The organism is Streptomyces sp. NPDC101225 (assembly GCF_044767585.1).
In the GTDB taxonomy this organism is placed as follows: Bacteria; Actinomycetota; Actinomycetes; order Streptomycetales; family Streptomycetaceae; genus Streptomyces.
The window spans coordinates 1-54615 of record NZ_JBIWOE010000045.1 but is presented as its reverse complement, the minus strand read 5'-3'; the positions used below and the strand labels follow the sequence as shown (position 1 = coordinate 54615).

Sequence of the window (54615 nt, the reverse complement as noted above, 5' to 3'; positions counted from 1 at the left end):
TAAAGCAGCTCCGGGCAGAAAAAGGCCCGGTTGCTGGCGACGGGGGATGCACCAGCAACCGGGCTACTCGAACGGTAACAAGAGATCGGCAGTTCGCAAATTCGATCCCGCCTTTCCGGTCACGTATGTGCCGGAACCGAGCGGCACCTGCGAACGGAGCAGGCAATTCCGGATGATCGGGTTCAGTTGACCGGCCGGTCAGCCGGACCCGAGCGTGCCGGATCGGTCAACTGAGCGTGACCTGCCGGTTGGTGAGGCCGCCACGGGCCCGGCGCTCCTCGGCGGTCAGCGGCGCGTCCGTGGCGAGGGCCGCCGCGAGACGCTCGGCGAACTCGGCCGCCGGCTTCTCGACATCCTCCGCGCCGACCCCGCTCGGCAGGTCCCAGACCGGCACGGTGAGCCCGTGAGCGCGGAAGGAACCCACGAGACGGGTGCCTTCACCGAGGCTCGAGCGGCCCGCCGCGTGCAGCCGCGCGAGGGCGTCCAGAAGCTGCTCCTCCGGGTACGGCATGACCCAGCGCAGGTGGTTCTTCTCCGGGGTCTCGCACCAGTAGGCGGCGTCCACGCCGGTGAGCCGGGCGGTCGGGATGGCCGCGGCGTTGGCCCGCTCCAGCGAGGCGGCCACCTCCGGCGTGGCGTTCTCCGCGTCCGGGACCCAGAACTCGAAGCCGCTGTGCACAACTGGCTCGAAGGCGCCTTCGGGGTCGAGCAGATCCTGCAGCCGCGGTCCGTCGGCCGGCGCGCGGCGGCCCTCGACCGGCGTGCCCGGCTCGGCGGCCAGCGCGCGCCGGAGGTTGTCGGCGAGATCACGGCTGACGTCGCCGGACGCCGTGTCGTTCTGCAGGCCCAGCAGGACCGAGCCGTCGTCGCGGCGCAGCGCCGGCCACGCCATCGGCAGCACGGTCGCGAGCGTCACGGACGGGACGCCCTCGGGCAGGCCGCCCTTCAGGGTCAGTTCGACGGTGGCCGCGGGCACCAGCTCGCGCAGCGCCACCCAGTCGCACTCACCGGTGACGCCCTCGAAGGGACGGTGCACCAGCTCGGTCGCGGCGTGTGCGGCGGCCCGTCCGTGACAGGCCTTGTAGCGTCGGCCGCTGCCGCAGGGGCAGGGCTCGCGCGCGCCGACAACCGGGACCTCTCCGTCCGTGATCTGCGGCTTGGCCTTCGTCTGAGGTCGCTTCTTGGCCATCGTGGGTGTCTCCCGGTTACGGCTCGTCTGGTACGGCGGGAGCCTAGCCGTTCACACCGTGACCCACGGAAAACCGCGCCCCGTCGACGGCGGATCCTGCGGACCTGCCCGGTCGGGGCCGTCCCGCGCCGGACCGTCTCAGTCGAGGTCGTCGAAGGCGTCCGCGAAGCCCCGGGACGGCATCTGCGGAATCCTCGGCGCCGAGCGGGAGGTGACGCGCGTAGGGAAAGGCTCGCGCACCGGCCCCGCCTCCCGATCCGGACGGCCTTCGTGCACCACGACCCACACCGTGACCTCGCCGCGGGCGTCGTCCCGGACACCCCAGTCGTCGGCCAGCGCGGTGATGATGTTCAGGCCGCGGCCGCCGTGCGCCGTGATCGACGGGGTGGCCGGAGCCGGTCGGGTGGGTCCGCCACCGTCCGTGACCTCCACCGTGAGCCGGCCGCCGCGGTCCACCCGCCAGGCCGCCCGCACGTCGCCGTCACCGGAGAGGGCGTCGCCCAGCGGCCGGCCGTGCTTGCACGCGTTGCTCAAGAGCTCGGACAGAATCAGCACGGCATCGTCGATGACCGTGTCCGGCACACCGCCGGTGCGCAGGTGCTCGCGCATCCGGTGTCTCGCCTGCCCCACGCCCGCAGGACCATGGGGTACGGCCATGCTCGACGACGTGGGCACCTCCTGCGCCACCACCAACGCCACCCCCGAGACCTCCTTTGCCCCACGCCACGGTGTGGATGCCCCAATGGCCTGTACCGGAAACCGGCCATTCCACGTTCAGTGACGCACTCGCAACGATCGAACACGGAGCGAACGCGCCGGAGCACTCCCTGTAGCCGCATGGCTGGATTTCGACTGTGGCCAAGTCTGGAGAATGGTGCCGAAGGGGTGCATGGGTCAAGGGTTCTTCACAGGTCTTTACCACTGAATCGGGTTCGGACAGTGACGAAGGCCGCTCAGCGGTCGAGCCGGTGCAGAACGGCGCGTGGCCGGTTGGTGATGATGGCGTCGACGCCCAGGTCGGCGCAGAGGTCCACGTCCTCGGGCTCGTTCACGGTCCATACGTGCACCTGGTGCCCGGCCCGCTTCAGGCGCTCGATGTAGGCGGGGTGGTTGCGCACGATCCGGATCGAGGGGCCCGCGATCCGGACACCCGCCGGCAGCCGTCCGTCGCGCAGCCGGGGCGAGACGAACTGCAGCAGGTAGACCGTCGGCAGCGACGGCGAGGCGGCCTGGACGCGGTGCAGCGAGCGCGCCGAGAAGCTCATGACGCGCACGGGGGACTCCTCGGGAAACGCCGGGGCGTCCAGGCCGAAACGCTTCAGCTGCACCAGCAGCCGCTCCTCCACCTGACCGGCCCAACGCGTCGGGTGTTTCGTCTCGATCGCCAGCTCCACCCGCCGGCCCGCGTCCGCGACCAGCTCCAGCAGCCGCTCCAGCGTCAGTACGGAGGTGTCCTGGCGGTCCTCCGGCAGGAACTCCCAGTCGGGCTCCTCGTCGCGGTTGCGCCAGAACTCCCTGGTCCTGCGCGAGCCGAAGTCCAGGGCGGCGAGGTCGGCCAGCTCCAGCGCGGACACCGCGCCCCGCCCGTTGGACGTACGGTTGACGCGACGGTCGTGGACGCAGACGAGATGGCCGTCCGCCGTCAGGCGCACATCGCACTCGAGGGCGTCGGCACCGTCCTCGATCGCCTTCTTGTACGCGGCCAGGGTGTGCTCGGGGGCCTCTTCGGAGGCTCCGCGGTGGGCGACGACTTGGATCCGGTGCTGCCGTGCGTGGGTCACCGCGTCATGGTGCCACCGCTGCTGGGTAGTCGTGCGATCGGAGGAGCATGGATTGCGCCCCTTTTGCCGTTCATGGCCCTATATAAAGAATGGCCCCGGACCCACAGGCACCGCTTATGGTGCCCTGACGGCTCATGGGAAAGGCTGACGGCATACAAAAGAACATGCACAGCTGCATCGCGCCGGACCGTCGACCAACGTGAACGAGCGTGACCGAGTGCGACCGAGAAGACCAGCCGTGGACCGAGGAGACAAGCTGTGAGCACCGAGAACGAGGGCACCGCGGTACCCCCGGCCCCGTCCGCACCCCCCGTGCCGGTGGACGCTCCCACTCCCTCGGCACCCGACGCCCCCGGGGGCAGCGCCCCGACGGCACCGCTTCCGCCGGTGCCCGCGAGCGCCCCCGGCGCCCCGGAGCAGGAGCTGGTGCACGCGGGCCACACCCCCGCCCACGCGGCCGCGGGTGTGCAGGACCCGCAGGGGCAGGGCGCCCCGCCGGGCCATGGGCCCGGACAGTCCCAGGGCTCGGCCCCGGACGCCTCCTGGCCGCCCCCGCCGCCCACCACCCCGTCCTACGCCGACCCGGGCTCCGGCGGCGGTGCGCACTCCGGCGGCCCGGGCGGCGGATGGGGCACCACCTATCAGCAGCCCGCGCCGAAGTCGGGCCGCGGCGGCCTCGTCGCCGCGATCCTGGTGGCCGCGCTCGTCGCCGGCGGCCTGGGCGGCGGCCTCGGTTACACGCTGGCCAAGAACAACGACTCCTCCGGGTCCACGACGGTCTCCGCCTCCGACAGCGGCGGCTCCGTCAAGCGCGACCCCGGCACGGTGGCGAACGTGGCCGCCAAGTCCCTGCCCAGCACGGTGACCATCCAGGCCGAGTCCACCAGCGGCGAGGGCGGCACCGGCACCGGCTTCGTCTTCGACACCCAGGGCCACATCGTCACCAACAACCACGTCGTCGCGGACGCGGTCGACGGCGGCAAGCTCACGGCCACCTTCCCGAACGGCAAGAAGTACGACGCCGAGGTCGTCGGCCACGCACAGGGCTACGACGTGGCGGTCATCAAGCTCAAGAACGCCCCGTCCGACCTCAAGCCGCTGCCCCTGGGCAACTCCGACAAGGTGGCCGTGGGCGACTCCACGATCGCCATCGGCGCCCCCTTCGGCCTGTCCAACACGGTGACGACGGGCATCATCAGCGCCAAGGACCGCCCGGTCGCCTCCAGCGACGGCACCGGCAGCAACGCGTCGTACATGAGCGCCCTGCAGACGGACGCCTCGATAAATCCCGGCAACTCCGGCGGCCCGCTCCTGGACGCGGCGGGCAACGTGATCGGCATCAACTCCGCGATCCAGTCCACCAGCAGCGGCGGGCTCGGCGGCGGCGGCAGCCAGTCCGGCTCGATCGGCCTGGGCTTCGCCATCCCGATCAACCAGGCCAAGTACGTCGCCCAGCAGCTGATCAAGACCGGCAAGCCGGTCTACGCGAAGATCGGCGCGTCCGTCTCCCTGCAGGACTCCAGCAACGGCGCGAAGATCACCGAGCAGGGCGCCAGCGGCTCCGACGCCGTCGAGGCGGGCGGCCCCGCCGCCAAGGCCGGCCTCAAGCCCGGCGACGTGATCACCAAGCTCGACGACCACGTGATCGACTCCGGGCCCACCCTGATCGGCGAGATCTGGACCCACAAGCCCGGCGACCGGGTCACGATCACCTACGAACGGGACGGCAAGACCCACACGGTCCAGCTCACCCTCGGCTCCCGCACCGGCGACAGCTGACCCACCGACCCACGCGCGCGTGCCTCCCCGGGTTCGCGACATCTGGCCCACGCGCGCGCGTGCCCACCCGTTACTCTTGTCCCCGCGCTGCTCGTGATCGGCGGCGCGGGGAGGCGTGCCCGAGCGGCCGAAGGGAACGGTCTTGAAAACCGTCGTGGCAGCGATGTCACCGTGGGTTCAAATCCCACCGCCTCCGCGGCGGGCGTAGGCCCGGCGGATCATCAGGGGCGCCTCTCGCGAGGGGCGCCCCTGACCGCGTTCCCGGTGTTCGTGGTCAGGTCAGGCCGCCGTGGTCGCAGACCAGGCGGGCGACCTCGCGGAGTTTGATGTTGTTCTCCTGCGAGTAGCGGCGCAGCACGTCGAAGGCCTGGTCCTCGGAGAGGCGGTGGCTGCCCATGATGATGCCCATCGCCTCGCCGATGGTGTGGCGGGTGGCGAGGCCCGCTTCCAGCTGGGCGTGCGTGCGCGCGCTGGAGAAGGAGACCGCGGCGTGGGAGGCCAGTAGCCAGCCCGCCAGTTCACTGGCCTCGGTGAAGGCGCCGGGCCTGCGGGAGTAGATGTTCAGCGCGCCGAGCTCTTCGTCCTCGGTGTAGAGCAGGAAGCCCATCATGCTGCCGATGCCGAGCTTGTGGGCCTGGGGGCCGAACGCCGGCCAGCGCGGCTGGTCCCGGGTGAAGTCCGGGATCCGGTACACCCGCTCGCCGTCCTTGGTACGGGCGGCGTCGAAGCACGGCCCCTCGCTCAACCGCTCCTGGAGCCGGTCGCTGTCGGTGACCAGCCGCTCGGTGGGCGCCAGCGTCCGCACCTGACCGCCGTGCAGGACGAGGATGCCGGCGGCGTCGCAGCCCTCCACCAGCTCCACGGCCGAGGCGGTGACCCGTTCCAGCGTGGCGTCGACCGACGTCTGCGCCAGCAGGTCCCGGGCCATCGACGCCATGTGCTGTGCGAAGTCGGCCCAGTTCATCGCGGCTCACCTTCCTGCTGGTTTCGGCTTCCTGCTGGTTTCGGCTTCTTGGCGGTGTGGACTTCGTGCCGGTCCCGACGCAGCCGTACGTCCACCATGGCACGCGAGCCCCACGGAGCGCGGTGGCCGCTGTGCGCGGAGGCGGGTGACGTGGCAGACGGCTGTTCCGGCGCGGCGCCGGGCCTCCCGGACCCGCCGGTCGGTGTCGTGGGCCCGCTCCCGCGCGGCACGCGCCTCACGGGCGGCGGTGATGGCCTCCGGCCGCGGCCGTACAGCTCGTCGGCCACTGAGTCCAGGTCCACCGTGTCCCTCCACGATCGGCGCCACTGTGCCGTGTCCCTCCGCGCTCGGCGTCACCGTGCCGGGTCCCTTCGCGATCGGCTTCGCCGGGTCGACGTCACTGAGGCGAGTTCCGCGGTTCTCGTTCTCTATGCTGCGACGGTCCTGGTCCTGGTCCCGGTCCCGACGTACACCACGGTCGGGCGCCGCACCGCGCCCGCGACGGGCCCGGCTCGGCGTACGACGGCCCCTTCACTGCACCTCCTGGTCCCGGGCCAGTCCCTCCCAGTCCACCCCCCGCAGCGCCGCGTCCGCGTCGCAGGCGAACGGGATCCGGGTCGTGCGCTGGAACCAGACGACCGTGAGGGTCGAGTAGGCGAGGGCCGGGTCCAGCGTGGGGGCGAGCGGGGTGGAGCGGAAGGAGCCGACGCAGGCGACGGGGGGCAGGATCTCGACCGGACCGTAGGCGCCGGGAAAGTGGTGGGGATACTCGCGCGGGGGTGGCACGAGGTGGACCGGAGCGGTGGGGAAGGACCGTTCCGTCGCGCTGAGGAGCCCCCGGATCACCAGGTCGTTGAACGGCTTGCAGGGGTAACCGTCCAGCCCGCCGTACGTCGAGGCGAACCGCACCTCGGCGAGGTCGACGGAGCGGCCGGTGGCGAGGACCACGCGCGTCAGCGACATGGTCCGCACCCCAGAGCGGTCGTGCATGGAGCTCCTCATGGTTCTTGCGCCGCCACGGCGAACCCGTGGTCCTCACGGCCGGTGCCCCGTCATCCGGGCCGCCGAAGCGATCGTCGCCCGCGCCTCACGTTCGGTGAGGCCGGCGTTCAGGGCCGCCTCGACCAGTGGATCGACGAGCGCGGGCCCGATGCCGTCCTCGTAGGCACGGCAGGCCGCCCAGAACAGGCGGGTGTTGCGCTGCCCCTCGTGCGCGGCGAGGACGAACTGGACCAGCCCCTGTCCGTGGTCGCCCGCCGCGGCCGGCGTGGGGCGGTGCGCGTGCGGCGGTGGCAGCAGCAGCCGTAGCAGGGCGGGCGGGCACGCCGCGGGCGCGAGGTGGGCGGTGCCGGGTGCCGTGCCGTAGACGCCGTGCTCGGTGCGGGAGCCGGGGCCGACGAGGTAGCCGCCGGCGCCCCGGATGTCGATGCCCGGCGCGAGCCGGCCGGCGGAGTTGGGGACGACGACGTCCGGCGGCCCGCTCAGCCACAGGTGGCGGCCGCCGCTGGGGGTGATGACGACCACCGTCTCGGGGATCGTGAACAGGTGGCGCAGCGCCAGCTCGCGCAGGGCGGCGGAGGAGTCCGTGCCCGCCTTCGTGTCGAGGTCGATGCCGATCAGATGGTGCGGCGGGAGGCCGCACGCGATGCCGTAGCCGCTCGCCCGGGGGGCCGCGGCGAACAGCTCGCGGATGCGGGCCGGGTCGGTCGAGGCGTCGTACACCCCGTGCCCGGGGCGGCCGCACTCGCCGTGGCAGGGCTGGGGGTCGGGGTCGTCGTGGTGGGGGGAGCGCAGGGCCGGGAGCTTCGTCCGGGACAGGGGCAGGACGGCCAGACCGCGCTCGGCGGCTGACAGGGCGTGTGCGAGGGCCAGCGTCGTGGCCTGCCGGTCGGTGGTGGCCATACCTCTATGTTCGTACGTACGTTCGAAAAAGGGAAGCCGGAATCGGGTGCGACGCGCCCGGGGCGGGGAGGTTGGCCGGAAAAGTGCCGGAGCGGTTCTTCTCGTGCGGCGCTTGGGGCCGGACCGTCCGGACTGTCCCGACCTGGGCGCTGGAAGTCGCGTTAGGGGTTTATCGACTTGTCGTAGCACTTGAGGGCGAATCGCGCCTTCCGGGGTGGTTCGCCGGGGATTCGGTGGGCAACTCTGATCTTGCGACGTCGTGCACAGCACCGAGGCGGTAGGCCAACTGCCCTGGTAACAGCCGTACTTCACGTACTGCACGTACTGCACGTACTCACGTACGTCACGTACGTCAGGTACTCACGTTGGTGTTCTGGAGGAACAACATGGCAAGCATCCGTACTGCCCGCGTCATCGCCGCCGTCTCCGCCCTTCCGCTGGCAGCCGTTCTGTTCACCGGCGTCGCGGCGGCGGACAACGGCGCCATCGCGGACAACGGATCGAACGCGGGTGTGGCGAGCGTCATCGGCAGCGGTGTCGGCCACGACAACAACGGCAACTCGTCCACCACGCAGCAGAACGCGGTCGGCAACGGCGCCTCGAACCAGAGCAACACCGCCCAGGTCAAGGGTTCCGCGTTCACGGCCATCAACCAGGGGAACAGGAACGTCGCCATCAACTTCAGCGAACTGTGGTGAGCCGGCGCCCCTGACGCAGGGGACGCGGGGTGCGCACGTTGGGGTGCAGGGGGTCTGCGCGGCGGTGCTTCGGCGCCGCCGCGCAGGCGTTTTCCCGTGTGCCGCCGTGACCTTGACAGTGCATCGGATCTGACGGACAGTCAGAAACCCGACGGTCGGAGGTGCGGTGTCGTGGACGACGAGCTGGGCGCACGGCTGAAATCCTACGAGGGACGGGCCGCCACCCTCACCGGAAGAGGCCGCGACCCCGTCAACCTGCCGATGATCCGGCACTGGTGCGAGGCCATGGGCGACACCAGCCCCGCCTACACCGGCCCCGGCGCCGTCGCCCCGCCCACCATGCTGCAGGCCTGGACCATGGGCGGCCTCGCCGGCCACGCGGGGCGCGCGGCGGCCCACGACGAGATGTTCGCCCTGCTCGACGAGGCCGGCTGCACCTCGATCGTGGCGACCGACTGCGAGCAGGAGTATCTGCGCCCGCTGCGCCCCGGCGACGAGGTCACCTTCGACACCGTGATCGAGTCGGTGTCGCCGCGCAAGACGACCAAGCTCGGCACCGGGTACTTCATCACGACCCGCACCGACGTCCGGGTCGGCCCGGACGTCGTGGGCACGCACCGCTTCCGCGTCCTCAAGTACGCCCCGGCCGGGACCGGCCCGAAGCGTCCGCCCCGTCCCCGCCCCGTCGTCAACCGCGACAACGCCGGCTTCTGGGAAGGCGTCGGCCGGCGCCGTCTGCTCATCCAGCGCTGCACCTCCTGCGCGTCCCTGCGCTTCCCCTGGCTGCCGGGCTGCGCCGGCTGCGGCGGCCCCGACTGGGACACCGTCGAGGCGAGCGGCGAGGGGACGGTGTACTCGTACGTCGTCATGCACCACCCGCCCTTCCCCGCCTTCGACCCGCCCTACGCGGTCGGCCTGATCGAGCTCGCCGAGGGAGTGCGCATGATCAGCGACGTGGTGGGCGTGCCGTACGACAAGGTGCGCATCGGCATGCCGGTGCGGCTCGAGTTCCGCTCGTACGACGAGGAGCTGGTGCTGCCCGTGTTCCGTGCCCGGGAGGAGGCCGCCGGATGAGAGCCGGTGACACGCTGCCCCCGCTGGAGATCCCGGTCACCCGCACCCTGATCGTGGCCGGGGCCATCGCCTCCCGCGACTACCAGGACGTGCACCACGACGCCGAGCTGGCCCGGCAGAAGGGCTCCCCGGACATCTTCATGAACATCCTGACGACGAACGGCCTGGTCGGCCGCTACATCACCGACCACTTCGGCCCGGCGGCGGTCCTGCGCAAGGTGGTCATCCGGCTCGGGGCGCCCAACCATCCCGGTGACACCCTGGTGCTGACCGGCACCGTCGAGGAGGTCGACGGCGACACCGCGACGGTCCGCGTGGTCGGGGCGAACGGCCTCGGCAGCCATGTCACCGGCACGGTCACCGTCACCGTCCCGTCGGGGGGTGCCGGATGAGCGTCCGTCGGAAGGACGGCCTCGGCGGGCGCGCCGCGATCGCTGGCATCGGGGCCACGGAGTTCTCCAAGGACTCGGGGCGCAGCGAGCTGCGGCTGGCCGTGGAGGCGGTGCGCGCGGCGCTCGACGACGCGGGGCTGACACCGGGCGACGTGGACGGGATGGTCACCTTCACCATGGACACCAGCCCGGAGATCACCGTGGCCCAGGCCTGCGGGATGGGCGAGCTGTCCTTCTTCTCCCGGATCCACTACGGCGGCGGCGCGGCCTGCGCGACCGTCCAGCAGGCGGCGCTGGCCGTCGCCACCGGAGTGGCCGAGGTGGTCGTCTGCTACCGCGCCTTCAACGAGCGCTCCGGCCGCCGCTTCGGCTCCGGCGTGCGCCACCGCGAGCCCTCGGCGGAGGGCGCCACACTCGGCTGGGCCCTGCCGTTCGGGCTGCTCACCCCGGCCTCGTGGGTGGCGATGGCCGCCCAGCGGTACCTGCACACCTACGGCCTGACCCCGGAGGTGTTCGGGCACGTGGCCGTGGTCGACCGCCGGTACGCGGCGACCAACCCGGCGGCGTACTTCCACGGCCGCCCCATCACCCTCGCCGACCACGCGGCCTCGCGCTGGATCGTCGAGCCGCTGCGGCTGCTGGACTGCTGCCAGGAGACGGACGGCGGCCAGGCGGTTGTCGTCACCACGCCGGAGCGGGCCCGCGACCTGCGCCGTCCGCCAGCCGTGATCGCCGCGGCCGCCCAGGGTGCGGGCCGCGGCCAGGAGCAGATGACGAGCTTCTACCGCGACGACCTCACCGGCCTGCCCGAGATGGACGTGGTGGCCCGCCAGCTCCGGCGCACCAGCGGGCTCACCCCGGCCGGCGTGGACGTGGCGATCCTCTACGACCACTTCACGCCGTTCGTGCTGATGCAGCTGGAGGAGTTCGGGTTCTGCGGGAAGGGGGAGGCGGCGGACTTCGTCGCCGGGCGGTCGTTGCCGATCAACACGCACGGAGGCCAGCTGGGAGAGGCGTACCTCCATGGGATGAACGGGATCGCGGAGGGCGTGCGCCAGCTGCGCGGGACGGCCGTCAACCAGGTTCCCGGGGCGCAGCAGGTGCTGGTGACGGCCGGGACGGGGGTGCCCACGTCCGGCCTGGTCCTGGCCGCGGACCGCTGAGCGCCGACACGGCCCCCAGGGGTCATCCCGCAGTATCCCGGGCCCGCTCGTCCACCTTCAGGAGGTGCAGCCACCTCCACCCCTACAACCTGAGGCGGATTCGGCTTCGGGACCTGCGGCCGATCCGCCGGAGGTACCTCCGCTCCTAGCGTGGAGCCATGACCACACCCGTCTGCACCCGCGCTTCGAACGCCGCCGCACCGGCGACGCAGACCCCCGCCTACCCGTCGTTCGCGTCGTACGTGAAGGCACGGCAGCCGGTGCTGCTGCGGACCGCCCGGTCCCTCACCGCGAACCCGAGCGACGCGGAGGACCTGCTGCAGACCGCGCTCGCCAAGACGTACGTCGCCTGGGAGCGCATCGAGGACCACCGCGCGCTCGACGGCTATGTGCGCCGGGCGCTGCTGAACACCCGCACCTCGCAGTGGCGCAAGCGCAGGGTCGACGAGTTCGTGTGCGAGGAGCTGCCCGAGCCGGAGCCCGTGCGCGGCGGGGACGACCCGGCCGAGCAGCAGGCGCTGCACGACGCGATGTGGCGGGCGATCATGAAGCTGCCCGCACGGCAGCGGGCGATGGTCGTTCTCAGGTACTACGAGGACCTGAGCGAGGTCCAGACGGCCGAGGTGCTCGACGTGTCCGTGGGCACGGTGAAGTCGGCGGTCTCCCGTGCGCTCGGCAAGCTGCGCGAGGACCCTGAGCTGGGGCTTGTTCGGTAATGCGCCTGTTTGGTGGGCCGTGAGGGGCCCGCCTGGGGGCCACGCGGACCCGACATCTTGTGATCGATCACCCGGACCCTAGTGACATACCACGCGGTATGTGCGCAGAATCAGCGCAACCCTTACCGCCGCGTAGGCAATGTCGCCCCGGGAGGACACCGTGCTGAGCACGATGCAGGACGTACCGCTGCTGATTTCGAGGATCCTGACCCACGGGTCGACGGTCCACGGGACATCGCAGGTGACCACCTGGACCGGCGAGGGCGAGCCGCACCGCCGCTCCTACGCCGAGATCGGGGCCAGGGCGGCCCAGCTCGCGCACGCCCTGCGTGAGGACCTCCAGGTCCAGGACTCCGACCGGGTGGCCACGCTCGCCTGGAACAACGCCGAGCACGTCGAGGCGTACTTCGCGATCCCCTGCATGGGCGCGGTGCTGCACACGCTGAACCTGCGGCTGCCCGCCGAGCAGCTGGCGTTCATCGTCAACCACGCGGCCGACAAGGTCGTCATCGTCAACGGCTCGCTGCTGCCGCTGCTCGCCCCGCTGCTGCCGAGGCTGCCCTCGGTCGAGCACATCGTGGTCACCGGCCCCGGCGACCGCTCCGTCCTCGAAGGCGCCCGCGCCCGGGTCCACGAGTACGAGGACCTGATCGCCGCGAAGCCGACCAGCTACGACTGGCCGGAGCTGGACGAACGCCAGGCCGCCGCCATGTGCTACACCTCGGGCACCACCGGTGACCCCAAGGGTGTGGTCTACAGCCACCGTTCGATCTATCTCCACTCCATGCAGGTGAACATGGCCCAGTCGATGGGCCTGACCGACCAGGACACCTCCCTGGTCGTGGTCCCGCAGTTCCACGTCAACGCCTGGGGCCTGCCGCACGCCACGTTCATGACCGGCGTCAACCTGCTCATGCCGGACCGCTTCCTGCAGCCCGCCCCGCTCGCCGAGATGATCGAGAGCGAGAAGCCCACCCACGCGGCCGCCGTCCCGACCATCTGGCAGGGACTGCTCGCCGAGCTGACCGCCAAGCCGCGCGACGTCTCCTCCCTCACCCAGGTCACCATCGGCGGTTCGGCCTGCCCGCCCTCCCTGATGGAGGCGTTCGACAGCCTGGGCATGCGGGTCTGCCACGCCTGGGGCATGACGGAGACCTCACCGCTCGGCACGGTCGCCCGCCCGCCGGCCCACGCGGTCGGCACCGACGAGGAGTTCGCCTACCGCCTGACCCAGGGGCGCTTCCCGGCCGGCGTCGAGGCCCGCCTCACCGGCCCCGGCGGCGAGCGCCTGCCCTGGGACGGCGAGTCCGCGGGCGAGCTGGAGGTGCGCGGCAACTGGATCGCGGGCGCCTACTACAACGGCCCCGACGCCGAACCCCTGCGCCCCGCCGACAAGTTCAGCGAGGACGGCTGGCTGAAGACGGGCGACGTCGGGACGATCAGCTCCGAGGGATTCCTCACCCTCACCGACCGTGCCAAGGACGTCATCAAGTCCGGCGGCGAGTGGATCTCGTCGGTGGACCTGGAGAACGCGCTGATGTCCCACCCGGACGTCGCCGAGGCCGCCGTCGTCGCCGTGCCGGACGAGAAGTGGGGCGAACGCCCGCTGGCCACGGTCGTGTTGAAGGAGGGGTCCACCGCCGACTTCGCGTCCCTGCGCGCCTTCCTCGCGAGCGACGTCTGCAAGATCGCCAAGTGGCAGCTCCCGGAGCGCTGGACGATCATCGAGGCCGTACCGAAGACCAGCGTGGGCAAGTTCGACAAGAAGGTCCTGCGCCGCCGCTACGCCGACGGCGACCTGGACATCACCAGGATCTGAGACGGCGACCTGGACGTCACCAGGATCTGGGACGGCGACCTGGACGTCACCAGGATCTGGGACCGCGGTCGACGGCACCGACCGGCGCGCACTCCGCGTCAGTTGGTGCCGATCCGCGAGAGCAGGTCGACGATCCGGTCCTGCACCTCGGGGCTCGTGGAGCGTTCCGCGAGGAAGAGCACCGTCTCGCCGGAGGCCAGCCGCGGCAGGTCGGCCTGGTCGACGGCAGCGGTGTAGACGACGAGCGGTGTGCGGTTGAGCCGGTTGTTCGCCCGCAGCCAGTCGACGATCCCGGCCTGGCGCCGGTGCACCTGCATCAGGTCCATCACGACCAGGTTGGGGCGCAACTGCCCCGCCAGCGCCACCGCGTCCGCGTCGCTCGCGGCCCGCGCCACCTGCATCCCGCGCCGCTCCAGCGTCGCGGTCAGCGCCAGCGCGATCTCCGCGTGCTCCTCGATCAGCAGCACACGCGGCGGATGCTGCTCGCTGTCCCGCGGCGCGAGCGCCTTCAGCAGGACGGCCGGGTCGGCGCCGTACGCCGCCTCGCGCGTCGCCTGCCCGAGTCCCGCGGTCACCAGGACCGGCACCTCGGCGGCGACCGCCGCCTGGCGCAGCGACTGGAGCGCGGTCCGGGTGATCGGACCGGTCAGCGGGTCCACGAACAGCGCGGCGGGGAAGGCCGCGATCTGCGCGTCGACCTCCTCGCGCGAGTGCACGATCACGGGCCGGTAGCCGCGGTCGCTCAGCGCCTGCTGCGTCGTCACGTCCGGCGCGGGCCACACCAGCAGTCGGCGCGGGTTGTCCAGCGGCTCCGGCGGCAGTTCGTCGTCCATCGGCTGCGGCCGCGGCGGGTCAGCGATCTCGACGGCCCCGCCGGGCCCGTCCAGCGGCTCGGGCCCCTCGGCGGCGTTCTCGTCCGGAGCCCCTATGGCGTACGACCGTCCGGCGGCCTCCGTCGCCTGCGCGAGCCGCGGCTGGCCGGCGAGCGACGGCTGCGCCTGGCGCTGCTGCCCCGTCGCGGAAGCCTGCTCGGCCGGCGGGTGCGGACGGGCCGCCTGCTCCGGGGCGGCCGCCGCTGCGCCGGGTTCGGCCCGGGTGCCCAGCTTGCGGCGCCGGCCGCCACCGGCCGGGGTGTGCGGCGCGGGCGACGGGGACGCCCCCGCGTGCGTCTGTTCGGGTGTGGGGGAGGCCGGCTGCTGGACCTGCTCGGCCTGCCGGGTGAAGGGCACGCCCTGTCCCAGCGTCCGGACGCTGATCGCCCGTCCCTGCGTGGAGTTGGGGTCGACGGGCGCGCCGGGGGCAGCCGGTGCCGCGGCCGCGGCGGCCGCCTCGGCGGGCAGCGGCTGGGCGGGGCGCGCCGGAGCCTGCGCCTGCGCCGCGGGAGCCTGCGGCGGCAGCGGGGTGGCCGGAGCCTGCGCGGGCCGGCCGGGGGCGGCCTCGACGGGGAGCGGCCCGGCGGCGTTCTCCCGGACGGGAGCGCCCGGCGCGGCCGGCGGCGGGGCGGCGGGCTGCGGCTGGGCGGCGGGCTGCGCCGCGTTCGCGGCCGGGGCCGCGGCCGGTGCGGCCTGCGCGGGGACCGGCTGGGCGGCGGCCTGCGCCGGTGCGGGCACGCCCTCCTGCGCCGCCGCGGGCTGCGCCACCGCACGCCGACGGCGCCCCGTCGGCGCGCTCGTCGGATGCGGCTGGGGCGGTGTGTGGTCGCCGGACTGGTCGTGCGGCACGGCGTCGTGCCGGCCGTCCTCGGCCCGGGCGCCGGCGGAGGCGGCGGAGCCGTGGCCGGCCGTGCCGGGCACCTGCGCCGCGACGGGGGCCGCCTGGACCGGAATCTGCGGCTGGGCCTGCGCGGGCCCGGGCGCCTGTCCCCGCGCCGGAACCTGCGCCTCCATGGCCTCGGCCGGGCGGTCCGCCTCCGCCGGAGGCAGGGCGAACACCGAACGGGGAGCCGCCTCCTGCGCCGCGGCGCGGTCCTGCGCGGCGGCCAGGGCACGGCGCCTGCGCCCGGTCGGCTCGGCCTTCTCGGCGAGCGCGGTCGGGTCGCCGGACGCGGTCGGGTCGCCGGACGCGGCGAGCGCGGGCAGCGCCGCGGGCAGGGCGTTCTGCTCACCGCCGCCGTGCCGGGCACGCCGGCCGCCCGGCGCGGGCACGCCCTGCGGAGGCACCGTCCCGCCCAGGCCCGTACCGGCGGCAGCCGTTCCCGCGGAATTCTCGCCCGCCATCACCACGGCGCCCTCGGCCGGCCGGCCGCGCCGCCGCCCGGTGCCACCGGCCACCTCCAGCGCGCCTGTGGTCGAGGCCGCGGCGGCCTCCGACTCCTCGACGGCACGCCTGCGCCGCCGGCCGGTGGGGGCGGCGGCCTCCGTGTCCTCGCGCTCGGCGGGGCCACCGGACCCGCCGGAGCCGTCGCCGTCCAGGAACGCGTCGACGGAGGAGCGCCGTGCGCGCCGCCGTCCGCCGGAGGTCTGGTCGGACACGCCGTCGTCGGCACCCGCGGCCTGCGCCGGGATCCCGGCCGTCACGGCCCCGGCACCGCCGCCGATGGGCACCTCGAGGACGTACGCGTTGCCGCTCATGCCCGGCACCTCGTGGGTCTGCAGCACACCGCCGTGGGCGCGCACGATCCCGCGCACGATCGGCTCGTGCACCGGGTCTCCCCCGGCGTACGGCCCGCGCACCTCGATCCGTACGACCTCACCGCGCTGCGCGGCCGCCACCACCACGGTGTTGTCCATGTAACCGCCCGCCGAGACGGGCGCGTTGCCGGTCGCGTCGACGCCCGCGACGTCCGCGATCAGATGGGCGAGCGCGCCCGCCAGGCGCTGCGGGTCGACCTCCGCCTCGATGGGCGGCGCGTGCACCGCGAACTGCACCCGGCCCGGCCCGATGAGGTCGACGGCGCCGTCGACACCGGCCGTGACGACCGTGTCGAGCATCACCTTCACACGGGTGATCTGCTCGCTCCCGGCGTCGATGAGCTGGTAGCCGAGCACGTTGTCGATGAGCGTGGTGATCCGTGAGTAGCCGGCCGACAGATGGTGCAGCACCTGGTTGGCCTCGGGCCACAGCTGCCCGGCGTCGTCCGCGGCGAGCGCGGCCAGCTCGCGCCGCAGCTCGTCCAGCGGGCCGCGCAACGACCGTCCCAGCAGCGTCAGCAGCTGGTCGTGCCGCGCGGCGAGCGCCTCGTAGCGGTCCTTCTCCCGCTCGCCGAGGGCGGCGTAGCGCTCCTCGCCCGCGGCGATCTCCTCGCCGTGCTGCTCCTGCAGGTCCTCGAGTTCGGTGACGTGCTTCTGACGCAGGGCGGTGAGTTCGGAGGCGTGCTCCTCCTCCAGGCGCTCCAGCTCCTCGGTGTGCCGCTTCTCCAGGTCGGTCTTCTCGTCGGCGAGCATGTCGTACGGCCGCCGGTCGGTGAAGGTCATCACGGCACCGACGAGCTGGTCGCCGTCGCGCACGGGCGCGGTGGTCAGGTCGACGGAGACCCGGTCGCCGCCCTTGGCGAACAGCACCTGACCGCGCACCCGGTGCTTGCGCCCGGAGCGCAGGGTGTCGGCGAGCGGCGACTCGGCGTACGGGAAGGGGGAGCCGTCGGCGCGCGAGTGCAGCGCCAGCTCGTGCAGCTCCTTGCCGCCCAGGTCGCTCGCCCGGTATCCCAGGATCTGCGCGGCGGCCGGATTGACGAGCACGATCCGCCCGTCGGTGTCCGTCCCCACCACGCCCTCCGACGCGGCCCGCAGGATCATCTCGGTCTGCCGCTGCGAACGCGCCAGCTCCGCCTCGGTGTCCACGGTCCCGGTCAGGTCGCGTACGACGAGCATCAGCAGCTCGTCGCCGCTGTAGCCGTAACCGTCGTAGGCCTGCTGGCCGTTCTCCAGGTTGGCGCTGGTGACCTCGACGGGGAACTCCGCGCCGTCGGTCCGCCGCGCGATCATGCGCGTCGGCTTGGTCCGCCCGGCCGGGTCCATGTGGTCGGGCCGGCGCATGGAGCCGGGGATCAGCTTGGAGTCGAACTGCGGCAGGAGGTCGAGCAGTCCCCGGCCGACGAGTGCGGTCCCGGGCGCTTCGAACGCCTCGAGCGCGATGGTGTTCGCGTTGACGACGGTACCGTTCGCGTTGACCAGCACCAACGCATCGGGAAGCGCGTCCAGTATGGCTGCGAGGCGAGCAGCGCCTCGGGATGGCCTGCTGCTCACGAGACGCTTCCTCCCTGTTACCGCATCTTGCCGACCGCTCGGGCCATCTTGCCAACCTGCCCGCGACGTGTCACGCGAGGGAGTCTACGGGCACCGCTCGCGGTCGCGGCGGCGGATGAGAGGGAGGTCGCACGAGGAAGTGACGTAGAACGTGTGACCGCATCCCCTGGCCTGCGCGCCTTGCCCGCCCTTGACTCCCGCCCCACACGCCGGCCACACCGCCTCCACGATTTCGCCGCTGCGCCGGCGCCCGTCCGGCCGCGCCCGTCCGGCCCGCCCGCCCGGCTTCCGCCTCCGCTTCCACGGCAGCCTGTGCGGCTACGGCAGCCCGTGCGGCCGCAGGTCGGGCAGCAGCGGTACGAGCCGGTCCCAGCGGCCGATCTCGCACCCGTTGCTGCGGTCGTACGAGGCGTCGACGGGCCGCCCGGCCCACCATCCGGTGACGTGCGCGGTGGCCGGCCCGCCGTACTGCATGGTGCAGACGCTGTCGTCGGGCACGGGCGCGAAGGTGTCCTTGCCCCACGTCGTGCCGCGGTCGAGCGCCGCGCAGGCGGCGTAGGGGGCGGGATGGGTGCCGCCTTCGGGATGGCAGCGGAGCTCGTACGTCCCGTCGAGGCCGTCGCCTGCCCGCCGGACCGTGACCGTGAGGTGGTCGCCGGCGACGGCCTCGTGCCGGTCCCCGGCGTCCTTGTTCTGTGCGGGCGGCGGTGCGAGGGCGGGGCGGGCGGCGTCGGCGTGCGCGGCGCCGGACGCGACGCAGGGCACGACGGAGGCGGCGGCGGTCGCGGCGACGACCAGGAACCGGGCGAGCGACATGCCCTGACTAACGCCTCACCCACCAGGACGTTGCGCCTCCCGCCCCACCGGCGACGGGAGCCCGGCACGAGCGGAAGGGCTTTGCTCTGCGGCCCGCCTGCCTAGTACCGTAGGAGCCGATTGGTGACACCACGCTCGACTGTGTCATCATCTGCACGCACCACTCGCGCGAGCGGCTGTGCTGGAGGCGTCGCCTAGTCCGGTCTATGGCGCCGCACTGCTAATGCGGTTTGGGTCTTAAAGCCCATCGAGGGTTCAAATCCCTCCGCCTCCGCCCTTGATCGACATGATCACCGAAGCCCCGGTCCACCCGACCGGGGCTTCGTCGTTCCGGCAACCGCCCCGACAGCCGTTCCCGCAGGTCACAAGGGGTGCGGCAAACGGATTTCACATGGCGGCGGCAGTCATGTAATGTTCTTCCTGTCGCCGCGAGCGGGCCGAAAGGACCAGGACCGGCAAAAACAAAACAAGCACTCGTAGCTTAACGGATAGAGCATCTGACTACGGATCAGAAGGTTGCAGGTTCGAATCCTGCCGAGTGCACACAGGTGAGAGGCCCCGCAGCGATGCGGGGCCTCTTGCGTTGTAGGGGAGTTTGCCGGCGGCTTTCCGGTCGTCGGCCCGCCCGGTGGTCGTCCGCTTCCGTGCCGTCAGTGTGTCAGGGTCGCCAGGCCGAGGATCACCAGGACGACTCCCATGAATCCGAACTGCAGTCTCATGCGTTCAAGGTTCTTCCAGGGCGTTCCCCATCGCGTCCTGTTGCGCTCCGAGAAGGTCGCGTCCGACCAGTCCCACACCCAGATGTCCACGCCGCGCCAGCCACAGGCCACCACGATGAAAGCGCCGCCCGCGATCAGTGCGAGCACCCCACGGAGAAGCACGTCGTTCCCTCTGCCTCATGACCAGCGTCGGTGTCGGGACATTGTCGCAGGAGGTGCCGGAGGTGCCGAAGGTGACGGGGGCGTTGTCCGGCGGGCGGGAGGAAGGGCCGCGCGGTCAAGGCCGCATGTGGCGGCCGGCATCGGCGGCCGGCGCCGGTGAGCGTGAGCGGCAGTCGTCGGTGAGCGTGAGCGGCAGTCGTCGGCCTCGTCGCTCACGTGGCGAGCGGCCGAGGGGCGGAGGGGCGGAGCCGGTGTGCGTGGACCGCTGTGCGACTCCAGCCGTGCGGTGCGCGCCGGGACAGGTGAGAGGCCCCGGGCTGGGCCGGGGCCTCTCCATGGCTATGTGATGCTGATCCCGATGCTCGTCAATCGCATTCTGAGCCGACGTGATTGGCTTGGCCGCCTGGATTGCCCTCGCCGTTGATGGCGTTGCCCAGGAGGCCGTTGAGGAGGCCGACCTGGCCGAGGACGTCCAGGTTCAGGTCGTGGGACCTGCATCCACCGCCGTGTCCGGCGGGCGCGCTCGGAGCGGCGCTGGCGGAGCCGGTGCCTATGAAGCCGACGAGAGCGATGACGGCGGCTGCGGCAGCCGCCTTGGGGAGCTTGCGCATTTCTCCTCCTTGGGTTGGGTCGAGCGCACCGTTGAAAGATCCACTCCACAAAGATCCACTTTGCGCTCATTTCGGAGGCTAGTCCGATATGTTCCAAGGCGCTCTTCGAGACTGCCATCCGTGCCTCACGGCTCGGCCAGTTGGCTCTCAGGGCATGGAGAGGGGCGGGCACGAAACGTGTCGCGCCGTCAGGCGTAGGTCCAGCGCCAAGCGTTCGCGCTGTACGTGCACTTGATCGCCGATCCGCCGGCGGTGGTGGTGACGGCCCCGTGGTCGCTGCTGCGGCAGAACTGCCCCGCCGCATAGCAGTTGCCCGCGTTGGAGACGATCGAGCACGTACCGGTGCCTCCTCCGCCCCCGCTGCTGCTCCCGCTTCCGCCGCTTCCGGTGGACGTGCCCGCGGCCTTCACGGTGACCGTTCGCGTGACGGTGACCGTCGGGCGGGGCTTCGGCCTGGCCGTGACGGTCTCGGTGACCGTCGGTCCCGGCTCGGGTGTCGCCGTCACCGTCGCGGTGACGGTCGTCGCGGGCTCGGCCTTGGTCTCGACGGGCTGCCGGCCTCCGTCGCCGCAGCCGGTCGCGCTGAGTATCAGGCTCGCGACGAGCAGACCCGCGCTGCCCAACCGTGCTCTGTTCATCCAGTCCCCCCTGGCGCTTCGAGTGAACCGACCGTAGTTCCAGGGCGGGCGATGTGTGGAAAATGTACAAAAGGAGTGACCCGTTTGTGATGCCCCTGGTCAGTGGGGCGCGGCCGGAGTCCGACGGTGCGGGAGCACTACGCCGCTTCGGCCAGGCGGCGGAACGCCAGCGTGGTGCGCGGGTGCGCGATCTCGTCCAGGACGTGGCGCCACTCGGGGTCGGACAGGGCCGGATGGGCCGTGTCCCAGGCGGTCAGGAAGGGAGCCAGATCGCTCTCGTCGGTGGCTGTGACCAGGTCGTTCAAGGAACTGCTCGGCCGGGAGGACTGCTGCGGCCTCATGGGAGTCTCCCTTCGGAGAGAGCCTGTGCAGGCGTTGGTTCGCTGGGTTCCACGATGCCCCGACCGCCCTTCCGGCACCATGAGGCGCCCTACCGGGTCCGGGGTACGGCCGACCGTACCCGCAGGGGGATGCCCTCCCCCCGCCTCCCCCCTGCGGCGGCCGGTCCCGTCCGTGCGGCCTCGCTCCTGCAGGTACCCAGCCCGTCGGTCGGCTCACGTCACGTTCTCGGCACGCTTTAGTCTCGACAGCGATGGCACAGGCATGGAAGTGCTCGGGGCTGCGGTGGTCGGCGGACGGTCCCGTGCTGGCGTGGGACGGCGGGCGGCGCAGCGCGCTGGCCCGGGGGAAGCGGGTGGCCTTCGCGGTCGCGGACGGGGGTGTGCGCCGATGCGTGGGAGCGCGGGGGCACGCGTGTCCGGTGCGGGCGGTCGTGCCGGGGCGGAGCACGGGGGCGCGGTGCGAGGAGTGTGCGCGTCTGGACCGGGCGCACTCCGTGGCCGCCGACACGATCGCGGACGACCCGCGGCCGTACCACGTATATCTGGCCTGGTTCGGGCCCGGCATGGCCAAGGTCGGGATCACGGCTGCGGAGCGGGGTTCGGCGCGGCTGCTGGAGCAGGGCGCCGTCTGCTTCAGCTGGCTCGGCCTGGGACCGCTGATGGCCGCCCGGCGCACGGAGGAGCTGCTGCGCGCCGCGCTGCGGGTGCCGGACCGCATCCCGTACGCCGAGAAGCGGGCGGTGCGCTCCCGGCTGCCGGAGTCCGCCGCCGAGCGGGCGGCCGAGATCCGGGCGCTGCACGCACGGGCCGCGGCGCTGGACCGGTGGCCGGATTCGCTGGCGCGCGAGCCGTGTGAAGTCGTCGACCACGCCGGGGTGTTCGGGCTGGCCGGGTTGCCGGGTGCAGCGGGGGAGGTGAGCGAGCTGGTCGCCGGCGGGCGGCTGAGCGGGGAACTGCTCGCGGCCGCGGGGCCGGACCTGCATCTGGCGGCCGGGCGCGGGGTCGTCGTGCTGGACACCCGTCTGATGACCGGGTGGGAGATCGTCCCGGCCGTGGGTGAGGATGGATGCAGCGTGCCTGTGCGCGGGTTCAGGGAGGCGGCGGGAGTTCAGGACGGCCTGTTCTGAAGCGGCTGAGAGTTCGAGAGGGCGTATGACGGAGACGGCGGAGGGCGCGGAGGTCCGGCTGTTCTGGGAGCGGCTCCGCCTGCCCGGACTGGTGGATGTGCACACGCACTTCATGCCGGAGCGGGTGTTGCACAAGGTCTGGGACTACTTCGACGCGCTCGGCCCGCTGACCGGCGGCGTCGAGTGGCCGATCACCTACCGCGAGGAGGAGGCGGAACGGCTCGCGCGGCTGCGGGAGTTCGGGGTACGCCGCTTCACCGCGATGCTCTACCCCCACAAGCCCGGCATGGCGCAGTGGCTCAACGGCTGGGCGGCCGACTTCGCCCGCCGTACGCCCGACTGCCTGCACACCTCCACCCTCTTCCCGGAGCCGGGCGTCGAGGCGTACGTACGGGAGGCCGTCGAGGCGGGCGCGCGGGTGTTCAAGGCCCATGTGCAGGTGGGGGCGTACGATCCGGCGCACCACCTGCTCGACCCCGCCTGGGGGTTGCTCGCCGAGGCGGGCGTCCCCGTCGTCGTCCACTGCGGCTCGGGACCCGCCCCCGGCAAGCACACCGGACCCGAGCCGATCGCGCGCGTGCTGGCCCGCCACCCGCGGCTCCGGCTCGTCGTCGCACACATGGGCATGCCGGAGTACGAGGACTTCCTCGACCTCGCCGAGCGGTACGGCGAGGTGCGGCTGGACACCACGATGGCGTTCACCGACTTCAGCGAGCGGTTCGCGCCGTTCCCGAGCCGGGCCCTGCCCCGCCTCGGCGGCCTCGGCGACCGCATCCTGCTGGGCAGCGACTTCCCCAACATCCCTTACCCGTACGTCCATCAGCTGCACGCCCTGGAGCGGCTGGGGCTCGGCGAGGAGTGGCTGCGGGCCGTCTGCCACGACAACGGAGCGCGGCTGTTCGGCCTGTGAGGAGCGCACAGGCGGGCTTTACGCCCTGATCACCCCGGCCCGGCGGATGATGAGGGCGACCGGGCCGTGCGGTGAGCGCCCGGCAGGCGGTTCCCAGGGGTTCCCTGAGAGGCCCCTGTGCGTTTCTCAGGGAAATCACAGGTTGCCGAAAGGGTGCTCTCAGAGCACACCGACAGTGTTTCCACCATGACCACGACCTCGCCCCAGGGGCGCACCGAACTGCTGAGGCCGGACGGGAGCCCCGTCCGCGTGCTTGTGGTGGACGACGAGCTGTCGATCACCGAACTGCTGTCCATGGCCCTGCGCTACGAGGGATGGCAGATCCGGAGCGCGGGAGATGGCACGGGTGCCATCCAGACCGCGCGGGAGTTCCGGCCGGACGCCGTCGTCCTCGACATGATGCTGCCCGACATGGACGGCCTGACCGTCCTGGGCCGGCTGCGCCGCGAGCTGCCGGACGTGCCGGTCCTCTTCCTGACCGCCAAGGACGCGGTCGAGGACCGCATCGCGGGGCTCACGGCCGGCGGCGACGACTACGTCACCAAGCCGTTCTCCCTGGAGGAGGTCGTCGCGCGGCTGCGTGGTCTCATCCGCCGTTCCGGCGCCGCCGACCGGCGCTCCGAATCGGTGCTGGTCGTCGGCGACCTCACGCTCGACGAGGACAGCCACGAGGTGTCGCGGGCCGGGGACAACATCCACCTCACCGCCACCGAGTTCGAGCTGCTGCGCTTCCTGATGCGCAATCCGCGGCGCGTGCTCAGCAAGGCCCAGATACTCGACCGCGTGTGGTCGTACGACTTCGGCGGGCAGGCCAACGTGGTCGAGCTCTACATCTCGTATCTGCGCCGGAAGATCGACGCCGGGCGGGAGCCGATGATCCACACCCGGCGTGGTGCCGGCTATCTGATCAAGCCCGCCGCGTCATGAGCGGACGGCGACGACCGCGGGCGCAGAAGCGACGGGCGGGACAGCCGCGCACCCTGCGGGCGCGGCTCGTCGTCGCGTCCGTGGTGCTGATCGCCGTCGTGTGCGCGGTGATCGGAACGGTGACGACGCTGGCGCTGCGCTCGCATCTCTACGACCAGCTGGACGGACAGCTGCGTGAGGCCACGGCGCGTGCGTCGGGGGACTTCAAGCCGCCCGGCATGGGCAGGGACGGCTCGCCGCCGGGACAGGGCGGCGGCCAGAACCCGATCGCGAAGACGACGGATCTCGGTGACTTCGTCAAGCACGCTCCGCAGCCCAGCGGCACGGTCGCGGCCACCGTCGTCAACGGCAGCGTCACCGAGGGCAAGGTGGGCAAGAAGTCCAACTCCACCTACGAGATGAGCGCCAGGAACCTGACCAGCGCTCAGAAGAGCGCGCTCGGCCAGGTCTCCCAGGACGGCAATCCGCACACCGTGGACCTGCCGGGACTCGGTAGCTACCGGGTCGAGTACCGCAGCGGCTACTACGTCGGCCTCCCCACCCGGGAGACCGACAGCACCATCAACACCCTCATCCTCGTCGAGGTCAGCGTCACCGCCGCCGGGCTCGGGGCCGCCGTCATCGCGGGCTACGCGCTCGTCGGCGTCGCCACCCGTCCGCTGCGCCGGGTCGCCGCCACGGCGACCCGGGTCTCCGAACTCCCCCTGCACACCGGCGAGGTGAACCTCAGCGAGCGGGTGCCCGTGTCCGAGACCGACCCGCACACGGAGGTGGGCCAGGTCGGGGCCGCGCTCAACCGCATGCTGGACCACGTCCACGGCGCCCTGCACTCCCGTCAGCAGAGCGAGATGCGGGTCCGGCAGTTCGTGGCGGACGCCAGCCACGAGCTCAGAACACCCCTGGCCTCCATCCGCGGGTACGCCGAGCTGACCAGACGCGGCAGGGAACAGGTCGGCCCCGACACCCGGCACGCCCTCGGCCGTATCGAGTCCGAGGCCGGCCGGATGACGCTCCTCGTGGAGGACCTGCTGCTGCTCGCCCGGCTGGACGCCGGACGGCCGCTGCAGTTCGAGCAGACCGACCTCATTCCGCTGGTCGTCGACACGGTCAGCGACTCCCGCGCGGCCGGCATGGACCACAACTGGCGCCTGGACCTGCCCGACGAACCCGCGCTGGTCAGTGCCGACGCGGCCCGGGTCCAGCAGGTGCTGGTCAATCTGCTCGGCAACGCCCGCAAGCACACCCCGCCCGGCACGACCGTCACCGCACGCCTGCAGCGCCGGGGACCGTGGCTGTGCGTGGACGTGGAGGACAACGGACCGGGCATCCCGGCCGACCTGCTCCCGCACGTCTTCGAGCGGTTCGCCCGCGGCGACTCGGCGCGCTCACGGGCGACGGGCTCCACCGGACTGGGACTTGCGATCGTGCAGGCCGTCGCGGCCGCGCACGGCGGTGCGGTGACCGTGGACAGCGTCCCGGGACGCACCGTGTTCACCGTCCATCTGCCGGCGCTCGCCGCGGCGCTGCCCCATCCGGCCCCCGAAACGAATTGGCAATCGCACTCACAGGCGCAGCACAGTGCCACCACATGGGTGCAACAGGGCGCTTGACCAGAGTCGTTCGTATGCGAACCGACTCTTCTCCCGGCACCTTGCCGGCGCGGGAGCACCTCCCGGCCGGCGACGCCGGTACGCCCGTCCTGGATGTAGTGATCCCCGTCTACAACGAGGAGAAGGACCTCCAGCCGTGTGTGCTGAGACTGCACGAGCACCTCAGGCGCACGTTCCCGTACGCGTTCCGCATCACGATCGCCGACAACGCGTCGACCGACGCCACCTCCCTGGTGGCGGCGCGGCTGGCGGCGGAGATTCCCGAGGTCGCCGACTTCCGCCTGGAGCAGAAGGGCCGGGGCCGCGCGCTGCGCACGGTGTGGTCCGCCTCCGAGGCGCCGATCCTCGCCTACATGGACGTGGACCTGTCCACCGACCTCAACGCCCTGCTGCCGCTGGTGGCGCCGCTGATCTCGGGCCATTCGGACCTGGCGATCGGCTCGCGGCTGGCCCGCTCCTCCCGCGTGGTGCGCGGGCCCAAGCGGGAGTTCATCAGCCGCGCGTACAACCTCATCCTGCGCGGCTCGCTGCAGGCCCGCTTCTCCGACGCGCAGTGCGGCTTCAAGGCGATCCGGCGTGATGTCGCGCAGGTGCTGCTGCCGCTGGTCGAGGACACCGGCTGGTTCTTCGACACCGAGATGCTGGTCCTGGCCGAGCGCGCGGGCCTCAGGATCCACGAGGTGCCGGTCGACTGGGTCGACGACCCGGACTCGACCGTCCACATCGTGCGGACGGCGACCGAGGACCTCAAGGGGGTGTGGCGGGTGGGCAAGGCCCTGGCCACCGGCTCGCTGCCGCTGGACCGGATCACCCGGCCGTTCGGCGACGACCCGCGCGACCGCGACATCCAGGACGTACCGAAGGGGCTGGCCCGCCAGCTCGTCGGGTTCTGCGTCGTCGGCGGTCTGTCCACCCTCTTCTACCTCCTCCTCTACAGCGTCTTCCGGCAGTTCAGCGGCTCGCAGATCGCCAACGCGCTCGCGCTGCTGGTCTCGGCCGTGGCGAACACGGCCGCCAACCGGCGCCTCACCTTCGGGGTGCGCGGCCGCGGCGGCGCCGTCCGCCACCAGGCGCAGGGCCTCGTGGTCTTCGGCATCGGCCTCGCGCTGACCAGCGGATCGCTCGCCGCCCTGAACGCGGCGACGTCGAACCCCGCGCACTCCACCGAACTCGCGGTCCTGGTCGCCGCCAACCTCGCGGCGACGGTCCTGCGTTTCCTGCTCTTCCGCGCGTGGGTCTTCCCCGACCGGGCCGAGGGCGAGCCGTCCACCGTGGTGGCCTTGCACAACCCGTCCTCGCCGACCTACGCCACGGCCGCGCACCCGGGGTACCGGCCGCAGCCGTACGGCCGGCAGGCACACCAGCCTCCGCTGCCGCAGCCTCCGCTGCCGCAGCGGCCGGTCGCCTGTCCCGTCGCGCACCAGCACCACGAGACGACCCAGATCCGCGCCGGCGACGTCGCGGACCGCAGCTGGGAGGACGCCACCCTGCACCTTCAGCCGGTGCGTCCGACCGAGACCGATCCGAGGGACCCCCGATGACCACCCACTTCGACCGGACGACCCACGAGGGAGGAGCCGCACCCTCCTCCTGGGGCCCGCCTTCCACGGCCACTCCGGCCGCCCCGGCCGCGGCGGAGCCGGCGCCCTCCGCGGCCCCCCAGGGCGGCGAGCCGAAGCAGCCCTTCGCCCGCAGACTGTGGCGCGGCCGCCCCGAGGACCCGCGCTGGGCACGCCCGGCCTTCCTCGGCCTGCTGGCCGCCACCCTGCTGCTCTACCTCTGGAACCTGAGTGCCTCCGGCTACGCCAACTCCTTCTACTCGGCGGCCGTCCAGGCCGGCAGCCGGTCCTGGAAGGCGTTTTTCTTCGGCTCGCTGGACGCCGGCAACGCCATCACCGTCGACAAGCCCCCGGCCTCCCTGTGGCCGATGGAGCTGTCGGTGCGCGTCTTCGGCCTCAACTCGTGGGCGATCCTCGTCCCCGAGGTCCTGATGGGCGTCGCCACGGTCGCCGTGGTGTACGCGGCCGTACGGCGCCGGTTCAGCCCCGCCGCCGGTCTGATCGCGGGCGCGGTGCTCGCGCTCACTCCCGTCGCGGCGCTGATGTTCCGGTTCAACAACCCGGATGCCATGCTGGCGCTGCTGATGGCGCTCGCCTGCTACTTCACCGTCCGCGGTATCGAGGACGGCAGGACGAAGTGGCTGATGTGGGCCGGTGCCGCGATCGGTTTCGCCTTCCTGGCGAAGACCCTGCAGGCCTTCCTGATCCTGCCGGCCCTCGCGTTCGTCTACGCGGTCTGCGCGCCGGTCCCGCTGAGGAAGCGGCTCGGTCAACTGGCCGCGGCCACGGCCACGCTGGTGGTCTCCGGCGGCTGGTGGGTCGCGGTCGTCGAGCTGTGGCCGGCGTCCTCGCGCCCCTACATCGGCGGCTCGCAGAACAACAGCTTCCTTGAACTGACCTTCGGCTACAACGGCTTCGGCCGCCTCAGCGGCGACGAGACCGGCAGTGTGGGCGGCGGTGGCGGCGGCACCGGCTCCGGCATGTGGGGCGAGACCGGCTGGAACCGGATGTTCAACTCCGAGATCGGCGGCCAGATCTCCTGGCTGCTGCCGGCGGCGCTGATCCTGCTGGTGGCCGGCCTCGTCGCGACGAGGAGGCTCGGGCGGACGTCCGTCACCCGCGCCTCGTTCCTGGTCTGGGGCGGCTCGCTGCTGATGACCGTGATCGTCTTCAGCTACATGGCGGGCATCTTCCACCAGTACTACACGGTGGCGCTCGCGCCCTACATCGCGGCCGTGACCGGCATGGGCTCCGCGCTCCTGTGGGAGAAGCGTCGCGAGACGTGGGCCTCGATCACCCTCGCGGCCGCGGTCGTGGCCGGTGCCGCCTGGGGCTACGTGCTCCTCAACCGCACGTCGGACTACCTGCCCTGGCTGAAGTACCTGGTCCTGGTCGGCGGTCTCGCCGCCGCGCTCGGCCTGATCTTCGCGGGCCGCGTCAGCCGCCGGCTCGCCCTCGGGGCGGCGGCGGTGGGCCTGGTGGCCGCGCTGGCCGGTCCGACCGCGTACACCCTCAGCACCCTTCAGGAGGGCCACACCGGCTCCATCGTGACGGCCGGTCCGTCCGGCGCGAGCGTGATGGGCGGCCGCGGCGGCCCCGGCGGCGGAGGCATGCGCGGCGGCTTCGGCGGCGGCATGCCGGGCCAGAACCAGCAGGGCCAGCAGAACCAGCAGAACGGCAACGGCGGCACCCAGAACGGCAACGGCCTTCCGGGCGGCGGCTTCGGCGGCGGCATGCCGGGCCAGAACCAGCAGGGTCAGCAGAACCAGCAGGGCCAGCAAGGCCAGCAGGGCCAGCAGAACGGCGACGGCGGCACCCAGGGCCAGAACCGGCAGGGCGGCCCCGGTGGCGGAGGCGGCGGTGCCGGCGGCCTGCTGAACGGCGCGAGCGTCAGCTCGCAGGCGAAGAAGCTGCTGGAGACGGACGCCTCGAAGTACACCTGGGTCGCCGCGGCCATCGGCGCCCAGAACGCGGCGAGTTACCAGCTCTCCACCGGCGACCCGGTGATGGCGATCGGCGGCTTCAACGGCACCGACCCGTCCCCGACCCTGGCCCAGTTCAAGAAGTACGTGGCGGACGGAAAGATCCACTACTTCATCTCGTCCGGCACCGGTGGCGGCATGGGCGGCAGCGGCAGCGGCACTTCCTCGCAGATCACGTCGTGGGTCGAGAAGAACTTCAAGAAGGTGACGGCCGGTTCGGCCACCTTCTACGACCTGACGCAGAAGGCGAGCGGCTGACGCGGCGCACGAGCGGCCCACGCCGACGGAACATCGTTGTACGTACACCGTATGGCCACACCGCCATACGGTGTACAGCGTTTTCTGGGCGTCGCGATCCCTCGTGGCCCGTGCCGTCGCCGTGCCGCCCGGTGGGCTGCCGGCCGCGGCGTTGCTGTGTCGTGCTGAGCGGGCAGACTCGGGGGTGTTGGTCGCCTGAGAGCTCGGTGGCATCGACCGTCTGGCGGCTGCGGGTCGAATTGGGTTGATCGCGCAGTTCCCCGCGCCTGTTCAGATTCGCTGCCGCCTAGCATCTTGATCGGTGAACGGACGTCTAGGAAGGTGCGCCAATGGTGAGGGCAGCCGAGCGTGCGGCGCGGACCAGCGTGTGGCTGGAGGGCAAGGTCCGCCGGAGCGGCCGCGGCGGGCAGCCGTCGGGGCTGGACCGGGACCGGATCACCGAGGTGACCGTCCGGCTCCTGGACGCCGAGGGGCTGGCCAAGTTCTCGATGCGCCGGCTGGCCGGCGAGCTGAACGTCACCGCGATGTCCGTCTACTGGTACGTCGACACCAAGGACGACCTCCTCGAACTCGCCCTGGACGCGGCGTTCGGCGAGCTCACCCTGCCCGATCCGGAGGCCGACGAGGACTGGCGCGACCAGCTGCGCGCGCTGACGAGCGAGTACCGCTCCCTGCTGGTCCGCCATCCCTGGCTGTCCCCGCTGGCCGGCACCTTCCTGAACATCGGCCCGAACTCGCTGGCCTTCTCCCAGGTCGTCCAGCACATCATCCGCAAGACGGGCCTGCCCGTGCACGGCCTGTCCGGCGCCCTGTCGGCCGTCTTCCAGTTCGTCTACGGCTTCGGCACGATCGAGGGCCACTTCATCGCCCGCTGCGCCGCCGCCGGGATGACCCAGGACGAGTACTTCCGGCACGCCATGAGCGCGGTGAACCAGGCCCCCGGGGCCGCCGCGATCGTCCGGCAGAACGCCGACATCATGGCGGCCCGCGGTGGCGACACGGTGGAGGAGATGCGCGAGCGGGACTTCGCGTTCGCCCTGGACCTGCTGGTGGCGGGCATCGAGGCGATGGTGGCCCGCAGCTGACTACTGCTCGGGGGCCAGCCGCGCCGGGAAGCCGCCCGTGGCCACCGGCCCCCACCGCTCGGGCGTGACGCGGATGATCGACTTGCCCTGCTTGACCATCGCCGCGCGGTACTCGTCCCAGTCCGGGTGCTCGCCGGAGATGTTGCGGAAGTACTCCACCAGCGGCTCCACGGACTCCGGGGAGTCGATCACCTCGGCGGTGCCGTCGATCTGCACCCACGGGCCGTTCCACTCGTCGCTCAGCACGACGAGGCTGACCCGCTCGTCCCGCTTGGCGTTGCGGGTCTTGGCGCGCTCCGGGTAGGTGGAGACGACGATCCGCCCCGAGTCGTCCACACCGCAGGTCAGCGGTGAGGCCTGCGGGCCGCCGTCCGCACGCCGGGTCAGCAGGATGGCGCGGTGCCGGGGCCGTACGAAGTCGAGCAGGTCGTCGCGGGAGACGGTCGTGTTCGTAGCGATGTTGGGTGCCATGCCGCCAGCGTAGGCTCCCGGTCGCCGCTCAGCCTGCTCCTGCCGTGCCTACGTCCGGGGCAGGGACGTGCCCTGCACCGCCTGGATGTCCAGCTCGATTCTCAGGGTGGTGCCGATCGCGGCGATGCCCGCCTGGAGCACCTGGTTGTAGTTCATGGCGAAGTCCTCGCGGCGCAGCTCGGTCGTCGCGCGGAAGGCGGCGCGCGTGCCGCCCCACGGGTCCGGTCCCGTGCCCAGGTACGCCAGGTCCAGGTCGACCGGGCGTACGACCCCGTGCAGGGTCAGTTCGCCGTGCACGGTCCAGCGGTCGGCGCCGGCCGCCGTCAGGCCCGTGGACCGGTAGGTGATCTCGGGGTACCTCTCGGTGTCCAGGAAGTCCGGCGAGCGCAGGTGGCCGTCGCGCATGCCGTTGCCCGTGTCGATGGTGGTGGCCCGGACGACCGCCTCCACGCGGGACTTCTCCACCTCGTCCGGGGCGATCTCGATACGCCCGGCGAAGTCGGTGAAGCGGCCGTGCACGCTGGAGATGCCCAGGTGCCGGGCGACCGCGCCCACCGACGAGTGCGCCGGGTCGATGGTCCACGTCCCGGGCGGCGGCAGCTCGGTGCCGCCCTGCCGGGACAGCGTCACCGCCCCGAGCTCGGCGCGTCCGCTCGCCGTGACGAGGGCGCTGGAGGCGACGGGCGCGTACCCGACGGCCGTGACGACGACGGTGTACGGCCCCGGCGCGAGCGCGGTCGCGTCCCGTACGGCGCCCTCCGAGTCCGCCTCGGCGCGCAGCACCTGCGTGCCGGCCGTGTCGGTCACCGTGACGACCGCGTGCGACACGGCCCATCCGTCCCGCGTACGGATCTTCGCGGACAGTCCCATCCCGTTTTCTCCCTGCACGTGCTGTCGGTCGTCAAGAGTCCGGCCCGCGGCAGGGGGACCGCCGCTCAGGGCGTACCTGCCACGGGCCGGAGGCCGGACCCGGGCCCTACTGGGCCGGGTGGGCCAGGTCGATGTCGTGGTCGTCGACGCCGCGGCCGTTCACCGTCAGGGCCGTCGCCACCGGCGCGTAGCCCGTCGCGATGACGGTGTACTCGCCGCTGTCGAGGTCGGTGAAGGCGTACGCGCCGTCCGCGCCCGTGGTGGCGGTGCCGACCACGTTGCCCGCGCCGTCCACGAGGGTCACCCGGGCGTCGGCCAGCGGACCGTGCGGCGCCCGGACGACGCCCTGGACCTGGGCGCCCGAGTCGAGGTCGACCTCGATCCGGGTGACGCCGGCGCCGCCGACCTCCACGGGCAGCGCCCGCGGCCGGAACCCGGCGGCGTTGACCGCCACGGTCACGGCGCCCGGCACCAGCTCCGCGAAGGCGAACTCGCCCTGCTCGCCGGTGGTCCCGGTGGCCAGCAGGTCACCGCGCACATCGGTCACGATGACCATCGCGTCCTTGACGGGCAGCGCCGTCGCGGCGGCCCGCACCACACCGTTCAGCCCGCTGGTGCCGCTGAGCAGGATGTCGTACGAGACCGGCTCACCGTTGACCACGACCGTGGACGCCTGCGGCTGGAAGCCGGCGGCGGAGGCGATCAGGACGTACGAGCCGGTGCCCGGCGCCTCCAGCGCGTAGGAGCCGTCCGCCTGCGCGACCGACCGGCCCAGCTGCCGTCCCGCGAGCGAGATCAGCGTGACGGCGGCCTGCGGCACCGGCGCGCTCTCGTCGCCGCGCACGAAACCGCGTACCGGGGTGCCGCCGGAGGGGGCGGGCTCCTCGGGCCGGGCGATGGTGGCCACGGCGGCCGGCTGCTGGATGCCGTCGACGGCGGCAGCCGTCTCCGCGACGGCCCAGCTCGGGAGCTTCTCCGTGACCGGGGCGGCGGCCTCCGCCTCGGCGGCGGCCGGAGCGGCCTCGCCGTCGCCCTCGGCCTCGGCACCGGCGTCAGGGGCCTCCTCCGCGGCGGCGGCCTGCGCGAGCCCGCCCTTGGTCTTCAGCGGGACCTCCTTGATGAACAGGCTGATCAGGAACGCGAAGGCCGCGAGGGCGCCGGCGATCATGAAGATGTCGGCGATGCCGTGACCGTAGGCGCTCTGCAGCAGCGTGCGCAGCGGCACCGGCAGCTTGCCCAGGTCCGGGATGCTGTCGCCGGACGAGCTGGAACCGGCCAGCGCGGCCCGGTACTTCGGGTCCAGGGAGGCGATGCCGTCCGTGACGTAGTGCGTGATCCGGTGGGACATGACCGCGCCCAGCGCCGAGACGCCGACCGCGCCGCCGAGGGAACGGAAGAAGGTGACCGTGGAGCTGGCCGAGCCGAGGTCGCCCGGGTCGACCTGGTTCTGCGTGCACAGCACCAGGTTCTGCATCATCATGCCGATGCCGAGACCCATGAAGGCCATGAAGACGGCCATCTTCCAGTAGTCCGTGTCGTACCGGATGGTGCCCAGCAGGCCCAGGCCGGCCGAGACCAGCACGCCACCGCTGACCAGCCACGCCTTCCAGCGGCCGGTGCGGGTGATGAACTGCCCCGAGACGGTGGAGGAGACGAACAGGCCGCCGATCATCGGGATCGTCAGGACACCCGACATCGTCGGGGACTTGTCCCGGGCCAGCTGGAAGTACTGGCTGAAGAAGACCGTGCCGGTGAACATCGCGACACCGACGAACAGCGAGGCCAGCGACGCGAGCGTGATGGTGCGGTTGCGGAACAGGCGCAGCGGGATGATCGGCTCGCTCGCCCTGGACTCGACCAGGATGAAGAGCGCGCCGAGCACGATCGAACCGCCGACCATGGTGTACGTCTGCCAGGACAGCCAGTCGTACTTGTCACCGGCGAAGGTGACCCAGACCAGCAGCAGCGAGACGGCGGCGGCGACGAAGGTGGCGCCGCCCCAGTCGACCTTCACGTCCCGCTTCACGACCGGCAGGTGCAGCGTCTTCTGCAGCACGATCAGGGCGATGACGGCGAAGGGGACGCCGACGTAGAAGCACCAGCGCCAGCCCAGCCACGAGGTGTCGGTGATGACACCGCCGAGCAGCGGGCCGCCGACGGTGGCGACGGCGAAGGTGGCGCCCAGGTAACCGGAGTAACGCCCGCGCTCACGCGGGGAGATCATCGCGGCCATGACGATCTGGGCGAGGGCGGACAGCCCGCCGACGCCGATGCCCTGGAAGACACGGCAGGCGATCAGCATGCCCGGGTTCTGCGACAGACCGGCCGCCATCGAGCCCAGCACGTAGACGACCAGGGCTATCTGGACGAGCGCCTTCTTGCTGTACAGGTCGGCGAGCTTGCCCCACAGGGGTGTGGTCGCGGTCATCGCCAGCAGTGAGGCGGTGACGACCCAGGTGTAGGCCGACTGGCCGCCGCCGAGGTCGCTGATGATGTGCGGCAGCGCGTTGGTGACGATCGTGGACGACAGGATCGCCACGAACATGCCGAGCAGCAGCCCGGAGAGCGCCTCCATGATCTGCCGGTGCGTCATCGGGGCGTCGTGCTCGGCGGAGCCTCCCCCGTGCTTGGCATGAGCCCGCACACCGGCTGGTGTGGTCGTTGCCATGGGCTTCCTTTTCTCACATGCTTGCTGGTGTACGGGTGGCCGGCTCGGGTGCGACGGCCGGCGGCGGCAGTCGCGGCGGTGCGGGGCGGCAGTCGTCGAAGCTGGCCCGCAGCCGGGTCATGAGCCGGGTGAGCTGGGCGACCTCCTCGTCGCTCCAGTCGGCGAGCCGCTCGGCGAGCAGCTGCGTGGTCCGCTCGGACAGTTCCTCCAGGCAGGCCAGGCCCGCCGGTGTGAGGTGCACGATCCGGGACCGTTTGTCCGCCGGGTCGGGGGAGCGGTCGATCCAGCCGCGCTCGGCGAGGTGCGCGACATGGCGGCTGGTGACCGACATGTCCACGGCGAGCAGCTCCGCGAGCTTGCTCATGCGCATGTCGCCGTGGCGGCCCAGGAGGGTCAGTACGGTGGCGCTGCCGCTCGGGCAGTCGGACGGCAGGATCCGGCCGAGTTCCCGCTTCACGGCACCGAAGGCGCTGAACTGCCTGATCAGCTCCTCGTACTGCGTCCGCTCGGTCATCCCACCTCCCGTATTCGTTGCTTGGGGCAACCATAAGAGTTGTTGGTTGCTGCAGGCAAATAAAAGGGCGAGGTGCGGGACAAAAACTTGGCAAAGTCATGTATGGCGATCGTAAAAACGCAGGTGGGAGTGAGGGGCGAGAGGCGGGGGCGGACGGCCGCCCCCCACTTGGGCCGCACCCGCTGATTCGCTAGGGTCTGCTGCCATGGCTAACCCCCAGGGCCCCCAGGGCAACCACGACCCCGCAGGCAGCACCCAGATGTTCCGCGCGTTCGTCGACGAGGGCCCGCAGGGCCGGCAGAGCCGTCAGCAGGCGTCCGCGCCGTCCGGTCCCCGGATCGGCCTGATCGTCGGCATCGTCGTCGCGGTGGCGGTCGTGGCGGCCGTCGCCTGGCTCGCGATGATGTAGCGAGAGCCCAGGTCACTTCCACCGGACGGTGACGTCCCGCGTCTCGATGTGCATGCCCAGCGGCACGCGCCAGGCGTCGACGCACACCGTCCAGGTCTTCTTCCTGTCCGCCCCGGCGCCGATCGGCGCCGGGAGCGGCACGTCGGACGTCCTCGTCGCCCAGTCGATGCCGAGCGCGCCGATGATGTGCGTGCCGAAGGTGACGGTGCCCGAACGGACCGCCGTACCGCCGGAATTGGTGAAGGTCAGCGTCACGTCCTCGCACCAGCGCCGGTCCGTCGCGGTCCGCGTCGGATCGCTCCAGGCCAGGTCGGCGGGCCCGGCGGGGGTCTCCGCACCGGGAGTTGCCGCGGGCGACGGCGAAGCCGGGCTCCCGGAGGCGGACTTGGCGCCGCCGCGGCTGCCGCCGGCGTCTCCTCCCGGCGTGGCCCCGGCAGCCGATGTCGACGCCGTTGCCGTTGCCGCTGCCGGCGCAGCCCCCGCCGGCGGGTCGTCCGGCAGGCCGCTCGGACTGCCCGCCGCCGCGGGGGACCCGCTCCGCCGCGGGCTGCCGTCCAGCGGCACGAGCGTCACCCCGCCCGTCGGAGCCGCCGCCGTACCCGAGGGCCGGGGTGCGCCGCCGGCCGCTCCGGTGGCGACGTAGCCCTCGCCCGGACCGCCGCCCCCGCACGCCGCCAGCGCGGCGCCCAGACAGACGACGGCCGCCGATGCGCCGATCAGGGCGCCTCGACGGCCACGTGTCCATGTCGTGCGAGAGGTCCCACGCAGCATCGCGCCATGGTGGCTGACGCTCCGTCAAATGGGAACCCCCGGGCCGGGGCCCGCTCAGTCCGAGATGAGTCCCTCGCGCAGCTGCGCCAGTGTGCGGGTCAGCAGGCGGGAGACGTGCATCTGCGAGATGCCGACCTCGTCGCCGATCTGCGACTGGGTCATGTTGGCGAAGAAGCGGAGCATGATGATCTGCCGCTCGCGGGGCGGGAGCTTGGCCAGCAGCGGCTTCAGGGACTCGCGGTACTCGACGCCCTCCAGGGCGGTGTCCTCGTAGCCCAGGCGGTCCGCGAGGGAGCCCTCGCCGCCGTCGTCCTCGGGGGCCGGGGAGTCCAGCGAGGAGGCCGTGTAGGCGTTGCCGACCGCGAGGCCGTCGACCACGTCCTCCTCGGAGACACCGAGCACGGCGGCCAGTTCGGGGACGGTCGGGGAGCGGTCGAGCTTCTGGGAGAGCTCGTCGCTGGCCTTCGTCAGGGCCAGCCGCAGTTCCTGGAGCCGGCGCGGCACGCGCACCGACCACGAGGTGTCGCGGAAGAACCGCTTGATCTCGCCGACGACCGTCGGCATCGCGAAGGTCGGGAACTCCACGCCCCGCTCGCAGTCGAAGCGGTCGATCGCCTTGATCAGGCCGATCGTGCCGACCTGGACGATGTCCTCCATCGGCTCGTTGCGGGAGCGGAAGCGGGCCGCCGCGTAGCGCACCAGCGGGAGGTTGAGCTCGATGAGGGTGTCCCGCACGTACGCGCGCTCGGGGCTGTTCTCGTCGAGTGCGGCGAGCCGCAGGAAAAGGGAGCGGGACAGGGTGCGGGTGTCGATGTTCTCCGGGGCCGGGATGGCCGGGGCGTCGGGCGCCTCCACCACCGGAGCTTCGTCGAGCACGGCGTCGGTGGGCGCGGAATCGCTCTTCGCGAGCGTGAGCACCTTCGAGCTGCCCTGATCTGCGGACATGCCACCCCCTCTGGGTCGCGGGACGGTCGCGGCCGAAGTCCCCTCGGCGAGGAGTTCAGCCTTCACCTGAATACCGGAGCCGAGGCCTCGGCAAACGCGCTTGGGGAAGAATGTCACATGTCGGCAACACGCTGTAGTGACATGTCGACACGTGAGATGCGAATCGGCCCTGGAAAGAGGGGGTCTGAGGCTTTTTCAGCACAGAAACGTCAGGAACATCCCTGGTGAGCGATTCGCTCTCGCGGGTTACGCGTCGATCCTGTTTGCGATCTGCGGTGTTCCGGAGCGTGCGCCTGTGCGCCTCTTATGCCTCGATCCGATTGGCGGATCGCAGCCGCTGGAAGCTACGCGCGAGTAGCCGCGACACATGCATCTGGGAGACGCCGAGTTCCGCGCTGATTTGTGACTGGGTGAGGTTGCTGTAGTAGCGCAGCAGAAGGATTCTCTGTTCCCGCTCCGGCAGTTGTACGAGGAGATGGCGGACGAGATCCCGGTGTTCGACACCGTCCAGGGCGGGGTCCTCGTAGCCGAGCCGGTCGAGGAGGCCCGGCAGCCCGTCACCCTCCTGGGCGGCCTCCAGGGAGGTCGCGTGGTACGAGCGGCCGGCCTCGATGCAGGAGAGGACCTCTTCCTCGGTGATGCGCAGCCGCTCGGCGATCTCGGCCGTCGTCGGGGTGCGCCCGAAGGCGGTCGTCAGGTCCTCGGTGGCACTGTTGACCTGCACCCACAACTCGTGGAGGCGGCGCGGGACGTGGACCGTGCGGACGTTGTCGCGGAAGTAGCGCTTGATCTCGCCGACCACGGTCGGCATCGCGAAGGTCGGGAACTGCACGCCCCGGTCCGGGTCGAAGCGGTCGATCGCGTTGATGAGCCCGATGGTGCCCACCTGGATCACGTCCTCCATGGGCTCGTTGCGCGAGCGGAAGCGGGCCGCCGCGTAGCGCACGAGCGGGAGGTTGGCCTCGATCAGCGCCCCGCGCACCCGGATGTGGTCGGGGCTGCCCGGACTGAGGGTCTTGAGCTCGCCGAAGAGCACCTGGGTCAGGGCCCGGGTGTCGGCACCGCGGCTGCGCGGCGGTGCGGCCTCGGGCGTGGCCGTCGCGGTGTCCGACACGGCTTCCCGGGGCGGTGCTTGAGGCGCAGTACTGGCCGGCACGGTCAACTCCGCCTCACAATCGATCAACTCATCCGTCAAAAGTGGTCATAGCATCACAAGAGATGTGGACTGTGTGCAAGCACCGCATTACGCCGTGTTGAGGGCAAGTTGGGGCAGGCCATGCAAAAGGGCCCCGCGCCGCTTCCGGTGCGGGGCCCTTCCGGGCCGGCTCAGTACTCGTAGTCGGCGATCACCCAGGTGGCGAACTCCTTCCACAGCGCCACTCCCGCGCGGTGCTCGGGGTGCTCGACGTAGCGCCGCAGCGAGGCCGCGTCCTCGAAGCCGGAGTTGATGGCGAAGTCGTAGGCGATGGGGCGGTCGCTGAGGTTCCAGCCCAGTTCCCAGAAGCGGATCTCGGGAATCGTCCCGTCCAGCGTCCGGAAGGCCTCCTCGCCCGCCGCGACGCGCGGATCGTCGCGGGAGACGCCCTCGTTGAGCTTGAACAGGACGAGATGCCGGATCATGCGCGCTCCTAGTGCTGTGGCCCGGAAGGTTCACCGGCTCGCGACGCCCGGCACGGCACCGGCTACTGGGCCCCGTTGGCCAGCCAGGTGAAGAAGTCGCCGATGGCCTTCGCGGCGTCCGAGATGCCCTCGAACCCTATCTGGACGTAGTCCGCCGCCTTGGCGGGGTCCGTGATGATCACGTACAGGGCGAAGACCACGAGCACATAGACGGCGATCTTCTTCGCATTCACCGCCATCGCGGCCTCCCGAGTCACAAGTTGCCCAACGACCGCACATGATCGCACGAAGGGCCCCGTCTCTCGACGGGGCCCTTCTTCAGAGCGGTAGCGGAGGGATTTGAACCCTCGGTGACTTGCGCCACACTCGCTTTCGAGGCGAGCTCCTTCGGCCGCTCGGACACGCTACCGAGGGAGACCTTACAGCACGCCGGGCAGTGCTCCGAAATCGGTATTCGGCGGGGCAGGGGACAGGGGTCAGCGGGACCGGAAGAAGTCGGTGAGGAGGCGGGCGCACTCCTCGGCCAGTACGCCCTCGATCACCTCGGGGCGGTGGTTGAGCCGCCGGTCGCGGACGACGTCCCAGAGCGAGCCGGCCGCGCCGGCCTTCTCGTCGCGGGCGCCGTAGACGACGCGGTCCACCCGGGACTGCACGAGCGCGCCCGCGCACATCGTGCAGGGCTCCAGGGTGACGACGAGCGTGCAGCCGGACAGCCGCCACTCGCCGAGCTCGGCCGCCGCCCGGCGGATCGCGAGGATCTCGGCGTGCGCCGTCGGATCGCCGGTGGCCTCACGCTCGTTGTGACCGGCCGCGAGCACGGTCGTGCCGTCCGGGGCCAGCACGACGGCGCCGACGGGGACGTCCCCGCCGGCCCGTCCGGCCTCGTCCAGCGCGCGCCGCATCGCGGCCCGCCACGGGTCGCGCACCGGGTCCGGGGTGCCGCCCGCGGTCGACGGTGCGGTCAGCGGACGGTCTCCAGGACCTCGGAGGCGCCCAGGGCCTCGGCGATCGCGCTCAGCGCGTCCTCGTCCAGGATGCGCAGCTCCTTCGCGCTGACGCCCAGGTCGTCGAGGATCTCGACGTCGCCGACGGGGCTGTGCGGCACGGCCTCGGCGGACGGCCCGTCGTCGTCGCCGTCGTCCTCGTCCTCACCGTCCTCGGTGCCGTCGAGGTCGAGGGAGTCCAGGTCGGCGCCGTCGTCGCCGGGCTCCCTTCCGAGCAGTTCGTCGGTGAGCAGGATCTCTCCGTAGCTGCTGCGGGCGGCGGCGGCGGCGTCCGAGACGTAGATACGAGGGTCGTCCTCGCCGTCGACGCGGACGACGCCGAACCACCCGTCTTCCTGCTCGATCAGTACGAGCACCGTGTCGTCCTCGGTCGAGGCTTCCCGGGCGAGGTCGGCCAGGTCCGACAGGGTTTCCACATCGTCGAGCTCTGTGTCGCTCGCTTCCCACCCGTCTTCGGTGCGCGCGAGCAGTGCGGCGAAGTACACCGTGACTCTCCCACTGGTCATAGGCGTGCCGGTTGGGGGTCCCCCCGGCGGAGGTTCTGGGCGGGGAGAGCTGGGCTCCGAGCCCACCCACTCGGAATCGTGGCAGAAACAAGGCCTTCAGGGGACGTCTTCGGCTCCCTGTGTCCGCCCGTTTTGATCGACCACGAGCGGGATCGTACGCGGCGATCCTCGTCGGCGCGCAGAGGGCCGCCCTTCCACGTGCCGTGAGCCCGGCCGGAGTTACCAGCGGAAAGTGCGCATGCGCATGGCGTGGCGCAGGCGGGCGGTCTTGGCGCGGCGGGGCTGGACGCGGTCGCGCAGTTCGCGTGCCTCGGCGAGATCACGCAGGAACTGGGCCCTGCGGCGACGGCGCTCCGCGTCGTTCTCGTCCGGCGAGGCGTCCTTGTCGGCTTCGCTCTCAGGCAGGTCAGGCATCGGCTCACCATCCCCCGGTCCGTCCCTCCCACTTTCCCTCTGATGGGTGGTTTGATGCCAGCGCAAGGGTTACGGGGGCGCGGTTACTGTTAGGGCATGCGTCTCCACGTCGTCGACCACCCCTTGGTCGCCCACAAGCTCACCACCCTGCGCGACCGGCGCACCGACTCCGCGACCTTCCGCCGGCTCGCCGACGAGCTGGTCACCCTGCTCGCGTACGAGGCCACGCGTGACGTGCGCACCGAGCAGGTCGACATCGTCACGCCGGTCGCCGCGACCACCGGCGTGAAGCTCTCCCATCCGCGCCCGCTGGTGGTGCCGATCCTGCGGGCCGGCCTCGGCATGCTGGACGGCATGGTCCGGCTGCTGCCGACCGCCGAGGTGGGCTTCCTGGGCATGATCCGCAACGAGGAGACGCTCCAGGCGTCCACGTACGCCTCCCGTATGCCCGAGGACCTCTCGGGGCGCCAGGTGTACGTCCTCGACCCGATGCTGGCGACGGGCGGCACGCTGGTCGCGGCGATCCAGGAGCTGATCAAGCGCGGCGCGGACGATGTGACGGCCGTGGTGCTCCTCGCCACGCCGGAGGGCGTCGAGCTGATGGAGCGGGAGCTGGCGGGCACGCCGGTGACCGTGGTGACGGCCGCGGTCGACGAGCGGCTCAACGAGCACGGGTACATCGTGCCGGGCCTGGGCGACGCGGGCGACCGCCTCTACGGCTCGGCCGAGTAGCGTTCGCCGGTTTCGCCGTCGGGGTGCGGGTGTGGGGGCGGCTGCCGGTCTGTCGTGGCCGGCCGCGCCGTTCCCCGAGCCCCCTGAGGGGCGTTGCTCAGCAGGCCTTCTTCGACGTCGGCGTCGGGTTCGGGTTCTGCAGGGCCGCCACGGCCTTGTCGGCGGCCGGCTCGGCCGTGAGGGTCTTGAAGCCGTCGCCGATGATCAGGTCGATGTCGGCGCCCTTGCGGGCCGCGTCCGTGCGGCGCTCGGCGGTGGAGAGCTGCGTGGCGAGCACGGGCAGCGAGCTGTTGAGGGAGGACGCGGGGCCCAGCAGCACCCCCGTGCCCTTGATCTTCTTGTCGTACTCCTTGGACGCGTTGCCCACGTCGCCGATCTTGAAGCCGCGCTTCTTGAGTTCGTCCGCCGTGGCCTTGGCCAGGCCGCTGCGCGTGGTGGCGTTGTAGACGTTCACCGTGATCTGGCCGGGCTTGGGGGCGGCGGCGGCCCTGGCGCCGGTGGCGGCGGCCGACGGGCTCACCCTGGAACCGCAGTCCGCCTTGGTGCCGGCCGCCGAGGCCTTGTTGCCGCCGCCGGTGAAGACGTCGATGAGCTGCAGGGTGCCCCAGGCGGCGACCGCGAGGGCGGCGACGGAGGCCACGACCGCGGCCACGAGCTTGCCGCGGCGACGGCGCTGGCGCATACGGGGGTATTTGTCCCCCGTGATCTTGTACTTGCCGCCCATGCCCGGGGGAGTCAGCATGCTCATGGGCGCAGCGTAGTGCGCCTGAGCGGCAATGCCTACTAGATGATCATTGCAGTCCGCGCAGGTGAACCCAAAAGGGGCAAGCCCTCACCGGCGGGACGCCCCCGGGCGGGGTCTCAGTCCAGTTCGAGCACGCGCGCGTGCAGCACCTGGCGCTGCTGCAGCGCCGCCCGCACCGCGCGGTGGAGACCGTCCTCGAGATACAGGTCGCCCTGCCACTTGACCACGTGTGCGAACAGGTCGCCGTAGAAGGTCGAGTCCTCGGCCAGGAGGGTCTCCAGGTCGAGCTGCCCCTTGGTGGTGACGAGCTGATCGAGGCGGACCGGGCGTGGCGCGACGTCCGCCCACTGCCGGGTGCTTTCCCGGCCGTGGTCGGGGTACGGCCGGCCGTTTCCGATGCGCTTGAAGATCACACGGAAAGCCTACCGGTCAAGACCTTCCGGGCGCAGCCATGGAGACGGAGTGCGACGCTGGAAAAGATGTTTCATAACGGGGCAAAAAGCGACAGCGGCCCGATATGAGTGACACCGAGACCATGCGCCCGGCCACCGCTTCCGAGTCACCCGGACGTGCTCCGGCCCGGCGCCGGCCGGTCCCGCCGCCCCGCGGAATCGGTCCCTTCGGCGCGGCTCCCGGCCGGCGGGCGCGATACACCCGTACGGCGTACGGCTACACGGTGCGCGGGACCCGCCGGGCGCGGCCCCGCATGCGGATCGCCGTGATGATCTCGACGGCACCGACCGCGACCAGCCAGATGCCGCCGACCAGGGTGAGGACGGCGACGGACCGGAAGGGCGAGTCGATCAGGACGATGCCGGCCACGAACGTGACGATCCCGAGGAAGATCTGCCAGCCGCGGGCCGGCATGGACGGGTCGTGGAGGGCGGCCAGGGTCTGGGTGATCCCGCGGATGAGCCAGCCGATGCCGATCCACAGCCCGAGCAGCAGGATCGACTGCATCGGTCCGCGGAAGCAGAACAGGCCCAGCAGGATCGACAGGGAGCCGCTGATGAAGGCCAGCACGCGCAGCGAGGTCGTTCTGTGCGTGCCGAAGGCGGCGATCAGCTGGAAGACACCGCTGCACAGCAGGTAGAGGCCGAACAGGACGCCGGCCGCGAACAGGGAGGCGCCCGGCCAGACGAGGACCAGCACACCGAGGACCAGCGAGGCCACGCCGGTGAGCAGGACGACCTGCCAGGCGGCCTGGGACAGGGCGTGCAGAGGACCCTCGACGGGCGGTTGCGGTGCATGGGTGCCTGGTGCGGTTCCGGCGTGGACCGTGCGGTCGTCGTGCTCCGGACCCCAGGTGTTCGGTGGGTCTGTCATGCTCCATGCTCGAACCGGCCGCGCGCGCCGCGCCACTTCGGGGAGCCGGTCGGCTGACGCCCTACGTCCCGGCGGCCTTCGCGGCCTTGGCGGCGGCCTTCGTCTCCTGCTTGAACGCCCGCACCTTGGTCAGCGACTCCGGTCCGGTGATGTCCGCGACGGAGCGGAAGGAGCCGGCGTCGCCGTACGAGCCGGCCGCCTCGCGCCAGCCCTCGGGGCGCACCCCCAGCTGCTTGCCGAGCAGCGCCAGGAAGATCTGCGCCTTCTGCTTGCCGAAGCCGGGCAGCTCCTGGAGCCGCTTCAGCAGCTCCCGGCCGTCGCTCACGCCCTTCCAGACGAGCTCGGCGTTGCCGTCGTAGTGCTCCACGAGGTACTGGCACAGCTGCTGGACGCGCTTGGCCATGGAGCCCGGGTAGCGGTGCACGGCCGGCTTCTCGGACAGCAGCGCGCCGAAGGCCTCGGGGTCCATGACGGCGATGTCGTGCGCGTCCAGGTCGTCGGCGCCGAGCCGGTCCGCGATCGTGCGCGGGCCCTTGAACGCCCACTCCATCGGGACCTGCTGGTCCAGCAGCATCCCGGTGAGCGCGGCGAGCGGGGAGCGCCCGAGGAGTGCGTCGGCCGCGGGGTCCTGGGCGAGGTGAAGGGTGACGTCCATGCCCCCGATCATCCCCCGGCGGGGGGCGGAGCTCCATGTGAGCGCGGCGGGCACCGCGCCGCGCCAGCCCTTGACGCCGTGCGCGCCCCGCGCTCACCGGCGACGGCGGGCGGGTCCGCGGGCCGCCCCCGGGACACCCGGGACACCCGGGACACCCGGGACACCCGGGACACGCGGCGCACGCGGCGCACGCGGCGCACGCGGAAGACCGTGTGGTCAGTCCGCCCGCCAGTACCCCAGCGCGTGCACCCGGTCCCGGGGGACGCCCAGTTCCCTGCGGACGTACGCGGACAGGGTCCGGGTCGTGCGGGTGTCGCTGGTGATCCACACGTAGGGGTGCGCGGTGCCCGACAGGATCCCGGGGAGTTCGGCGCGGACGCGGTCGGGGAGTTCCCCGCGCGAGACGTGCCGCAGGTCGTGTCGGGCGGCGTCGGTGCGGAAGGGCAGATCGGGCCGGCCGTCCGCGAACCAGATCGTCGCCGGGACCGGATCGAAGGCGTCCAGCACGGAGTTGATCGCGGGCAGCGCGGCCGGGTCGCCGACCGCGAGGACGTGCGTGGGCGCGGGCGCCGGCTCCTCGAAGCGGGTGCCCTGGACGGTCGCCTCGATGGTGTCGCCGGGCCGCGCGGCCCGTGCCCAGTCGCCGGCGGCGCCCTCGTGCAGGGCGAACTCCAGCGAGAAGGCGCCGGCCGCCGGGTCCGGGTCGACCAGCGTGTACGCCCGCTGGTGCGGTCGGCCCGTGTGGGTGAACCACAGCCGGACCCACATGGCGGGATGGATGCCGGTCGCGGCGAGCAGTCCGCCGTCGGCCAGGCGCAGCCGCCGGTAGCGCGGCGTGACGTCCTCGGCCCGGGTGACGGTCAGGGTGAAGTCCTTCGCCCGCATCAGCCGGAGGACCGTGCCCTCCCAGCCCCGACCCTGCGCCATGCCCTCTCCACCCTTCACGTACGCTTCCGGCATCGATTTACTTAGGTGAGGCTAACCTAAAATGCAGAGGGGTCACAGGGTGCCGACCGAGATCTACCGAGACGCGTGGGGCATCCCCCACCTGCGGGCCGACAGCGCCCGCGAACTCGCCCGCGCCCAGGGCCGTGTCACCGCCCGCGACCGTGCCTGGCAGATGGAGGTCGAACGGCACCGCGCGCGGGGCACCTCGGCCTCCTTCCTCGGCACCGGGGCGCTGCCCTGGGACGTGCTCGTGCGGCGGGCCCGCCTCGACGACACCGCCCGCCGCTGCTTCGCCGCCCTGCGGCGGCGGGACCCCGAGACCGCCGACTGGGTGCGGGCGTACGCCGAGGGGGTCAACGAGGAGCTGACGGCCGCCGTGGCGCCCGAGTTCGCGGCCGCCGGCCTGACCCCCGGCCGCTGGGAGCCCTGGACCCCGCTCGGCGTCTGGCTCGCCGCGCACCTCCTGTTCGCGGGCCTGCCCGCCAAGCTCTGGCGCGATTCCGCGGCGCGCCATCTGGGGGAGGAGGCCGTCGGCCTGTTCGCCACCGACGGACCCGGCACCTCCGGCTCCAACGGCTGGCTGGTGGGCGGCGAACGGACCGTGACCGGGCACGCCGTCATCGCGGGCGACCCGCACCGCTTCATCGAGGACCCCGGCGTCTACCAGCAGATCCACCTCTCCTGCCCGGAGTTCGACGTCGTCGGCCTCGCCGTGCCCGGCGTCCCGGGCATCGCCCACTTCGGCCACACCGGCACGGTCGCCTGGGCCGTCACCCACGCCATGGCCGACTACCAGGACCTGTACCGGGAGCGGCTGCGGCGCACCGGGGCGGGTGTCGAGGCCCTCGGCCCGGACGGCGGCTGGCGCCGCGCCGCCCGGCACACGGAGACCGTCGAGGTGGCGGGCGAGGACCCGGTCGAGGTCGAGGTGATCGAGACGGACCGGGGGCCGGTGGTGATCGGGGGCCCCGAGGGCCTCGACGCGGGCGTCCCCGGCACGCCTCCGGTCGCGGTCAGCCTGCGCCACCCGCCCCGTGTCACCGCCGACCTCGGCTTCGGCGCGCTCCTGCCCCTGCTGCGCGCCCGGGGTGTCGCCGATGTCGACCGGGCCCTCGAGCGGTGGGTCGAGCCGGTCAACGTCGTGCAGGCCGCCGACACCGAGGGCGGGCTGCTGCACCGGGTCGCCGGGCGGGTGCCCGCGCGCTCGGAGGCCAACCGGACCCGGCTCGTGCCCGCCTGGGAGCCCGGGCACGCGTGGGAGGGCTGGGAGCCGGCGCCGCGGGCCGAGGTCGTCGGCGGTGTCGCCGTGATGGCCAACCAGCGCGGCCTCGCCGCCGCGCTCGGCGTCGAGTTCGCCCCGCCGCACCGGGCGGACCGCATCGCCGCCCTGCTGGCGCACCAGGACCACTGGGCCTCCGGCGACATGCCCGCCCTCCACATGGACACCCACCTCGCCTCCGCCGGCCCGCTGCTGGACCGCCTGGCGGCCCTGAAGGACCTGTCCCCGGGCGCCGCCGCCCTGCGCGACCGGCTGCTGGGCTGGGACCGCCGCATGGACGCGGGCAGCGCCGACGCGGCCCGCTACGCGGCGGTGCGCGACGCGGTCGTACGGCATCTCGCCGCTCACCCGGCGTTCGCCGCCCTGGCCGTCCCGCCCGCCTACCCGGAGGTCTTCCTGCCCTGGCTCGCCCTGCTCCCCCGGGTGGCCTTCGCGCTCGAACACCTGCTGCGGGCCGAGGAGCTGTACGGCGTCGACCGGCCGGCCGTGGTGCGGGGCGCCCTGGAGGAGGTGGCCGCCGGGCCGCCCGCCGGGACCTGGGGCGACGTCCACCGCCTCGCCCCCTGGCGGGCGCTCCCCGCCACCTCCTACGAGGAACCGGGTCTGTCCGGCGACCACGACTGTGTGCTGTGCACCTCCGCCGTGCCCGGCCTGAGCGCACGGAGCGCGCGCGGGCCCGCCGCCCGTTACGTGTGGGACCTGGCGCGGCGCGAGGACAGCCGCTGGGTGGTGCCCTTCGGGGCGTCCGGGGTGCCCGGCTCGCCCCACCACCGTGATCAGCTCCCCTTGTGGCTCAAGGGGGATCTCGTCCCGGTCGTCACCGACTTCGGCCGGCTCACCAAGGAGAGCGATGTCTGACCCGTACGCCGACCGGACCGCCGTCCACGAGCAGCACGTCGACGGCTTCGGCACCGTCCGCGTCCTGCCCCTCGACGCCGGGGCCGACGCCCCCGTGCTGCACACCTGGGTGAGCGCGGAGCGGGCCGTGTTCTGGGGCATGAACGGCCTCGGCCGCGACCAGGTCGAGGAGATCTACCGGCACATGGACACCCTCGACACCCATCACGCCTTCCTGGTCGTCAAGGACGGGGTGCCGGCGGCGCTGCTGCAGACCTACGAACCGGCGGCCGACCGCGTCGGCGGATGCTACGCGGTGCGCGAGGGCGACATCGGCGTCCATCTGCTGATCGCGCCCGCGGGGGCGGACGGCGCGCGCCCCGGCTGGTCGGCGGCGCTGCTGGCCGCCGTCGCCTCGTACGTGCTGCGGGTGCTGGACCGGCGCCGGGTGGTGGTCGACCCCGACGTGCGCAACGAGAAGGCGGTCGCCCGCTTCCTGCGCCAGGGCTTCGAGGCCGGCCCGGTGGTCGTACTGCCCGAGATCGACGTCCCCGACGTGCACCTGCCCGAGAAGCACGCTCAACTGGCGTTCCTGCGGCGGGAGGTAGCCTTCCCCGGGTGACGCCCGAAGACCTCGTCGCCCACTACGGACTGGAGCCCCTGCCCCGCGAGGGCGGCCTGTACCGCCGCACGTGGGCGGGCCCCGAGCGGCCCGACGGACGGCCGGAGGGCTCGGCGATCATCGCCCTGCTGACCGCCGGCGACTTCTCGGCCCTGCACCGCCTGCCCGCCGACGAGATCTGGCACCACTACCTCGGCGACCCGCTGGACCTGCTGCTCCTCGCCCCCGACGGCTCGTCCGCCGCGGCCGTGCTCGGCCCGGACGTCCTCGGCGGCCAGCACCCGCAGCTCACCGTGCCCGCCGGGACCTGGATGGGCGGGCGGGTCGCCGCGGGCGGGGCGTGGACGTTCTTCGGCTGCACCATGGCGCCCGGATTCACCTTCGAGGGGTACGAGCACGGGGACGCGGCCGAGCTCACGGCGCGGTATCCGGACCGGGCCGCCCTGATTCTGCAACTGTCCCGGCCATGAGTCTTCTCGACGGACAGACCGCCCTGGTCACGGGCGCGGGCGGCGGCATCGGACGGAGCATCGCCCTCAGATTCGCGCAGGAGGGTGCCGCGGTCGCGCTGCACTGCCGCACCGCGCTGGCGCGGACCCGCGAACTGGCCGCGCGGATCGAGGAGTCGGGCGGCCGGGCCGTCGTCCTGCGGGCCGACCTCACCGACGAGGACGCCTGCCGCCGGGTGGTGGGGGAGGCCGCCGAATGGGGCGGCGGACTGCACGCGCTGGTCAACAACGCCGGGGTGCAGCCCACCCGGGAACTGCCCGGGATGACGGCGGTCGAGTGGCGGGCGGTCGTCGACACCAACCTGTCGAGCGTCTTCGCCTGCACGCAGGCCGCCGCCGAGGTCATGCGGGAGCGCGGCGGCGGCAGTGTGACGCACATCGCCTCCATCGAGGGACGGCAGCCGGCGGCCCTGCACGCGCACTACAGCGCGTCCAAGGCGGCGGTCGTGATGCACGCCCGGGCGGCGGCCCTGGAGTACGGCGCGTGCGGCATCCGCGTCAACACCGTCTCGCCCGGCCTGATCCGGCGCGACGGACTGGAGCGGGCCTGGCCGGAGGGGGTGCGGCGCTGGCAGGAGGCGGTTCCGCTCGGGCGGCTCGGGCGGGCGGAGGACGTCGGGGACGCCTGCGTGTTCCTGGCCTCGCGGCTCGCGTCCTGGGTGACCGGCCACGACCTGGTGGTGGACGGCGGCGTGACCGCGCGGCCGACGTGGTGAGCACACCGCGGCCGGCCTCGGCCGGTGACGGCGGCCGAGGCCGTGCGTATCCAGTTAGGCACCTTACGTAGCCGTATGTTCGGGTCCTCGAACGCAACGATCGCAAGTGTGTCGGTTACGTTTCCACAAAGCTCATGGGCAGCTCTTGACCGATGACCGGATATGGGGCTGTTATTACCGCCACGATGTTCGGTCGAGTTGATTTCTGGTCGGTTTCGAATGCTTTCGATGTGGCGCAGCCGTGACCGAAACCCTGTCCTCAGGAGCCGTTATGTCAGACCTCTCCCCCTCGGGTCACTCTCGTTCCAGCCGTGAGCTCCCTTCGCCCAGCCGCCGCAGCCTGCTGCGCGGCGCGGGTGGCGCCGCCCTCCTCGCGGGTGCCGGCATACCCCTGTTGAGCGCCTGCGGCGGCAGCGGCAGCTCATCCGACCCCAAGACCGTCAGTCTCGGCTCCAACGCCTCGGACGCGGTGCCGAAGAAGGCCTTCGCCGAGATCTACGCGGCCTTCAAGAAGCAGTCCGGCATCACGGTCGACGTGAACACCAAGGACCACAACACCTTCCAGGAGCAGATCAACTCGTATCTGCAGGGCACGCCGGACGACGTGTTCACCTGGTTCGCCGGGTACCGCATGCAGTTCTTCGCGGCCAAGAAGCTCGCCTCGCCGATCGACGACGTGTGGCAGAAGATCGGCGGCAACTTCCCCGACGCCATGAAGCAGCTCAGCAAGGGCGAGGACGGCAAGTACTACTTCGTCCCGCTGTACACGTACCCGTGGGCGATCTTCTACCGCAAGAGCGTGTTCCAGCAGCACGGCTACGAGGTGCCCACCACCTGGGACAAGTTCGTCGCCCTGTGCAAGCAGATGAAGAAGGACGGCCTGGTCCCGATCGCCTTCGGCGACAAGGACGCCTGGCCGGCCATGGGCACCTTCGACCAGATCAACTTCCGCCTCAACGGCTACGACTTCCACAAGTCCCTGATGGCGGGCAAGGCCTCCTGGACCGACGCCAAGGTCAAGGCGGTCTTCGACCACTGGAGCGAGATCCTCCCCTACCACCAGGACGGCTTCATGGGCCGCACCTGGCAGGACGCCGCGCAGGGCCTGGTGGCGAAGAAGGCGGGCATGTACGTCCTCGGCTCGTTCGTGGCCCAGCAGTTCACCAACAAGGCCGACCTCGACGACCTCGACTTCTTCGCCTTCCCGGAGATCAACTCCGCCTACGGCCAGGAGACCGTGGAGGCGCCCACCGACGGCTTCATGGTCAGCAAGTCCCCGAAGAACCACGCGGGCGTCGTCAAGCTCATGGAGTACCTGGGCACGCCGGAGGCCGAGCAGATCTACCTCAAGGCCGACTCCAGTGTGGTGGCCGCGTCCAGCAAGGCCGACACCTCCTCGTACACGCCGTTGCAGAAGAAGGCGTACACCATGATCAGCGGCGCCAAGAACCTCACCCAGTTCATGGACCGCGACTCCCGGCCGGACTTCACCTCCACGGTGATGCAGCCCGGCCTGCAGAAGTTCCTGCAGAACCCGAAGGGCATCGACAGCCTGCTGTCCTCGATCGAGCGCCAGAAGAAGACGATCTTCGCGTCGTCGTGAGCGCCCGGATGAGCACCGACACCAACACGAAGAGCCCGGAGGCGGCAGCCGTGCCGCCTCCGGGCCGTGCGCCTGAGAAGCGGGCCGCGCAGGGGCACAAGCGCCTGCTGACCCGCCGCGACCGCATCACGCTCGCCGTCATGGCGGGCGTGCCCACGGTCCTGCACGTGACCCTGGTCTGGGTCACCGCCTTCGCCTCGATCGCCCTGGCCTTCACCACCTGGGACGGCATCGGCTTCGATGCCATCAAGTGGGTGGGGCTGGACAACTTCAAGCAGCTGTTCTCCGACAACCCGCAGTTCTGGCCCGCGGTCGAGCACAACATCATCTGGTTCGTCGTGCTCATCCTGATCCCGACACCGATGGGGCTGTTCCTCGCCGTCCAGCTGGACAAGAGGATCCGCTTCAGCCGCGTCTACCAGACCGCGTTCTTCCTGCCGGTCGTGGTCTCGCTGGCGGTCACCGGCTTCGTCTGGCAGCTCGTCTACAACCCCGACACCGGCCTGATCAACAGCATCATCGGGGCCAACAAGCCCGGCCACTACATCGACTGGATCGGTGACCCGCACCTGAACCTGTGGGCCGTTCTGGTCGCCGCCTCCTGGCGGCACACCGGCTACATGATGATCCTCTACCTGGCCGGCCTGAAGGGCGTCGACCCCTCCCTGCGCGAGGCCTCGTCGCTGGACGGCGCCAACGAGTGGCAGACGTTCAGGAACGTCATCTTCCCGACGCTGCGGCCCACCAACACCGTGGTCCTGGTGGTCACCATCATCGAGGCGCTGCGCGCCTTCGACCTGGTCTTCGTCTTCAACAAGGGCGCCCAGGGCACCGAGTTGCTGTCGATCCTGATCACCAACAACATCATCGGCGAGTCCAGCCGGATCGGTTACGGATCCGCGATCGCCGTCGTCCTGCTGGTCATCTCCCTCGCGGTCATCATCCCGTACCTGATCGCGACCTTCCGGAAGGAGCGGCGCGCATGACCACACCCGCCGCCGCGCTCGGCCGACAGCGCACCCCGGTCCGCCCGGCCCGCGTGCTGCTGCACGTGTTCCTCGTCGTCACCTCGCTGGCCTGGCTCGCCCCGCTGCTGTGGGCGGTCTTCGCGGCACTGCGCCCCTACTCGGAGACCAGCAGCAAGGGCTACGTCTCCTGGCCGGACAAGCTGAGCTTCGACAACTTCAAGAACGCGTTCGAGCAGTCGGACATGATGCACTACTTCGCCAACACGCTGATCATCGCGGTTCCGGCCGTGCTGCTCACGCTGCTGTTGTCGTCGATGGTCGCGTTCTACGTCAGCCGCTTCGACTTCCGGCTCAACCTCTTCCTGCTGCTGGTGTTCACGGCCGGCAACCTGCTGCCGCAGCAGGTCATCATCACCCCGCTGTACCGGATGTACCTGCTGATCGACCTGCCGGGCGTCACGGCCAGCGGCAAGCTCTACGACTCCGCGCTCGGCCTGGTGCTCATCCACGTGGCGTTCCAGTCCGGCTTCTGCGCCTTCGTGCTGAGCAACTACATGCGCATGCTGCCGCACGAGCTGACGGAGGCGGCCCTGGTCGACGGCGCCTCGGTGTGGCGCATGTACTGGCAGATCGTGCTGCCGCTGTGCAAGCCGGCGATGGCGGCCCTGGCCACCCTGCTGTCCATCTGGATCTACAACGACTTCTTCTGGGCCATCGTCCTGATCTCCACCGGCGAGAACATGCCGATCACCTCGGCCCTGAACAACCTCTCCGGCCAGTACTTCACCGACCCCAACCTGGTCGCCGCCGGCGCCCTGCTCACCGCGATCCCGACCCTGATCGTGTACTTCGTCCTGCAGCGGCAGTTCGTCAGCGGCCTGACCCTGGGGGCCAACAAGGGCTGAGCCCGCCGGCGGCCGGACCGACGGCCGCACACCGCCCTCACCGCCGGGCACGTCCGGGACACGGCCGGGACGCGGTCGCGGCCGTACGCCACGACCGCGTCCCGCCCCGTTCCCGCCCGGCCGCCCGTCAGTCCGCCTCGCGCAGGGCCCTGTCGATCCGGCCCAGCGCGCCGGTGAGGCGGGCGTAGTCGTCGGCCGTCAGCGGTTGGACGAAGTACTCCTCCACCACGCGGGCGTGGACGGCGGCGGCGCCGAGGAACGCCGTGCGTCCCTCGGCGGTCGGTTCCACCAGGGCCACCCGCCGGTCTCCGGGGGACGGGACGCGCCGGACGAGTCCGGCCTCCTCCATGCGGTCGATCAGCCGCGTGGTCCCGCTGCTGGTCAGGGTGAGGTCGTCGGCCAGCTGCCGTTGCGAGACCTCCTCACCGGGCCGGCGGCAGAGCCGTATCAGCACCTCCAGCATGGTGTGGCTCATCCCGCACTCCCGCCGCAGCGCACTGTCGATGCGCCGTTCCAGACGGGTCGCGGACCTGATCAGCAGGCCGAAGTCCCGCACGAGCGGGCTGCCGGCCGCCCGGGCGGCGGCATCGTCATGGTGCCGGGAAGTGTCGTTCATCGCGGTGACCCTACTGCACCCACTGCCGTCTCAATTGCTGACCAATCAATTGCTGACTAGTCAATTAAATCCTACGGTGGACGCCACAGCCGCGAGCGCGAGGGAGACGCCATGGATCTGCAGCACTGGCTCGGCCGGGCCACCGAGGCCGTCGAGGACTGGGCCGACACCTTCGGCCCCTACCGGACCCACCCGTCCCTGGCGGTGGACGACGCCCGCTTCGCGTCGGCCTACGCGGAGTTCACGGAGCGGCTCGTGGACAACTACCCCTTCTTCCACCCGCGCTACGCGGGCCAGATGCTGAAGCCCCCGCACCCCGCCGCGGTGGTCGGCCACCTCACGGCGATGCTGATCAACCCCAACAACCACGCCCTGGACGGCGGTCCGGCCACCGCCGCGATGGAACGCGAGGCGGTCGCCCGGCTCGCCGCGATGTTCGGCTACGACACGCACCTCGGCCACCTCACCACCAGCGGCACGATCGCCAACCTCGAAGCGCTCTTCGTCGCCCGCGAACTGCACCCCGGCCGCGGCGTCGCGCACAGCGCCGACGCCCACTACACGCACGGCCGCATGTGTCACGTCCTCGGCATGCGCAGCCATTCCGTGCGCACCGACGCCCGGGGCCGCATGGACCTCGACGCGCTGGAGGAGGTCCTGCGCACCGGCGAGGTCGGCACGGTCGTCCTCACCACCGGCACCACCGGGCTCGGCGCCGTCGACCCCGTCCACGAGGCGCTGCCCCTCGCCGAGCGCCACGGCGTCCGCGTCCACGTGGACGCCGCCTACGGGGGCTTCTTCACGCTGCTCGCCGGCGCCGACGGCCCCGAGGGCCTGCCGCCCGAGCCCTGGCGGGCGATCGCGCGGGCCGACTCGGTCGTCGTCGACCCGCACAAGCACGGCCTGCAGCCCTACGGCTGCGGCGCCGTCCTCTTCCGCGACCCGGAGGTGGGCCGCTTCTACCTGCACGACTCGCCGTACACCTACTTCACCTCGTCCGAGCTGCACCTCGGCGAGATCAGCCTGGAGTGCTCGCGCGCCGGTGCCGCGGCGGCCGGCCTCTGGCTGACCCTCCGGCTCCTGCCGCCCACCCCCGAAGGGCTCGGCCGCGTCCTCGCCGCGGGCCGCCGGGCCGCCCTCGGCTGGGCGGAACTGATCGAGGCGTCCGACGCCCTGGAGCTCTACCAGCCGCCCGAGCTGGACATCGTCACCTACTTCCCGGCCGTCGAGCCCGCGTCCCTCACCGGCGTCGACGCGGCCTCCGCCCGCGTCCTGGCGGACGGCATGACCGGCCCCGACCCCGTCTTCCTCAGCACCTTCACGGCGGGCCGCGAGGCGTTCACGGCCCGCCATCCGAAGGTCACCGCGGACGCCGACGCGGCCCGCATCCTGCGCAGCGTCCTGATGAAGCCGGAGTCCGAGGACTACGTGCCGCACCTGCACGACCGCGTCGAACGGCTGGCCCGCACCTCCTAATGACGTTGTCAAGCCGCCTATGTGACTGGGAGTCCGTCTTGGTAGCGCCGTCCGTCACGGATCAGGGCCCACAGTACGTT

The 54615-nt window shown here is 71.9% G+C and carries 54 protein-coding genes and 4 tRNA genes; 27 read left to right on the top strand and 31 right to left on the bottom strand.

Annotated elements, in window-relative coordinates; genetic code table 11:
* Positions 1-226 precede the first annotated feature (226 nt).
* The 3 genes from ACIRPX_RS38855 to ACIRPX_RS38845 all read right to left on the bottom strand — a co-directional run bounded on the left by ACIRPX_RS38855 (position 227) and on the right by ACIRPX_RS38845 (position 2970).
* Positions 227-1189, bottom strand: coding sequence for a DUF5926 family protein (locus tag ACIRPX_RS38855; RefSeq protein WP_404204275.1), 963 nt, complete (start codon positions 1187-1189; stop codon positions 227-229).
* Between the two features lie 138 nt (positions 1190-1327).
* Entirely contained in the window at positions 1328-1888 is a 561-nt protein-coding gene (locus ACIRPX_RS38850; protein WP_404204273.1) for an ATP-binding protein, read from the bottom strand.
* A gap of 254 nt (positions 1889-2142) precedes the next feature.
* On the bottom strand, positions 2143-2970 hold the full coding sequence (locus ACIRPX_RS38845; RefSeq protein WP_404204271.1) for a glycerophosphodiester phosphodiesterase: 828 nt from the start codon (positions 2968-2970) through the stop codon (positions 2143-2145).
* Positions 2971-3228: 258 nt separating this feature from the next.
* Here ACIRPX_RS38845 and ACIRPX_RS38840 point away from each other — a divergent pair, with 258 nt between their 5' ends.
* A complete protein-coding gene (locus ACIRPX_RS38840) occupies positions 3229-4749 on the top strand; it encodes a trypsin-like peptidase domain-containing protein (RefSeq protein ID WP_404204268.1) in 1521 nt (506 codons plus the stop codon).
* Positions 4750-4858: 109 nt separating this feature from the next.
* Positions 4859-4945, top strand: a tRNA-Ser gene (locus ACIRPX_RS38835).
* 78 nt (positions 4946-5023) lie between these two features.
* On the opposite strand, the gene ACIRPX_RS38830 is transcribed toward ACIRPX_RS38835, so the two are convergent.
* The 3 genes from ACIRPX_RS38830 to ACIRPX_RS38820 all read right to left on the bottom strand — a co-directional run bounded on the left by ACIRPX_RS38830 (position 5024) and on the right by ACIRPX_RS38820 (position 7615).
* Positions 5024-5713 (bottom strand): GAF and ANTAR domain-containing protein, encoded by a 690-nt coding sequence (locus ACIRPX_RS38830; protein WP_404204266.1) that lies wholly within the window; start codon positions 5711-5713, stop codon positions 5024-5026.
* A 531-nt stretch (positions 5714-6244) separates the two neighbouring features.
* The gene (locus tag ACIRPX_RS38825; RefSeq protein ID WP_404204264.1) at positions 6245-6703 is read right to left on the bottom strand and encodes a hypothetical protein; all 459 of its coding nucleotides are present in this window, start codon (positions 6701-6703) and stop codon (positions 6245-6247) included.
* Positions 6704-6748: 45 nt separating this feature from the next.
* On the bottom strand, positions 6749-7615 hold the full coding sequence (locus ACIRPX_RS38820; RefSeq protein ID WP_404204262.1) for a bifunctional DNA primase/polymerase: 867 nt from the start codon (positions 7613-7615) through the stop codon (positions 6749-6751).
* Positions 7616-8001: 386 nt separating this feature from the next.
* On the opposite strand from ACIRPX_RS38820, the gene ACIRPX_RS38815 reads away from it, so the two are divergent.
* From ACIRPX_RS38815 to ACIRPX_RS38790, 6 genes are all read left to right on the top strand, one after another.
* Positions 8002-8313 (top strand): hypothetical protein, encoded by a 312-nt coding sequence (locus ACIRPX_RS38815; protein WP_404204260.1) that lies wholly within the window; start codon positions 8002-8004, stop codon positions 8311-8313.
* A gap of 171 nt (positions 8314-8484) precedes the next feature.
* Complete coding sequence (locus ACIRPX_RS38810; RefSeq protein WP_404204257.1) at positions 8485-9387, top strand: bifunctional MaoC family dehydratase N-terminal/OB-fold nucleic acid binding domain-containing protein; 903 nt, start codon at positions 8485-8487, stop codon at positions 9385-9387.
* Positions 9384-9779, top strand: a complete 396-nt coding sequence (locus tag ACIRPX_RS38805) for a MaoC family dehydratase (RefSeq protein WP_404204255.1) — start codon at positions 9384-9386, stop codon at positions 9777-9779. The genes ACIRPX_RS38810 and ACIRPX_RS38805 overlap by 4 nt, the downstream gene beginning before the upstream one ends.
* The gene (locus ACIRPX_RS38800) at positions 9776-10942 is read left to right on the top strand and encodes a lipid-transfer protein (protein ID WP_404204253.1); all 1167 of its coding nucleotides are present in this window, start codon (positions 9776-9778) and stop codon (positions 10940-10942) included. Before ACIRPX_RS38805 ends, ACIRPX_RS38800 begins: the two co-directional genes overlap by 4 nt.
* Before the next feature lie 158 nt (positions 10943-11100).
* On the top strand, positions 11101-11658 hold the full coding sequence (locus ACIRPX_RS38795; RefSeq protein WP_404204251.1) for a SigE family RNA polymerase sigma factor: 558 nt from the start codon (positions 11101-11103) through the stop codon (positions 11656-11658).
* Positions 11659-11797: 139 nt separating this feature from the next.
* Complete coding sequence (locus ACIRPX_RS38790) at positions 11798-13477, top strand: long-chain fatty acid--CoA ligase (RefSeq protein ID WP_404204249.1); 1680 nt, start codon at positions 11798-11800, stop codon at positions 13475-13477.
* 98 nt (positions 13478-13575) lie between these two features.
* On the opposite strand, the gene ACIRPX_RS38785 is transcribed toward ACIRPX_RS38790, so the two are convergent.
* Both ACIRPX_RS38785 and ACIRPX_RS38780 read right to left on the bottom strand, forming a co-directional pair.
* On the bottom strand, positions 13576-17661 hold the full coding sequence (locus ACIRPX_RS38785) for a PAS domain-containing protein (protein WP_404204247.1): 4086 nt from the start codon (positions 17659-17661) through the stop codon (positions 13576-13578).
* Positions 17662-17979: 318 nt separating this feature from the next.
* On the bottom strand, positions 17980-18477 hold the full coding sequence (locus ACIRPX_RS38780) for an SSI family serine proteinase inhibitor (RefSeq protein ID WP_404204245.1): 498 nt from the start codon (positions 18475-18477) through the stop codon (positions 17980-17982).
* 183 nt (positions 18478-18660) lie between these two features.
* On the opposite strand from ACIRPX_RS38780, the gene ACIRPX_RS38775 reads away from it, so the two are divergent.
* Both ACIRPX_RS38775 and ACIRPX_RS38770 read left to right on the top strand, forming a co-directional pair.
* Positions 18661-18751, top strand: a tRNA-Ser gene (locus tag ACIRPX_RS38775).
* Between the two features lie 196 nt (positions 18752-18947).
* Positions 18948-19020: transfer RNA gene (locus tag ACIRPX_RS38770), tRNA-Arg, on the top strand.
* Between the two features lie 107 nt (positions 19021-19127).
* Here ACIRPX_RS38770 and ACIRPX_RS38765 read toward each other — a convergent pair.
* From ACIRPX_RS38765 to ACIRPX_RS38750, 4 genes are all read right to left on the bottom strand, one after another.
* Positions 19128-19358, bottom strand: coding sequence for a hypothetical protein (locus ACIRPX_RS38765; RefSeq protein ID WP_404204243.1), 231 nt, complete (start codon positions 19356-19358; stop codon positions 19128-19130).
* A gap of 365 nt (positions 19359-19723) precedes the next feature.
* Entirely contained in the window at positions 19724-19969 is a 246-nt protein-coding gene (locus ACIRPX_RS38760) for a hypothetical protein (protein WP_404204241.1), read from the bottom strand.
* A 188-nt stretch (positions 19970-20157) separates the two neighbouring features.
* A complete protein-coding gene (locus ACIRPX_RS38755) occupies positions 20158-20607 on the bottom strand; it encodes a hypothetical protein (protein ID WP_404204239.1) in 450 nt (149 codons plus the stop codon).
* Between the two features lie 137 nt (positions 20608-20744).
* Positions 20745-20948, bottom strand: coding sequence for a hypothetical protein (locus ACIRPX_RS38750; protein WP_404204237.1), 204 nt, complete (start codon positions 20946-20948; stop codon positions 20745-20747).
* Between the two features lie 251 nt (positions 20949-21199).
* Between ACIRPX_RS38750 and ACIRPX_RS38745 the strand changes: the two genes are divergently transcribed.
* From ACIRPX_RS38745 to ACIRPX_RS38715, 7 genes are all read left to right on the top strand, one after another.
* Positions 21200-22075: a DUF2797 domain-containing protein gene (locus tag ACIRPX_RS38745; RefSeq protein ID WP_404204235.1), complete on the top strand. Its 876-nt coding sequence runs from the start codon at positions 21200-21202 to the stop codon at positions 22073-22075.
* Positions 22076-22100: 25 nt separating this feature from the next.
* Positions 22101-22985, top strand: a complete 885-nt coding sequence (locus ACIRPX_RS38740) for an amidohydrolase family protein (protein ID WP_404204233.1) — start codon at positions 22101-22103, stop codon at positions 22983-22985.
* 186 nt (positions 22986-23171) lie between these two features.
* Complete coding sequence (locus tag ACIRPX_RS38735; protein ID WP_404204231.1) at positions 23172-23912, top strand: response regulator transcription factor; 741 nt, start codon at positions 23172-23174, stop codon at positions 23910-23912.
* Entirely contained in the window at positions 23909-25522 is a 1614-nt protein-coding gene (locus ACIRPX_RS38730; RefSeq protein WP_404204229.1) for an ATP-binding protein, read from the top strand. Before ACIRPX_RS38735 ends, ACIRPX_RS38730 begins: the two co-directional genes overlap by 4 nt.
* A gap of 14 nt (positions 25523-25536) precedes the next feature.
* Entirely contained in the window at positions 25537-27063 is a 1527-nt protein-coding gene (locus ACIRPX_RS38725; protein WP_404204227.1) for a glycosyltransferase, read from the top strand.
* Positions 27060-29321, top strand: coding sequence for a glycosyltransferase family 39 protein (locus ACIRPX_RS38720; RefSeq protein ID WP_404204225.1), 2262 nt, complete (start codon positions 27060-27062; stop codon positions 29319-29321). The genes ACIRPX_RS38725 and ACIRPX_RS38720 overlap by 4 nt, the downstream gene beginning before the upstream one ends.
* A 329-nt stretch (positions 29322-29650) precedes the next feature.
* Entirely contained in the window at positions 29651-30406 is a 756-nt protein-coding gene (locus ACIRPX_RS38715) for a TetR/AcrR family transcriptional regulator (protein WP_404204222.1), read from the top strand.
* Here ACIRPX_RS38715 and ACIRPX_RS38710 read toward each other — a convergent pair whose 3' ends face one another.
* The 4 genes from ACIRPX_RS38710 to ACIRPX_RS38695 all read right to left on the bottom strand — a co-directional run bounded on the left by ACIRPX_RS38710 (position 30407) and on the right by ACIRPX_RS38695 (position 34929).
* Positions 30407-30877 carry a PPOX class F420-dependent oxidoreductase gene (locus ACIRPX_RS38710; protein ID WP_404204220.1) on the bottom strand — a complete coding sequence of 157 codons (471 nt, stop codon included), beginning with the start codon at positions 30875-30877 and terminating at the stop codon, positions 30407-30409.
* A gap of 48 nt (positions 30878-30925) precedes the next feature.
* Positions 30926-31747 carry a YceI family protein gene (locus tag ACIRPX_RS38705; RefSeq protein WP_404204218.1) on the bottom strand — a complete coding sequence of 274 codons (822 nt, stop codon included), beginning with the start codon at positions 31745-31747 and terminating at the stop codon, positions 30926-30928.
* Between the two features lie 106 nt (positions 31748-31853).
* Entirely contained in the window at positions 31854-34415 is a 2562-nt protein-coding gene (locus ACIRPX_RS38700) for an MFS transporter (RefSeq protein ID WP_404204216.1), read from the bottom strand.
* Positions 34416-34428: 13 nt separating this feature from the next.
* Positions 34429-34929 carry a MarR family winged helix-turn-helix transcriptional regulator gene (locus ACIRPX_RS38695; protein WP_404204214.1) on the bottom strand — a complete coding sequence of 167 codons (501 nt, stop codon included), beginning with the start codon at positions 34927-34929 and terminating at the stop codon, positions 34429-34431.
* Between the two features lie 205 nt (positions 34930-35134).
* Here ACIRPX_RS38695 and ACIRPX_RS38690 point away from each other — a divergent pair, with 205 nt between their 5' ends.
* Positions 35135-35338: a hypothetical protein gene (locus tag ACIRPX_RS38690; RefSeq protein WP_404204213.1), complete on the top strand. Its 204-nt coding sequence runs from the start codon at positions 35135-35137 to the stop codon at positions 35336-35338.
* Between the two features lie 12 nt (positions 35339-35350).
* Here the strand turns inward: ACIRPX_RS38690 and ACIRPX_RS38685 are convergent, their stop codons facing one another.
* The 9 genes from ACIRPX_RS38685 to ACIRPX_RS38645 all read right to left on the bottom strand — a co-directional run bounded on the left by ACIRPX_RS38685 (position 35351) and on the right by ACIRPX_RS38645 (position 40598).
* Positions 35351-36109 (bottom strand): hypothetical protein, encoded by a 759-nt coding sequence (locus ACIRPX_RS38685; RefSeq protein ID WP_404204211.1) that lies wholly within the window; start codon positions 36107-36109, stop codon positions 35351-35353.
* 54 nt (positions 36110-36163) lie between these two features.
* Complete coding sequence (locus tag ACIRPX_RS38680; protein ID WP_404204209.1) at positions 36164-37054, bottom strand: RNA polymerase sigma factor SigF; 891 nt, start codon at positions 37052-37054, stop codon at positions 36164-36166.
* 304 nt (positions 37055-37358) lie between these two features.
* Positions 37359-38210 carry an RNA polymerase sigma factor SigF gene (locus tag ACIRPX_RS38675; protein WP_404204207.1) on the bottom strand — a complete coding sequence of 284 codons (852 nt, stop codon included), beginning with the start codon at positions 38208-38210 and terminating at the stop codon, positions 37359-37361.
* A gap of 170 nt (positions 38211-38380) precedes the next feature.
* A complete protein-coding gene (locus tag ACIRPX_RS38670; protein ID WP_404204205.1) occupies positions 38381-38674 on the bottom strand; it encodes a Dabb family protein in 294 nt (97 codons plus the stop codon).
* Between the two features lie 62 nt (positions 38675-38736).
* Positions 38737-38913, bottom strand: coding sequence for a hypothetical protein (locus tag ACIRPX_RS38665; RefSeq protein ID WP_404204203.1), 177 nt, complete (start codon positions 38911-38913; stop codon positions 38737-38739).
* A gap of 85 nt (positions 38914-38998) precedes the next feature.
* A tRNA-Ser gene (locus ACIRPX_RS38660) sits at positions 38999-39083 on the bottom strand.
* A gap of 67 nt (positions 39084-39150) precedes the next feature.
* Positions 39151-39576 carry a tRNA adenosine(34) deaminase TadA gene (tadA, locus tag ACIRPX_RS38655; RefSeq protein ID WP_404204300.1) on the bottom strand — a complete coding sequence of 142 codons (426 nt, stop codon included), beginning with the start codon at positions 39574-39576 and terminating at the stop codon, positions 39151-39153.
* A gap of 59 nt (positions 39577-39635) precedes the next feature.
* Positions 39636-40163, bottom strand: a complete 528-nt coding sequence (locus ACIRPX_RS38650) for a hypothetical protein (protein WP_404204298.1) — start codon at positions 40161-40163, stop codon at positions 39636-39638.
* Between the two features lie 240 nt (positions 40164-40403).
* The gene (locus ACIRPX_RS38645; RefSeq protein WP_404204201.1) at positions 40404-40598 is read right to left on the bottom strand and encodes a hypothetical protein; all 195 of its coding nucleotides are present in this window, start codon (positions 40596-40598) and stop codon (positions 40404-40406) included.
* Positions 40599-40694: 96 nt separating this feature from the next.
* On the opposite strand from ACIRPX_RS38645, the gene upp reads away from it, so the two are divergent.
* The gene (upp, locus tag ACIRPX_RS38640; RefSeq protein ID WP_404204199.1) at positions 40695-41330 is read left to right on the top strand and encodes a uracil phosphoribosyltransferase; all 636 of its coding nucleotides are present in this window, start codon (positions 40695-40697) and stop codon (positions 41328-41330) included.
* Between the two features lie 97 nt (positions 41331-41427).
* On the opposite strand, the gene ACIRPX_RS38635 is transcribed toward upp, so the two are convergent.
* The 5 genes from ACIRPX_RS38635 to ACIRPX_RS38615 form a co-directional block, all read right to left on the bottom strand.
* On the bottom strand, positions 41428-42078 hold the full coding sequence (locus ACIRPX_RS38635) for a LytR C-terminal domain-containing protein (protein WP_404204197.1): 651 nt from the start codon (positions 42076-42078) through the stop codon (positions 41428-41430).
* Positions 42079-42191: 113 nt separating this feature from the next.
* Entirely contained in the window at positions 42192-42488 is a 297-nt protein-coding gene (locus tag ACIRPX_RS38630; protein WP_003999914.1) for a type II toxin-antitoxin system VapB family antitoxin, read from the bottom strand.
* Positions 42489-42744: 256 nt separating this feature from the next.
* Entirely contained in the window at positions 42745-43401 is a 657-nt protein-coding gene (locus tag ACIRPX_RS38625; RefSeq protein ID WP_404204195.1) for an HdeD family acid-resistance protein, read from the bottom strand.
* A gap of 61 nt (positions 43402-43462) precedes the next feature.
* Positions 43463-44056: an HhH-GPD-type base excision DNA repair protein gene (locus tag ACIRPX_RS38620; protein WP_404204193.1), complete on the bottom strand. Its 594-nt coding sequence runs from the start codon at positions 44054-44056 to the stop codon at positions 43463-43465.
* 216 nt (positions 44057-44272) lie between these two features.
* Positions 44273-44983, bottom strand: coding sequence for a siderophore-interacting protein (locus ACIRPX_RS38615; protein WP_404204191.1), 711 nt, complete (start codon positions 44981-44983; stop codon positions 44273-44275).
* 79 nt (positions 44984-45062) lie between these two features.
* Here ACIRPX_RS38615 and ACIRPX_RS38610 point away from each other — a divergent pair, with 79 nt between their 5' ends.
* The 7 genes from ACIRPX_RS38610 to ACIRPX_RS38580 all read left to right on the top strand — a co-directional run bounded on the left by ACIRPX_RS38610 (position 45063) and on the right by ACIRPX_RS38580 (position 52443).
* Entirely contained in the window at positions 45063-47141 is a 2079-nt protein-coding gene (locus ACIRPX_RS38610) for a penicillin acylase family protein (RefSeq protein WP_404204189.1), read from the top strand.
* Entirely contained in the window at positions 47134-47742 is a 609-nt protein-coding gene (locus ACIRPX_RS38605; protein WP_404204187.1) for a GNAT family N-acetyltransferase, read from the top strand. The genes ACIRPX_RS38610 and ACIRPX_RS38605 overlap by 8 nt, the downstream gene beginning before the upstream one ends.
* The gene (locus tag ACIRPX_RS38600) at positions 47739-48212 is read left to right on the top strand and encodes a cupin domain-containing protein (RefSeq protein WP_404204185.1); all 474 of its coding nucleotides are present in this window, start codon (positions 47739-47741) and stop codon (positions 48210-48212) included. Before ACIRPX_RS38605 ends, ACIRPX_RS38600 begins: the two co-directional genes overlap by 4 nt.
* A complete protein-coding gene (locus ACIRPX_RS38595) occupies positions 48209-48967 on the top strand; it encodes an SDR family NAD(P)-dependent oxidoreductase (RefSeq protein WP_404204183.1) in 759 nt (252 codons plus the stop codon). Before ACIRPX_RS38600 ends, ACIRPX_RS38595 begins: the two co-directional genes overlap by 4 nt.
* A 271-nt stretch (positions 48968-49238) precedes the next feature.
* Entirely contained in the window at positions 49239-50570 is a 1332-nt protein-coding gene (locus ACIRPX_RS38590; protein ID WP_404204181.1) for an ABC transporter substrate-binding protein, read from the top strand.
* Between the two features lie 8 nt (positions 50571-50578).
* Complete coding sequence (locus ACIRPX_RS38585; protein WP_404204179.1) at positions 50579-51556, top strand: carbohydrate ABC transporter permease; 978 nt, start codon at positions 50579-50581, stop codon at positions 51554-51556.
* A complete protein-coding gene (locus tag ACIRPX_RS38580; RefSeq protein WP_404204177.1) occupies positions 51553-52443 on the top strand; it encodes a carbohydrate ABC transporter permease in 891 nt (296 codons plus the stop codon). The genes ACIRPX_RS38585 and ACIRPX_RS38580 overlap by 4 nt, the downstream gene beginning before the upstream one ends.
* Positions 52444-52570: 127 nt before the next feature.
* On the opposite strand, the gene ACIRPX_RS38575 is transcribed toward ACIRPX_RS38580, so the two are convergent.
* Positions 52571-53059, bottom strand: a complete 489-nt coding sequence (locus ACIRPX_RS38575) for a MarR family winged helix-turn-helix transcriptional regulator (RefSeq protein ID WP_404204175.1) — start codon at positions 53057-53059, stop codon at positions 52571-52573.
* Positions 53060-53170: 111 nt separating this feature from the next.
* Between ACIRPX_RS38575 and ACIRPX_RS38570 the strand changes: the two genes are divergently transcribed.
* Positions 53171-54535 carry a pyridoxal phosphate-dependent decarboxylase family protein gene (locus ACIRPX_RS38570; RefSeq protein WP_404204173.1) on the top strand — a complete coding sequence of 455 codons (1365 nt, stop codon included), beginning with the start codon at positions 53171-53173 and terminating at the stop codon, positions 54533-54535.
* The last annotated feature ends 80 nt before the right edge of the window (positions 54536-54615 follow it).

Excerpts from the sequence above, each read along its gene's own strand:
- ACIRPX_RS38645 (WP_404204201.1), bottom strand. The coding sequence starts at position 40,598 with ATGCCTGACCTGCCTGAGAGCGAAGCCGACAAGGACGCCTCGCCGGAC.
- ACIRPX_RS38585 (WP_404204179.1), top strand. The coding sequence starts at position 50,579 with ATGAGCACCGACACCAACACGAAGAGCCCGGAGGCGGCAGCCGTGCCG.
- ACIRPX_RS38580 (WP_404204177.1), top strand. The coding sequence starts at position 51,553 with ATGACCACACCCGCCGCCGCGCTCGGCCGACAGCGCACCCCGGTCCGC.
- ACIRPX_RS38800 (WP_404204253.1), top strand. The coding sequence starts at position 9,776 with ATGAGCGTCCGTCGGAAGGACGGCCTCGGCGGGCGCGCCGCGATCGCT.
- ACIRPX_RS38690 (WP_404204213.1), top strand. The coding sequence starts at position 35,135 with ATGGCTAACCCCCAGGGCCCCCAGGGCAACCACGACCCCGCAGGCAGC.
- ACIRPX_RS38825 (WP_404204264.1), bottom strand. The coding sequence starts at position 6,703 with ATGCACGACCGCTCTGGGGTGCGGACCATGTCGCTGACGCGCGTGGTC.
- ACIRPX_RS38745 (WP_404204235.1), top strand. The coding sequence starts at position 21,200 with ATGGCACAGGCATGGAAGTGCTCGGGGCTGCGGTGGTCGGCGGACGGT.
- upp (WP_404204199.1), top strand. The coding sequence starts at position 40,695 with ATGCGTCTCCACGTCGTCGACCACCCCTTGGTCGCCCACAAGCTCACC.
- ACIRPX_RS38700 (WP_404204216.1), bottom strand. The coding sequence starts at position 34,415 with ATGGCAACGACCACACCAGCCGGTGTGCGGGCTCATGCCAAGCACGGG.
- ACIRPX_RS38685 (WP_404204211.1), bottom strand. The coding sequence starts at position 36,109 with ATGCTGCGTGGGACCTCTCGCACGACATGGACACGTGGCCGTCGAGGC.
- ACIRPX_RS38680 (WP_404204209.1), bottom strand. The coding sequence starts at position 37,054 with ATGTCCGCAGATCAGGGCAGCTCGAAGGTGCTCACGCTCGCGAAGAGC.
- ACIRPX_RS38605 (WP_404204187.1), top strand. The coding sequence starts at position 47,134 with ATGTCTGACCCGTACGCCGACCGGACCGCCGTCCACGAGCAGCACGTC.
- ACIRPX_RS38820 (WP_404204262.1), bottom strand. The coding sequence starts at position 7,615 with ATGGCCACCACCGACCGGCAGGCCACGACGCTGGCCCTCGCACACGCC.
- ACIRPX_RS38570 (WP_404204173.1), top strand. The coding sequence starts at position 53,171 with ATGGATCTGCAGCACTGGCTCGGCCGGGCCACCGAGGCCGTCGAGGAC.
- ACIRPX_RS38805 (WP_404204255.1), top strand. The coding sequence starts at position 9,384 with ATGAGAGCCGGTGACACGCTGCCCCCGCTGGAGATCCCGGTCACCCGC.
- ACIRPX_RS38755 (WP_404204239.1), bottom strand. The coding sequence starts at position 20,607 with ATGAACAGAGCACGGTTGGGCAGCGCGGGTCTGCTCGTCGCGAGCCTG.
- ACIRPX_RS38730 (WP_404204229.1), top strand. The coding sequence starts at position 23,909 with ATGAGCGGACGGCGACGACCGCGGGCGCAGAAGCGACGGGCGGGACAG.
- ACIRPX_RS38615 (WP_404204191.1), bottom strand. The coding sequence starts at position 44,983 with ATGGCGCAGGGTCGGGGCTGGGAGGGCACGGTCCTCCGGCTGATGCGG.
- ACIRPX_RS38620 (WP_404204193.1), bottom strand. The coding sequence starts at position 44,056 with ATGGACGTCACCCTTCACCTCGCCCAGGACCCCGCGGCCGACGCACTC.
- ACIRPX_RS38595 (WP_404204183.1), top strand. The coding sequence starts at position 48,209 with ATGAGTCTTCTCGACGGACAGACCGCCCTGGTCACGGGCGCGGGCGGC.
- ACIRPX_RS38705 (WP_404204218.1), bottom strand. The coding sequence starts at position 31,747 with ATGGGACTGTCCGCGAAGATCCGTACGCGGGACGGATGGGCCGTGTCG.
- ACIRPX_RS38815 (WP_404204260.1), top strand. The coding sequence starts at position 8,002 with ATGGCAAGCATCCGTACTGCCCGCGTCATCGCCGCCGTCTCCGCCCTT.
- ACIRPX_RS38665 (WP_404204203.1), bottom strand. The coding sequence starts at position 38,913 with ATGGCGGTGAATGCGAAGAAGATCGCCGTCTATGTGCTCGTGGTCTTC.
- ACIRPX_RS38780 (WP_404204245.1), bottom strand. The coding sequence starts at position 18,477 with ATGTCGCTCGCCCGGTTCCTGGTCGTCGCCGCGACCGCCGCCGCCTCC.
- ACIRPX_RS38750 (WP_404204237.1), bottom strand. The coding sequence starts at position 20,948 with ATGAGGCCGCAGCAGTCCTCCCGGCCGAGCAGTTCCTTGAACGACCTG.
- tadA (WP_404204300.1), bottom strand. The coding sequence starts at position 39,576 with ATGCGGCGCGCGCTGGACGAGGCCGGACGGGCCGGCGGGGACGTCCCC.
- ACIRPX_RS38760 (WP_404204241.1), bottom strand. The coding sequence starts at position 19,969 with ATGCGCAAGCTCCCCAAGGCGGCTGCCGCAGCCGCCGTCATCGCTCTC.
- ACIRPX_RS38830 (WP_404204266.1), bottom strand. The coding sequence starts at position 5,713 with ATGAACTGGGCCGACTTCGCACAGCACATGGCGTCGATGGCCCGGGAC.
- ACIRPX_RS38740 (WP_404204233.1), top strand. The coding sequence starts at position 22,101 with ATGACGGAGACGGCGGAGGGCGCGGAGGTCCGGCTGTTCTGGGAGCGG.
- ACIRPX_RS38795 (WP_404204251.1), top strand. The coding sequence starts at position 11,101 with ATGACCACACCCGTCTGCACCCGCGCTTCGAACGCCGCCGCACCGGCG.
- ACIRPX_RS38790 (WP_404204249.1), top strand. The coding sequence starts at position 11,798 with ATGTCGCCCCGGGAGGACACCGTGCTGAGCACGATGCAGGACGTACCG.
- ACIRPX_RS38855 (WP_404204275.1), bottom strand. The coding sequence starts at position 1,189 with ATGGCCAAGAAGCGACCTCAGACGAAGGCCAAGCCGCAGATCACGGAC.
- ACIRPX_RS38725 (WP_404204227.1), top strand. The coding sequence starts at position 25,537 with ATGCGAACCGACTCTTCTCCCGGCACCTTGCCGGCGCGGGAGCACCTC.
- ACIRPX_RS38720 (WP_404204225.1), top strand. The coding sequence starts at position 27,060 with ATGACCACCCACTTCGACCGGACGACCCACGAGGGAGGAGCCGCACCC.
- ACIRPX_RS38715 (WP_404204222.1), top strand. The coding sequence starts at position 29,651 with ATGGTGAGGGCAGCCGAGCGTGCGGCGCGGACCAGCGTGTGGCTGGAG.
- ACIRPX_RS38625 (WP_404204195.1), bottom strand. The coding sequence starts at position 43,401 with ATGACAGACCCACCGAACACCTGGGGTCCGGAGCACGACGACCGCACG.
- ACIRPX_RS38735 (WP_404204231.1), top strand. The coding sequence starts at position 23,172 with ATGACCACGACCTCGCCCCAGGGGCGCACCGAACTGCTGAGGCCGGAC.
- ACIRPX_RS38575 (WP_404204175.1), bottom strand. The coding sequence starts at position 53,059 with ATGAACGACACTTCCCGGCACCATGACGATGCCGCCGCCCGGGCGGCC.
- ACIRPX_RS38635 (WP_404204197.1), bottom strand. The coding sequence starts at position 42,078 with ATGAGCATGCTGACTCCCCCGGGCATGGGCGGCAAGTACAAGATCACG.
- ACIRPX_RS38710 (WP_404204220.1), bottom strand. The coding sequence starts at position 30,877 with ATGGCACCCAACATCGCTACGAACACGACCGTCTCCCGCGACGACCTG.
- ACIRPX_RS38695 (WP_404204214.1), bottom strand. The coding sequence starts at position 34,929 with ATGACCGAGCGGACGCAGTACGAGGAGCTGATCAGGCAGTTCAGCGCC.
- ACIRPX_RS38670 (WP_404204205.1), bottom strand. The coding sequence starts at position 38,674 with ATGATCCGGCATCTCGTCCTGTTCAAGCTCAACGAGGGCGTCTCCCGC.
- ACIRPX_RS38590 (WP_404204181.1), top strand. The coding sequence starts at position 49,239 with ATGTCAGACCTCTCCCCCTCGGGTCACTCTCGTTCCAGCCGTGAGCTC.